This window comes from Olsenella sp. Marseille-P4559, from assembly GCF_900605015.1.
Lineage (GTDB): Bacteria > Actinomycetota > Coriobacteriia > Coriobacteriales > Atopobiaceae > Tractidigestivibacter.
Window position 1 is genome coordinate 473,553 of sequence record NZ_LR027575.1, and the last position, 45,340, is coordinate 518,892.

Genomic DNA, 45,340 nt, shown 5'->3' on the forward strand with positions numbered 1-45,340 from the left:
CACCTACACCTACGACTGCGCCGGCGAGTCCTACGTGGCCGGCGGCCTCGAGAACGGGACCCGCTACACCTTCCTCGTGCAGGCCTACGTGGCCGGCGCCTGGTCCAGCTTCGGCGCGGACGACTACGTAACGGTATCCATCGGTGTTGGACATCCCATCATGGGTTCGCAGGAAGTATCTGAAGCTGCGATGGTTGCCAACTTTAAGAGCTCTGGATACAGCTACCCATCGGATGTGTATTCCTCTAAGGGAGCAGCAAGTATCGAAGAGTTCGTCTCTCTTCTGTGCCAAGCGGCAAACTCAGAAGGGGTGCGTCCCGAAGTTGTGTATGCTCAGGCAATGATTGAAACCGGATACCTCCAGTTTGGTGGTGCTGTCAAAGCCGAACAATGCAACTTTGGTGGGCTTGGTGCCGTGGATAGCAGTCCGACTTCCGCGAATACCTTCCCAGATGTATATACGGGCCTTCTCGCCCAGGCGCAGCACCTGAAGGCATACGCCTCGACGGATGCCGTAAACAACACGCTCGTAGACGTCCGCTTCAAGTACGTCAAGCGCGGTTCCGCCAAAACCGTAGAGAAGCTATCCGGCACATGGGCGTCGAGCGAAAGCTATGGGACCTCAATCTGCCGTATCCTCGACTCCCTAAAGTAAGGGGATGGAGCATGAAGAAGCTCGCAATTCTCGGTGCAGGCGACTTTCAAAACCCGTTGATTCTCAAGGCAGAGGAGAAGGGGTACGAAACGCATGTCTTCGCTTGGCGGAGCGGTGACATTGGCGAGAAGACCGCAGACCACTTCTATCCCGTGAGCACTGCTGAGAAAGACAAGATTCTGGACATTTGCCGCGAAATTGGCATCGACGGGATTTGTGCGATTGGCTCTGACTTCAACAACATCACGGCTACCTATATCGCCAATGAGCTTGGCCTTACGGCAAACTCTGTGGAAACGGTGGAGCGTTCCACGAACAAGCACCTTATGCGAGAGACCTTTGCACAGCATGGGGACTCTTCGCCCAAAAGCATCCTCGTGACTCCGGAGAACCGTGAGAGCGTCGATATTTCCGAGATGCGATTCCCACTCATCGTGAAGCCCACCGATAGGTCTGGTAGCCGTGGTATTACCCGCCTCGAGAAGCAAGCGGATTTGCAGTCGGCGCTCGATGATGCCTTCTCCTGCTCGTGGGAGCATGCGGCTGTGGTAGAGGAGTATGTGACTGGTGAGGAGTTCAGCGTTGAGTACATCTCGTGGAAGGGGGAGCATCACTTCCTGCAGATGACCAAGAAGTTCACGACAGGAGCTCCCCACTTCATTGAGACAGGCCACTTCGAGCCGGCGCTAATCTCAAATGAGCTTGTCGAGCGGACAAAAGCCGTTGTTTCGCATGCTCTTGATAGCCTGGGTGTCCAGTATGGTGCCTCTCATTCAGAAGTTATCATTGACCGCAGTGGGAAGCCTTGGATAGTTGAGATTGGCAGTCGCATGGGTGGTGACTGCATTGGAAGCGACCTCGTAGAGCTTTCGACGGGGATTGACTTTGTGGGCGGGGTTGCCGATGTGGCGCTCGGCCTTAAGCCAGACCTAACACCCCAGCATTCAAAGGGATTCTCGATGATTCGCTTTATTTTCTCGCAAGAGGATCTGGATGCCCTCGTGCAGGTGCAGAAGGATTGTCCGGAGCTGCTCTGCAACGTGAGCAAGATCGAGCCGTTTGATCATGCTGTCACAGACAGCTCCAATCGATTTGGCTTCTTCGTCATGCGGGGGCAGTCGCTTTCTCAACTATGGAAGTACCTGCCAATCAGGTAGTATTGCCGAGGGGCGTATCGCTGGCGTTACCAGGCTGATGACGCTTCGGGCTGGATAAGGCAGCGCGACGGAGTAACGCCTGCAAGGCATATGCCTACGAGGCCGTGGAAGCCTAGTCCAACCTGCGCTATCCTTGTGCGTGCGCGGTCGTGGGCGCGGTCCGCGAAGCATGCGATTTATCACGGAGGACAGAGCATTGCTGCCAGTCGAAGAACAGCTGAAGGTCATCACCTCGGGCACCCTGCAGATTGTGCCCCTGGACGAGCTCAAGAAGAAGCTTGGGCGCGGGGTGCCGCTCAACATCAAGCTGGGTGTCGATCCCACCAGCCCGGACCTTCACCTCGGCCATGCCGTACCCCTGCGTAAGATGCGCCAGTTCCAGGACCTGGGGCACAAGGTTACGCTTATCATCGGTAACGGCACCGCCCTTATCGGCGACCCGTCCGGCCGTGACTCCACCCGACCGCCGCTCACGGAGGAGCAGGTCGAGGCAAACGCCAAGACCTACGTGGCGCAGGCCATGAAGGTCCTCGACCCCGAGAAGACCACCATCGTGCACAACGGCGACTGGCTAAAGCCCCTGGACCTCTCCAAGATGCTCAAGCTCATGAGCCAGTTCAACGTGGCACGCATCCTCGAGCGCGAGGACTTCCACAAGCGTTACGCAAACGGCCAGTCCATCGCCCTGCACGAGTTCATCTATCCGGTGCTCCAGGCCTACGACTCCGTCGTGGTGAAGGCTGACCTCGAGATGGGCGGCAATGACCAGATCTTCAACCTTCTTGCCGGTCGCGACCTCATGCGTGCCATGGGCATGGAGCCACAGGTGGCGCTCACTGTGCCGCTGCTCGTGGGCACCGATGGCGTGAAGAAGATGTCCAAGAGCTACGGCAACTACGTTGGTCTCACCGACCCCGCTGACGACATGTATGGAAAGCTCATGTCCATCACCGACGAGCTCATCCCGCTGTACTTCCGCCTGTGCTCCACGCTTCCCGTGGACGATATCGATGCCATCGACGAGCAGTTCAAAGATAGGACGGCCGACCCGTACGCCCTCAAGCGCGAGCTTGCCCGCAACATCTGCGACCTCTACCACGGCGCGGGCGCAGGTGACGCTGCCCGGGAGGCCTTCGACGCCACGTTCAAGAAGGGCGAGGTGCCCGAGGACATCGCCGAGTTCCCGTTTTCCACGGTCCAGGTGAACGACGAGGGTAAGGTCTACCTGGCCAAGCTCCTGGTGGACGTGAGGATTGCCAGCGGCACGGGTGAGGCGCGCCGTCTCATCGACGGCGGCGGCGTCAGGATCGACGGCCAGGCCGTCGGGCCCAAGTGCTACAACGTGGATCCCTCGCTCTTCTCGGCAGGCACGGTTCTCCAGAGTGGCAAGAAGCGCTGGGCAAAGCTGGTGTAGTGCCTGCGGACGTGGTCTTTTCGCATGTATGGCGTGTCCGGCTCCGCCGAGCTTCCAAGAGTTTCAGAATGGTTCGTCCGTGGCCCGCGTCCTTTTGGGTCACGGATGAATTTTGGAGGCGAGCAATGCAAGAGGTCTTCATGCACTTCTCCAATTTTAGAGACACCCATCCCGTGCCGGAGCTCCTGGCCCCCGCAGGCGGCCCCGAGGCGTTTAACGCTGCGCTTGCAGCTGGTGCCGATGCCATCTACTGCGGACTGGGCAACAGCTTCAACGCCCGCCGCGGCGCGCACAACTTCACCGACGAGGCCTTTGGCGAAGCGTGTCGGCGCGCGCACCTTGCAGGTGCCCGCGTCTACGTGACGGTGAACGTCGCCGTTGCCACACACGAGATTCCGCAGGTGCTTGAGCTTATACGTCGTGCCTGGGTGCTGGGAGCCGATGCCTTCATCATCCAGGACTGGGGCCTTCTCGCCGAGGTTCGCCGCAGCTGGCCGCAGATTGAGTGCCACGTGTCTACGCAGGCTAACGTGCACGACGCTCGTGGCGTCGCCTGGTGCCGCGAGCTGGGCGTGGCTCGTGTGACGCTCTCACGCGAGCTCTCTTTGGACGAGATACGCACCATCGCGCGCGAAGGCGTGGAGCTGGAGGCATTTGGCCACGGCGCGCTGTGCTTCTGCTACTCGGGCGTGTGCATGATGAGCTCGCTTGCAGGCGGGCGCTCGGCCAACCGCGGCATGTGCGCACAGCCGTGCCGCCTGCCGTATGACCTGGTGGACGAGGAGGGACACGCCATCGAGGCTCCTGGTCGCACGCGCCCCCTCTGTCCCAAGGACTACTGCGTTATCGATGACCTTCCCCAGCTGCGCGATGCTGGCGTGGCGTCGCTCAAGGTCGAGGGTCGCATGAAGTCTCCGGACTATGTGTATGCCGTGACCTCTGCCTACCGCAGCGCCCTTGACGCCCTGGCAGCGGGGAACGAGGACGAGAAGGCCAGCGCCGCACGCCTCCGCACGCTGCGCCGCGTCTTCAATCGCGACTTCACGGATGCCTACCTCTGGGGCCGCTCCGGCGACGAGATGATGAGCTACGAGCGCTCCAACAACCGCGGCGAGCTGGTTGGCGAGGTTGTCTCGTCCCGCGGGCTGGAGGATACGCTCGTGCGGCGCGGCGGCTCCGACGGTGGGCGTGAGCGCATGCGGCGCCTCACCCGCGCGGACGTCGAGGTTCGCCTAGGCCAGCCAGTAGGGGAGGGTGACCTACTCGAGCTGCGGCCGGTTGAGGACCCCTCGCAGTTCCTTACGGTGCGCTCCGAGCGCGCGGCAGCCGCTGGTGAGACCATCATCTGCCGCGCTTCTCGGCCCATTCCGGCTGGCGCGGTGGTGCGCGTGATCCGCTCGCAGGCAGCGATGGACGCCGCCGCGCGCGTCTCTGGACTGGGCGTGCCGCGCCGTCGGCCCGTTACTGTAAGCGTGCGGGCGCGCCTGGGCGAACCCTTCTCGGTGACGCTTTCCTGCTCGGACGGCATGGCCTCTGCCACGGTAGAGGGCTTTGTGGTCGAGTCCGCTCGCACCAAGGCTGTGACCAGGGATGACCTCATCGAGCATGTGGGCCGCATGGGTCAGAGCCCCTTCGAGCCCGTCTCGTTTGAGGTCGAGACAGACGAGGGCGTGGGCATGGGCTTCTCGGACGTGCACAAGGTGCGCACCCAGGCATGCAAGACCCTTGAGCAGGAGATCCTTGCGCCATACGAGATGCGCGGAGAAGGCCTTGCCGTTGCCCCCTCGGCACGCGGCGTGTCCGCGCGCCTGGTGGACGTGCGCGAGAAGGCCTTGCTTGCTGCGCCGGACGCGTGGACGAGGCCCGCGCCCGAGGCCTGCGCGCTGGTGGCTACGGCCAGGGCAGCGCGCGCCGCGCTTGATGCCGGCGCCACACGCGTCTACGCGACATCGGACGCGTTGGAGGACGGGGCCGTGTGGCCCGAGGGCGTGATTCCCTGGCTCGACGAGGTGTGCCGCGAGGGCGACCACGCCCGTCTGGACCCGTGGGTGCGTGCCGGGCAGCCTGTGGGCGTGGGCAACGTCTCCGAGCTTGCGCTTGCTACGTCGCGTGGTGCTCTCGCCGAGGTGCGCGCCTGCATTCCCGTGCACAACGAGAGTTGCCTTGTGGCGCTGGAGGAGGCGGGTGCCGCTGGGCTCTGGCTCTCTCCGGAGCTTACGCTGGAGGAGGTCTGCGCGCTTGCGGGGACGGCATCGGTGCCGGTGGGGCTTGTGGTCTCCGGACGCGCGCGCGCCATGACCAGCGAGCATTGCGTGTTGCAGGCGGCTGGTCGCTGCATTCACGATTGCCCTAACTGCGAGCTGCGCCGCCGACGTCTCTCGCTGCGCGACATCGATGGCAACCTCTTGCCGGTGCGAATCGACGTGCATGGACGGTCGCATATTTGGGCAGCGCATCCGCTGGATGCAACGCCGCAGGCAGATACCCTTGTTGCGGCTGGAATCACGCGTCTTATGGCCGATGCGACGCTTCTCTCGCCCGAGGAGTGCGCGTTTGCCGTCGAGCGAGTGGTGCGCGCACTAGCGGCGGTTGCGGCTGGGAGGCGGCCTGCTCCTCGTGTGCAGGGCGCAACCTCCGGGCATCTTTTCTCGGGCATTGGGTAATATGAGACCTTGTAGCCTATCATTACACTAGGAATTCGCGACAGAGGAAATTCGCGCGAGCACAGGCGCGGGGGCACCCGCGCGGGAGGAGAGGACCATGGCAGAGAACGAGACCCCCAGCGCCGAGGGTGCCGAGAAGGGTGAGCAGACCACCGAGGCAAAGCCGGTGCTTAACCGCAAGCTGCTGTCCGAGACCATTGACATCATCCGTCAGAGCCTGCAGGCCGACGGTGGCGACGTCGCCCTTATCGACTGCACCGATGACGGTGTGGTGACGCTTGAGATGCAGGGCGCCTGCGCTGGCTGCCCACTCTCGACCTACGATATGTCCGAGGGTATCGAGCGCATCCTCAAAGAGCACGTACCGGGCGTTACACGCGTGCAACCTGCGCTTCTCTAGGCCGGGTGCCGTCCGTGTGGCTGAACGATCTCTATCATTCGCTTGATCCCGTCGCATTCACGCTCGGACCCTTCCAGGTGCGCTGGTATGGCATCGCGTACCTGGCGGGGTTCGTGTGCGCGGGGCTGGTGATTGCGCGCGTGGCCAAACGCTGGAAGCTTGACCTTGCTACCGATGACGTGCTCTCGATCATGATCGATGTTGCCGTGGGTGTCATCGTGGGTGCGCGTATCTTCTACGTGCTGTTTTACGGTGCGGGATACTACCTCGAGCATCCGCTTGAGATCTTTGCCCTCAACCAGGGGGGCATGAGCTTTCACGGCGGGCTTGTGGGCGCACTTGTCGGTGGCACCATTGCGTGCAAGCGCTGGAAGCTCTCGGTGCTCACGGTGGCCGATCTTGCCGCGATTGGCGCTCCCATCGGGCTCTTCTTTGGCCGCTGCGCCAACTTTGTGAACGGCGAGCTGTGGGGTAAGGAGACCTCGCTGCCGTGGGGCGTCACGTTTTCTTCGGGCGGCAACGTGTACCGGCATCCCTCTCAGCTCTACGAGGCGCTGCTCGAGGGTGTGGTGCTGTTCTGCGTGCTGTTCGCGCTGTCGCGGCGACGGCCGCCCCGGGCGCAGGGGACGTTCATTGGGACGTTTCTCACGCTCTACGGTGTGTTTAGGTTTCTCATCGAGTTTGTGCGGCTGCCTGATGTGCAGCTGGGATACCTTCTCGGCACCAACTGGCTCACGATGGGGCAGGTGTTGAGCCTGCCACTCATTGTGGCGGGCATCGTGGTGCTTGTGTTTGCGCGGCGGTACGACCGTTCCCAGGTGGGTCGCCTTGAGCCCGCGACAGATGACGCGGCATAGGGGCGTCTCGCTTTTCTCGCGCGCTGTGCTCTCGTGTGCGATTGTGTTGCAGTCCGTCACACATTCGGTCCCGAATGTGTGACGCGCGCTGGTCGTCACACAAACGTCGACGATTGTGTTGCGTTTCGTCACACATTCGCGAGCATCAACGCCGTAGCCGGGCGTCATCCTAGGCGGAGTTTTCGACATGACAGCGGAGGCCCTTGGATGACGGCCCTTTTTGCGCATTCCGCTCATCCACAGGTTTTCCATTTTCTGCACCAGCCCTGAGCAGGCATTTTGTGGACGGCGCCCCTTTGTGCCTTGGTGACGATAACCGTATTTCATTGTTTTGCACCCCCGTATTTCAGCGCAAACGAGACCTGCTGTCAGATGCGTGACAGCAGCGTGCGAGGTTGCTGTCGAACTTTCTTGGAAACTCGAAGTGACATTCGGCTCGCGTCCATAAGCTTGGAGCATGGCAATCTACCTTGGACATACATCAGCCCTAGAGTACTGGCGTCGCTACGACTGGCCGCCAGGCGATGCGTCTCGGCTCGTTTGCCTAGATCATCTTGGGTCAAGTTTCTCTAGGGAGCGGGAGACGAGGGCTCTCCTTCCTCCACTCTCAGGGCTTACCTTTCCCTTGCAGGTACTCGTGAATGGTTCTTCTCGTCGCACTGGCACCGCGACTGCCTGTCCTCGCTACTGGAAGTGGGGAGGGAAGTTCCTGGCTTCCGAGAATAGCGTCCTCGTCTCTTCCCCGGAGGATACATTTCTGCAGCTTGCTCACAACTTTGATGGGCTTGAGCTACTGCTTCTAGGATTCGAGCTGTGTGGCTCATACCGCTTTCCAGTTGGAGGCGGACGCGTTGCCTACGGGCGTCCGGCATGCATGACGCCAGAGGCACTGCGCCTATCGTTGGCGGGACGAGATGGAATGCGTGGCGTCAAGAAGGTTCGTTGGGCCTTGCGATATCTGCTGCCGGGTTCTGGCTCGCCGATGGAGACGGTATTGGTGCTTGTGCTCATGCTACACGTCGGGGTAGGCGGCTATGGATTCCCACCGCCTTGCCTTAACAAGCGCTGCTACATTGACGAGTTTGGAATGAAGTACTACATCCCTGATCTTTGGTGGCAAACGTGGAAGGTCATTCTTGAGTACTTTGGCGGTCCTGACCACAGCATGCCGCATGACATGGTATCGGACAACCTCCGCCGGAATGACCTTCTCGACCATGGGGAGCAGGTGCTTGTCGCGGTGCATGAGCACCTTATCAGCGACTCGAGGATGGATCATCTCGCCATGCAGCTTTCACGACAGCTTGGAACGGGGGAGATTGACATGTCACGAGAGGCAAGGGCGCGCCGCCACGAGCTGAGGGAGAGACTCTTGCGCTGGGAGGGCGGGCTCTCGCAGTAAAGGCAGAGCGTTCCGGTCTGGACTCTGGCGCTCGGCATGCTGCTTGGGCATGCGATTGTGTTGCAGGTCGTAACAGTTTCGTTGACGAATGTGTTGCGACCTGGGTGTGTCACACATTCGTGCACGAAAGCGTTGCGGGCGGTCATGCTGCGAGAACGGTGCCTTCTTCTCGTCTATACTTCTAGCCAACATTCAGACCGAGGGCACGGTTTGGGCGGCTGTGAGGCCTGCAAATGGATCCCGGTTCTACTCCGGGTCAGCAACCGGAACTGTGCTCAGTCGTGCGTGCGCCACGCAATCGCTGGTGCCGCGCGTTGAGGCTACCGTCAACACTCGACGGCCCTGCCTGCCCTCGCTGCTCCAACAGGAGCAAGGAACAGGGGGCGGGGTATGAATCCCACAGAGTCCACGACTATGGCCAATCGTCGCCTGCGCGATAGGGTCTTGGCGGGCGTCCTGTCGCTGTTGATGGCGGCATCGATGGTGCCCACCAGCGCATTGGCAGAGGCGGTCTCGGAGGTGACGCCTGCTGAGACGAGCGCGTCGACTCCAACAGAAGGCGCCGAGACTACCGCATCGGCGCCGGCGGAGACCGCCGAGACGACCGAGGCTGCCCCGGTCGAGGAGAGTGCCTCGACTGCGGTCACCGCTGCGGCCCCGGCAGCCACTGCTGCCACCGCAGTCACCATCGTTAACGTATCCCTGAGCACGACCGACAAGCTCGTGCCGGGTGACACCGTCATCGCGATGGCCAAGGGCGCAAACGGCGCGGACGTCACCTCTAACGCCGACGTGAGCTGGTCATGGTACGCGGCTAATTCGGAATACGCCACTGGCGAGAAGATCGAAGGTGCTACGGGCTCCTCGCTCACCATCACCTCCGATCTCCTGGGGAAGTACATCTACGCAAGCGCTGATGGTGGCTTTGGGGCGACCAAGAGCCCTGCAGCCGGACCTATCGCCGAGGCAGGAGCCGTCACGCTGTACAAGGTGACGGTCGATGCGTCCGGTTCCGCGAAGGTTGGCCAGACCCTTACCGCCACTGCCTACACCGGCTCCTATGCCAAGGCATCCTCTACGGATATCGTGCACTACCAATGGCAGTGGGCGTCGGCCAAGACCACCTCGGACTCCGCGTTCACGGACATCCCCGACGCCACCTCCGCCACGTTCACCATACCCCAGACGCTCACCGACGGCACGTCTCTTCTCGGCAAGTACCTGCGCGTCAAGGCGACGAGCAACAACCTTGTGGTCTTTACAAGCGTTCCGTCTAACTACGGAGCCTCTTCGCAAGACCCCGTGGGACCCGTGGCGCTTGCCGGTGGCTACGACGTCTCGAGCGTGAAGCTCTCCTCCACGACCACAAACGCTCAGGTAGGCGCGACGCTTACGGCGAAGCCCCAGTACGAGAAGGCAAGCAGCTGGGGTTCGTACGAGACAGACCTTCCCTCGGACGCCAGGCTTACGTGCACCTGGTACGTTGCGGATGATGCAGCGGGCACCAACGCCCGAGAGCTCACGGCTGCAGACGGCGCCAACGGGACCTCGCTCGAGCTCTCCTCGCCGCTCGAGGGCAAGTACGTGTGGGTCACCTGCAGCTCCCTCATGGCATCGGCCTCAAGCGAGAAGACCCTGGTCAAGGCTACGGGAGCCTACGACCTGCACCACGTCGTGCTCTCGCCCTCCTCGGGCACGCTGATTGCTGGCGACACCGCAAAGGCCACGGTCTATGCATCGCAGCTTTCGGGCAGCAACGCGGATGTGACCGGCAAGGACGGCGTCAACCTGCAGTGGTATGTCGCGGCACGTGCCGACGCGCCGTCGGCAGAGTGGCAGCCGCTTGTCGGCTGCACGTCTGCCAGCCTGCAGGTTCCGGCGGCCGCGGCAGGCAAGTACCTTAAGGTCACAGCGACGAGCGGTACCACTTCCGTCTCTGGGGGCTTCGCCCAGCAGGTCGTGAGCGGAGACTCGCTCGCGGGGGCCACCACGCGCCTCCAAAACGAGAACTGGCGCCCCTCTCTCACGTACGGCACGGATACCAACATCAACGACGTGCTTCTCGCCAAGCTGGCGAAGGACGGCGTTGACACCACAGGTCTCACTGTGCGCGTGAGCAGCGTGTCCTTCTCGGGCGCTAACGCTAGTGCAAAGGTGGGAATCTCCTCTGCAGACGCCGACAACGGCACCATAACGTACTTCTCGTGTGACACCGACAAGGTCTCAAGTTGGAGCATCTCGTCGCTCCAGACGGTGAAGTCGATCGAGTTCACGCTCACCCGCGGCGACGAGACCGTGACGTATAATCCCAGCCGCACCTTCCAGGTGCCCTGGGACGAGGATGCCGCACGCTCCATCCTGCAGAAGAAGGTCGATGCCATCGCGCTTGGCTTTGCGGACGGCGACTCCGCGGCCTCGGTGACGCAGCCTGTCACGCTGCCTGCAAGCCTCAACGGCGCCCGGGCTTCGTGGGCCTCAAATGACAGCTCCGTGTCCGTAACCGGTGAGAGCTGGGACAGTTCGCTCACCGCCACGGTCACGCGCGGCTCTGCAGACAAGTCTGTGACCCTTGCGGCCACCGTCTCCTTCACCGGTTATGGCATGCCAGACGTCACGGTTACCAAAGACTTCCCGATTACCGTCAAGGCGGACCCCGAGGCGGTGGCCGCTGCCAAGGCAGGCCTCGGGGCCAGGCTCGAGGCGGGCTTCACCTACGACAAGGTGACGGCCTTCTCTACTGGTGATGCGGTTGACCACGCGGCCGTCTCCACGGACCTGCAGCTTCCCACGACGCGCACGCTGGGCGTTGATGGCAAGCACAACTCGGTTTCCTACAGCAGCGGCGATGCCCTGGTCATCCCCAACGGATATCGCGCGACGGTGGTTCGCCCGCTTGGTGCGTCACGTACCGTGACCCTGACCTGTACGATTACCGACAAGTCCAACCCCGAGATCACGGCGAGCAAGTCCCTGGAGTTCACGCTTCTGCCCATAAGCGAGCAGGACATTGACACGGCGGTCTCGCTCATGGAGAAGGCCAAGGCAGGATATGCCGAAGCGCTTCTCGACGGGCAGGACCCAAGCGACATTGCGGCAGGCCTTCACGCCTTCCTCGGCGCCTATGAGAACGAGTCTGGTGACCTTGCGTGGGCGCGCGACCGTGCAACGCAGTCGGCGCACCCCGGCATCGTGGCAGTTGAGCTGCCCGGCTATGACGCGATGGCCGGTATGGCCTGGCGTACGTTCAGATCGAGCCGTCCGGACATCATCTCGAACGAGGTTCTCGCCTACACCAAGCCCACGGACACCACGCGGGTGACCATCACCTCGCGCCTTTCCGACGAGCGCTACCAGGCCTACTATGCCTACTACAAGGATGACCCTACGGTAAGCGACCAGCTCAAGGCCAAGCTGGCAAGCCTCGTGGACCAGGACGTCTCGGCCACGTTCACGATCAAGGGCACCTCTGGCGAGGACGCACCCGAGAGCATCACAGCAAGCTGCTCGGTCATCGGTCCCAGCGCTTCCGGTGAGAACACCTCGTGGGCACCTGAGACCTCTCTCGCGGTTGAGCCTGGCACCACTGCGGCGGAGCTCACGAAGAGGGTCCTCGACGCCAACGGCATCACCTACGACAGCGACCTCTACACCTTCACCAAGGATGGCAGCCCGGTCGGCTATAACGCTGCCACCAACACGTGGTGGCAGCTCTTCATCAACGGCAAGTCCGCCAGCGTCATGGCCTCGAACTACATCCTCAAGGAAGGCGACAAGGTCGTCTGGTACTACTCGAAGTGGGGAGACTCCCTTCCTGGCCAGGTCACCGGGTCGGTCAAGGTCATCGGGAAGGACGCCTCTGGCAACGATCAGGTCTGGGCCACCACAACCTCGCTGACGCTCGTCAATGGCTCGACGGCCGCCGACCTCTCCGAGGCAGTGTTTGCCGAGAAGAGCCTCGTCCACAAGTCATCGGCAACTGCGGGCTACTACCTGAGCAGCATCACCTCGCCGCATGACGGACGCACGCTTGGCTGGGACAGCTCAACGAAGAGGTACTGGCAGCTGTTTGTAAACGGCAGGCTCTCCGACAAGGGCGCCGGCTCGGTTGCCATCGCCGATGGCGACGAGGTCGTGTGGTACTACGCGGCCGACGGAGACTCGCTGCCCGCGAGCGACGCCGTGGTTCTTGACCCCACAGCCGCGCGTCCCACAGACCTGCTTGCAGATTGGGCAGGCTACAAGGGCAATGACGGCACGGGTGTGGTGCGCGGGCTGGCTACTCCCATACCGGGTTCTGGCACGTATGCCAAGCTCGACTGGGCGCAGTCGCGTTCTGTGACGTCCATGTTCGTCAACGCGAGCGACGCAATCATTGTGAACGGGGACGTCTACGACGCTGCGCAGAAGCAGCTCTACCGGCGCGATGCCTCGACGGGCGTGGTGCTTGCAGAGGCTCGCCTCGCAGAGACTGTTGACTCTACAGCGCGTCTGCAATACACCGACGGACTCATCCTGGTGCCGCTCCACAACGGTCGCATCCAGGCCCTTACCGCCGACAAGCTCACAACGGTCTGGATCTCTGAGGCGCTCCCGGCCTCGACGAGCTCGAGCGGCGCAAGCGTTGAGCAGCAGACGCTCTCCTCGATTACCGTGCATGACGGGCATGCGTACTTCTCGACCGTTGCCCCTGAGGGCGCAGACTCGTGCGGCGGCTACGTTGCCTGCGTGAGCCTAAAGGACGGTAGCCTTGTATGGAAGCGCGAGAACAGCGAGAGCGTTGGCTACTACTGGACGGGCGTGACGGCTACTAGTGCGGGAATGCTCACGGCCGACGATGCCGGCAACGTGTACCTTCTCGACGCCATGACGGGCAATGTGGTCTCTTCTCTCTCACTTGGCACGCGCTGCCGTGCGCAGATCGTGATGAGCGGGAATACGGCATACGCGGTCACGACTGATGGCGCACTGCATGAAATCTTCCTGGGCGCCGACGGCTCGCTGACGGCTGGGCGCAGCCTGACGTTTGGCTCTTTCTCTACGTCGACACCTACCATCTGCGATGGCAAGATGTACGTAGGCGGCTCCTCTGCGGGAGACCTTACCCGCGGCGCGCTCTTCGTGATTGACCTTGCCTCCTGGAGGGTGGAGCACGAGGTCCTGGTTCCCACTACCGAGGTGAAGGGCCAGGTGGGAACCGGTGACGTCAAGAGCGCCCCTCTGGTGAACGTTGTCGCGGATGGCAATACGTACGTGTACTTCACCTGCAACGGTGCGCCTGGTGGCGCATACGCCTACCGACTGGGCGACACCAAGGCAACCACGCTCTTCAGGCCTGCCCAGGAGCTATGGCAGTACTGCATGAGCTCCATCGCATGTGACGCCAAGGGCAACCTATACTTCTACAACGACTCCGGATACCTCTTCAAGCTTGATGCCGGCCTTACGGTGCCGGTGTCTCCGGAGCCCTCTGGAGACGAGACTGACGAGCAGCAAGATGTCCAGCCTCCTGCCAGCGGCGTGCCCAATGGCGGCAAGAATCCGGTCGGCAAGGGCACCCCCCAAACGCCTGCATCCGCCAAGGACACTTCCGCAAGCGGCACCGCTCAGGCATCCGAGGAGTCGCTTCTCGGTGGCTTCTCGTCTACGAGCGTGACGTCGACCTCGACCGCCACCACGGGCGTAGGCGACACCTCTACCGGCTTGCCTGGGCAGGGTCTCTCGGCGGAGTCCCTCTTCAACCTTCCCATCTGGCCCATCGTGGGAACCTGCGTCGGCCTTGCCGCGCTCTTCCTGCTTGCCGTCACGCGTCGTCGAGAGGGCGACGAGGATGCCGATGGGAGGCGCAGCTAGATGACAGAACGTGACAAGGAGGAAGTGCGGATGGGTGCCGGCAGGAAGACCGTCCGCGCTGTCGTCGCAGCGCTGGCCGTTGTGCTCGTGGTCTTCTGCGTGTGGGCGATGTCCGTCTACGTGCAGGGTGGTGACCCCCTTGCATGGGCCAACGCGTCTGGTGCGCTTCGGACCACGGCAGACGAGACCGTGCAGGAGGCATCGGACAGCGAGCAGCCTGCCGTGGGTGATGCCACGGCCACCACGCTGACGGCAGATGACATCATACAGGCTCTGACCTCGCTTTCGTTTGATGGCAAGGACGTTTCTCTCGGCAAGGACGATGCCAAGGTGGTCCTCTCCTCCGAGGGCATCTGGGTTGAGGAGGCAAGCTCCGCCGACGCCCAGGACATGGTGGAGAAGACCTCCCAACGCGCGGCGGCGCTGTCCTTGTGGGCAGCAAGCAGGGGTGCCAGCCTGCGAGTCACCTGGATCTGCGAGGACGGGGCCGGCGCCGTTCGCATGGCCCTCGCCATGGCGGCGGGCACCACACCAACCTCGGGAGGCACCGCGCAGATTCTCTCGGCTGCCGAGGGGTATCGCATCTCGGGTGACGCGTACGCCAAGCTCGAAGATGCTACCATACCGCAGTCCGCCGGCACAGACCCGCTGCTGCCGGATGGCACCAGAATTTCCGTTGAGGGCGGCGTAACGTCTGGGGGCGAGAACCTCTCGTCTCAGGACGTCTCCAGCCGTCAGGAAACGGTCAACTCGGGTACCGCAGCCACATCCGGTGACACCTCGTCCGGCAGAGGCTCTGCGGGGTCCGGTACCAGCCCTACGGGTTCGCCTTCTGACTCCTCGGCCAGCCAGGACGCAAAGATCCACGTGAGTGTGACCATCAACGCGTCTGCCGACGGCGGCTCGGCCCAGTCCTACTCCGTCTCGCTTGCCCCGGGGTCCTCTGCCTATGACGCGCTTCTCGCCACAGGTGCCAGCGTGAATGCACGCGATACGGTCTACGGCACATACGTTGCCGCCATCGATGGCTATGCCGAGAAGGACCAAGGCGGTGCGAGCGGCTGGAAGTACGCAGTTAACGGCAGCTACCCCGGCTACTCGGCAGCCAACTGCACGCTTTCGGATGGCGATACGGTGACGTGGGTCTACGTCACGTCGTCATAGTGCCAGGAAGGTACGTCATACTCTTCCCATGCTTACCATGCGAGACACACATACCGCGTTCGACATCTGTCACCCTGTCGTGCCCGCGACGTACTTCGCCGCGACCATCCTCATCGCAATCTTCGCGATGCAGCCCGTCTGTGTGGGCATCTCGCTTGTCGGAGCGCTTGCGTTCTCGTTTGCTGCCCGGGGCTGGCGCCGCACGCTTGGCGGGCTTTGCTGGCAGTTGCCCATGGTGGCGCTCGTTGCCGTGGCCAATCCGCTCTTCTCGGCATCGGGGTCCACGCTTGTTGCCTACCTTGGGCCCATGGCCATCTACCGGGAGAGCATTGCCTACGGCGCATGCGCTGGCATCCTTCTCGTCGCGGTTGTCCTATGGTTCGAGGACGCTGCCTGCGTGCTCACGCAGGACCGTCTGCTCCAGCTGGGTGCCCGAGCGCTCCCAACGGTGACCCTGGTGACCTCGATGGCCGCCCAGATGGTGCCGCAGCTCTTGCGCAGGTCAGAGACCGTACGTGCTGCGACGCTCGCCACCACGGCGGCAGCACCAGCGGGCTCGCGCGAGCGTGGCGTGCGCATTGCCGACCAACTCATGAGCTGGTCGATGGAGGACTCGATCGAGCGCTCCGATGCCATGCGGGCGCGTGGGTGGGGTGCCAGGGAGCATCGCAGCTGTTACCTGCCGGATGCCTTCCGCACCTCTGACGCGCTCTCGCTCTGTGGCATTGCAGCGCTGGCAGCCGCGAGCGCATTTCTCGTCTACGTGGCCTGCTCCCAGTGGCATTTCTATCCCACCATGCCTCGGCTTGTCGCCTGGTGGGGCTATGCCCCCTATGTCGTGCTGGGACTCCTCCCTACGGCGCTCGACCTGGGACAACGCGCAAGGTGGGAGAGGCTTGCATGAACGCGCTCGAGTTTGGGGACGTGAGCTTCACCTACCCTGCCACCGATACGGAGCCGCATCCGGCACCCGTGCTCGAGCATGTCTCGCTTGCCGTTCCCGAAGGTGCGTTTGCACTGCTCACAGGGGGTACCGGCTCCGGCAAGTCAACGCTTTTGCGCCTGGCCAAGCCAGAGGTTGCTCCCACGGGAACGCTTGTCGGCAACGTGCTCGAATTTGGGAAGGACGTTCGATCGCTCTTGCCGATTGAATCGGCGCAGGCCGTGGGCCTCGTCTTCCAGAGTCCCGACAGCCAGATTGTGTGCGACACCGTGTGGCACGAGATGGCCTTCGGCCTGGAGAACCTGGGGACGCCTGTGCCCGAGATGCGCCGCCGCGTGGCCGAGACCTGCATGTTCTTTGGCATGGAGCCGTGGTTTCGTCGGCAGACGACGAGTCTTTCCGGCGGGCAGCGCCAGATGCTCGCGCTTGCGGCCACGCTTGCCATGCGCCCGCGCCTGTTGCTTCTGGACGAGCCCACCTCCATGCTCGACCCGGTTGCCGAGAAGGACTTTCTCGCCATGCTCTTTAGGGCAAATCGCGAGCTTGGGGTGACCGTCGTGGTGGCAACCCATGCTCCTGCGCCCATGCGCGATGTGGCTACGTGCGCCTTTCGCATGGAGGAAGGTCGTGTGCGCGAGCTTTCCCTGGACGAGGCCGTAGCCGCTTGTGCATTTAGGCCGGAGAGCATCCGGCAGGCAACGCCTGTTGCCGCGCGAGCTGTTGCCGCGCGAGCGACATCACGTCCCGCACTTTCCCTTTGCGACGCGTGGTTTCGCTACGAGCGCAAGGCCGACTGGGTTCTGCGCGGCCTTGACCTCGGGGCGCCCGAAGGCCAGGTCACGGCCATCGTGGGTGGCAATGGCTCCGGAAAGACGACGCTCTTGCAGCTTGCGTGCGCCTCGCTGACGCCGCAGCGCGGTCGCATTTCGCGTCCGCATGCTACCTCGCAGGCGTACTTGCCACAGAGTCCGCGCGCAATCCTCTCGGCGCAGACCGTTCGCGATGAGCTCATGCTCTGGTCAAAGGGCGTTGGCTATGGGGAGGCCGACGTCACGGCCATGATGGGGCGGCTCGGGCTTGCAGGCGTGGCGGCGAGAAACCCGCTCGACCTTTCCGGTGGCCAGCAGCAGCTTGTTGCCTTCGGCAAGATGCTGCTGGCCCAGCCGGACCTGCTCATCTTGGACGAGCCTACCAAGGGCCTTGACGCTGCGGCACGAACCAAGCTCGCGCTTCTCGTCCAAGACTTGCGCAAAGAGGGGAAAAGTGTCCTCCTTGCCACGCATGACCTTGCGTTTGTCGCGGCCGCGGCAGATTCGGTGTCGCTGCTCTTTGATGGGGCCGTCACCTGCACAGAAAGACCCGACGAGTTTCTCGCCGGGTCCTGGCTGTACCACGCGTAAGGCGCGGGCTGCGCCACCGCTGGGCGCTAGAACGTGAGGAACGGCTTCTCCATACCCTCCTCCTCGAGGTCGTCCTCGGCAAGACCATCCAAGTCCTCCATGTCCTCGAGCTCGATCTCGTCACCGTCGTCCTCGCCCCAGCCATATGCGCTGGCAAAAAGCTCGTCCACACTCGTGTCGGGAAGCGCGCTGGTCACGGAGCACAGGCCGTCGATGGCGGGTACGATCTTCTGCCACTGGGTGATCACGGGGTCCTGCGGTATGCCCTCAAGCTCGACGAGCGAGTCGAGGTAGATCTCGCTTGCGCCCTCCAGCAGGTCCGACTCGGCGCGCACGCTCGCGAACTTGGACGCGAACTTCTCGAGCGCCTCATCTGCCGAATCTGCCTCCACCACGCACGGCATGAGGCAGTAGTTATTTGCCTGGTCCTTGTCATCGTTGTAGCTGAAGTTTCCAACGTAGAGCATGGGGCCTCCTCCGGTCGATAGGTGCTGCACAAGCCCATCTTAGGCAATTCGACGCAGCTTGGGTGTGGTTTCCCGCAAGCGGGCGGTATGCTGTGGCATAGAGTCTTGTGTGAAGGCCGCAGGCAACCGGGAAGGTGTGCTGGAATTGAGGGGGAGTGACCTTTGAAGGCGAGCAACACAACAGTTCGTCAGCGCGTCTTTGCCGCCCTCGAGGTTCCCTCGATTGTTGCCGTCCCCGTTGTGCTTGCGCTCTGCGCCGTGACGGGAGTACAGGCAGCTGCCGGTCTCACCCTGCTCGTGGTAGTGCTCTGCGTGGCCCTCTTCCTCGCAAGCTACGAGACTTCGAGACCGGCGCTCAGACAAGTCATGCCCGCTTCCACGCTGGCGGCGCTCGCTGCGGCGGGGCGCATCCTCTTTGCTCCCATCCCCGATGTGAAGCCCGTCTCGGCTGTCGCGATCGTTGCCGGAGCAACGCTGGGCAGGCGCGAGGGCTTCATGGTGGGTGCCTTGGCAGCGCTCGTCTCGAACTTCTTCTTTGGCCAGGGCGTGTGGACGCCCTGGCAGATGTATGCGTGGGGCCTTGTGGGGTATCTCGCAGGCGTGCTGGGGGAGCATGGGCTTCTCGAGCGACGCGGCGTGCTGTACGCGTACGGGTTCCTCTCGGCGCTCATGTACGGGCTCATTCTCAACGGCTGGTACGTGATTGGCTACGTTGAGCCCATCACCTGGCCGACCGTGATTGCGGCGTATGCAGCAGGCCTGCCGTGGGATTGTCTGCATGGGGCTGCGACGGTGGGCTTTCTCGCGGCAATATGGATTCCTTGGGGCGCGCGAATCCGACATGCCGTTGCGAAGTATGGGTTGTAGGGCTTGCCGCTGCCGATTGTGTTGCGGGCTGTCACACGTTCGTCTCCGAATGTGTGACGAGCGCAGGTCGCAACACATTCGTCGACGATTGTGTTGCGGGCTGTCACACGTTCGTCTCGTAATGCGGCCTTTGCCGTTGAGAAGCCCTTGTCTGCCTCAATTGTGAAGAAACCCGGACTTCCCCGCAGCGCCTCCAAACCCCGTGTGCCCTCTCGCTTGCACCCAGAGCGTCAGAGAGTAAAATTTCATAGGTTACATGGGTATCGACCGCGTCCGCAGCCCGCCATCCCATCCCAGGAGATGGTTTGGCCGCGCACCGTCGCACCCGTATCCGTATCAGGTTAGACGCGCGGACGCGGGCCCGCGCCCGTTGTGGATAGGAGACTCAATGTCCGGACACTCTAAGTGGGCTACCACCAAGCACAAGAAGGCGGCAATCGACGCCAAGCGCTCGTCGCTCTTCTCTAAGCTCTCGCGCAACATCACCGTTGCAGCTAAGGTTGGCGGGGACCCCAACCCGGACAACAATGCGTCGCTCGCCGCGGCTGTTGCGCGCGCTCGCATGGTCTCCATGCCTAACGCCAAGATCAAGGCGGCAATCGACAAGGCATTTGGTGCCGGTGCCGACGCAGCCATCTATGAGGAGATCACCTACGAAGGCTACGGCCCTGCGGGTGTTGCCCTCTACGTTGACTGCCTGACCGACAACAAGAACCGCACTGCGGCGGACGTCCGCTCTGCCTTCACGCATGCTGGTGGCAACCTTGGTACCTCCGGCTCCGTTGCGTTCCAGTTCGAGCGCAAGGGCTCGCTGGCCGTCGACAAGGTGATTCACTCCGACGAGAAGAAGGTGCCCGACCGCGAGAATGCCGTGGACGAGGACGAGTTCATGCTCGCCGTTGCCGAGGCTGGCGGCGAGGACTACGAGGATGCCGGCGAGGAGTGGATCGTCTACACTGCATACGACAAGATGCAGGATGTCCAGAAGGCGCTCGAGGCCCAGGGCATCGAGGTCAAGGGCTCCGAGCTCACGATGGTTCCCACCACCCCTACGGATGTCTCGGTCAATGACGCCAAGAAGGTTCAGCGTCTTATCGATCGCCTTGAGGAGCACGAGGACGTCCAGAACGTCTACAGCACCATGAACGTCACCGACGAAATCGCCGAGGCTCTCGCGGCGGACGAGGACTAATGCGCCTATAGAGTACCGTTTGGCGCCGGAGGCCCCAAGGTCCCGGCGCCGTTTTTTATCTAGGAGCGCATAGGGCAGCCCCACGCCGCCGACCGCCTCTGCAAGTCCGGAGGGGTCCTGCCGTAAGTGTCCCCATGTGCCCAATGCGGGGCCGGGTCGTTTATGATTGCTATCATCAGTACGTGGACGTGTGGCCTTATAAGGTGTGGAGGCAGCAATAAAAGGGATCATTCTTGCGGGAGGCAGCGGCACGCGCCTTTATCCGCTTACCACGGTGACGAGCAAGCAGCTCCTTCCCGTGTACGACAAGCCGATGATCTACTATCCGCTCTCGACGCTCATGCTTGCGGGCATCAGGGACATTCTCATCATCAGCACCCCCAAGGACCTGCCAAATTTCGAGCACCTCTTGGGCGATGGGTCTGATTTTGGCGTTTCCCTCTCCTACGCCGAGCAACCCGAGCCCAATGGTCTTGCCCAGGCGTTCGTGATCGGCGCGGGCTTTGTGGAGGGGGAGGCTTGTGCCCTCGTGCTGGGGGACAACATCTTCTACGGCAACGGGTTCTCGCGGCATCTGCGCCGTGCGGTTGCATCTGCCGAGAAGGGCCGGGCGACGGTCTTTGGGTATCGCGTTGATGACCCCGAGCGCTTTGGCGTCGTCGAGTTCGATGAGGACTACAACGCCATCTCCATCGAGGAGAAGCCCGCCCATCCCAAGAGCAATTACGCGGTTACGGGCCTCTACTTCTATGATGCGCGTGTCACGGGGCTTGCGGCCAAGGTGCGCCCCTCTGCACGTGGTGAGTACGAGATAACCGACCTCAACCGCATGTATCTGGAGGACGCCTCGCTCGACGTTATCACCTTGGGCCGCGGGTACGCTTGGCTCGACACGGGAACGATGGAGTCGCTCTACGAGGCCTCGCAGTTCGTGCGTACGGTCGAAAAGGCCCAAGACCTGCCCGTTTCTGTCCCTGAGGAGATTGCCTTCGAGAATGGCTGGATTTCTCGGGACCATCTGCTCGGGTGCGCGGATCGCTATGGCAAGAGCGACTACGGAAAGCACCTACGTATTGTGGCGGAGGGCAAGATCGTTCCTGGCCGTCCATATGACAATTAGACGGAGGCTGTGGGACAAGTGGAATTTGAGAAAGAGCTGTCCGTCACCGAGACTGGCATCGTGGGACTCAAGGTGGTCGAGCTTGCCGTTCACGGTGACAACCGCGGCTGGTTCAAGGAGAACTTCCAACGTGCGAAGATGCGTGCGCTGGGCATCCCCGACATCCGCTACGTTCAGAACAATGTGAGCTTCAACTCAAAGCGAGGTGTCACGCGCGGCATCCATGCAGAGCCGTGGGACAAGTTCATCTCCGTTGCAACGGGGTCCGCATTCGGTGCGTGGGTGGACCTGCGAGAGGGGAGCGAGACCTACGGCCAGGTCTTTACGGCCACGCTCGACCCCTCCAGGGCCATCTTTGTTCCTCGCGGCGTGGGCAATTCCTACCAGGCACTGGAAGACGGCACAACCTACACGTACCTCGTCGACAAGCACTGGTCTGCCGAACTCAAGAAGACCTATACCTTCGTTAACCTCGCAGACCCCACGCTCGACATCAAGTGGCCCATTCCGCTCTCCGAGGCCGAGCTTTCGGAGGCCGACAAGCACCACCCCATGCTTGCAGACATTGTTCCCATGGAGGCGCCCCGCACGCTGGTGACCGGCTGCAACGGGCAGCTTGGCCGCGCGGTGCATGCGCTTGCGGAACAGATAGGCGTTATCGACACCTTCGACTTCTGCGACATCGACACCTTCGACCTGTCCAACCCCAAGGACTATGCCAAGTATGACTGGGGCCTGTACGGTACGGTCATCAACTGCGGCGCCTTTACTGCAGTGGACAAGGCCGAGACGCCGGAGGGCAGGAGGGCCTGTTGGGCCGCCAACGCCACGGGTCCCGCGCTCATGGCGCGCACATGCGCGGAGCACGGCATCGTGATGGTGCACGTGAGCTCGGACTACGTTTTTGACGGTACGCAAGCGCCGCACACAGAGGAGGAGGGTCTCGCGCCGCTCTCCGTCTACGGCCAGTCCAAGGCGGCAGGTGATCTTGCTGTCGAGGCGTGGCCGCTCCACTACATCGTCCGCTCCTCCTGGGTGATCGGCGATGGTCACAACTTTGTCAAGACCATGGCCAAGCTCTCGGACCGCGTGGCAGACCCCCATGACTCACTGGATGCAGTGACCGTTGTGGATGACCAGTCTGGACGTCCCACGTTCACAGACCAGATGGCAAAGGGCATATTCCACCTCCTTGGGTACCGTGGCGGTTTGGTGTGCGTTGACCCTGCCCCATATGGCATATACGACCTCACTGGTTCTGGTGCCACCAAGAGCTGGTATCAGATTGCAGCCAAGGTCTTTGAGCTCCGCAACCATAACGCCGGCGCCGTCACGCCTGTCTCTACGGAGAGGTACTACGCCAACGCCAGCGGGCCCATTGCGTCACGCCCGCACCTCTCGACCCTGTCGCTCGACAAGCTTGCCTCGACGGGCTTTGTCCCGAGGGACTGGGAGGATCAGCTTGCGGAGTACGTCGAAACCCTGCCCAACTAGGAAGCAAGGCAACTGACAAGGAGCCCTCTGATGTCTGAGGAATTGTTCGAGCCGCACAACATTATCGTCACTGGTGGCTGCGGGTTCATTGGGTCCAACTTTGTGCGTTGGGTCGCCGAGAACCATCCCGAGTGCCACGTTACGGTGCTTGACAAGCTTACGTATGCGGGCAACCCCGATAACATCGCGGGCCTGCCGGAGTCGCAGGTGGAGCTTGTGGTGGGTGACGTCTGCGACGCCGCGCTCCTCGACCGTCTCGTCCCTGGCCACGATGCCATCGTGCACTATGCTGCCGAGTCCCATAACGACAACTCCATTCTCGATCCCGAGCCCTTCGTGCAGACCAACGTCGTGGGCACCTATAGGCTCCTTCAGGCGGCCCGTAAGCACGACGTTCGCTACCACCACATCTCTACCGACGAGGTGTACGGTGACCTTGCTCTGGACGAGCCGCGTCGCTTCCGCCCGGACGACCCCTACAAGCCCTCGAGCCCGTACAGCTCCACCAAGGCGTCGAGCGACCTTCTCGTGCGTGCCTGGCACCGCACGTATGGCGTGCGTGCCACGATCTCCAACTGCTCCAACAACTACGGTCCTTACCAGCACGTGGAGAAGTTCATCCCAAGGCAGATCACCAGCATCCTTTGCGGCATACGCCCGAAGCTCTACGGCGACGGCAGGAATGTCCGCGACTGGATTCACACCGAGGACCACTCGCGTGCGGTGTGGGACATCCTTACCAAGGGCCACATGGGCGAGACGTACCTTATCGGTGCCGATGGCGAGAAGGACAACATCCACGTGCTGCAGGCAATCCTTGAGCGCATGGGTCAGCCTGCCGATGCGTTTGATTGGGTCCGCGACCGTCCCGGCCACGACCGTCGCTATGCGATTGACCCAACCAAGCTGGAGACCGAGCTCGGTTGGAAGCCCATCCACACCGACTTCTCCGAGGGGCTTGACCAGACCGTCGAGTGGTACCGTAGCCACGAGGACTGGTGGCGCCCGGCCAAGGAGGCAACCGAGAAGAAGTACGCAGCCCAAGGGCAGTAGGGGCGGCTGGCTCCGACGGACATCGCCGCAGCCGCGAGAGCTTACCCAATGCGGCGGCGTACGACCAGGGCGGGACCGCTCAGGTGATGAACGCGGCTTGGGGCATGATCTCCAGCGGAGACAAGATTGCGCTCTTCATCAACGAGAGGCATGCCACCACAAAAGCCATCCACCAGACGGGTGCGTTCACTGTGAGCATCGCCGACCGCGACCACATGGACGTTGCCGACTATTACGGCATTGCCACCGGAAACACGCTTCCCGACAAGTTCGCGCAGTCAGGCTACCACGCGGAGAAAAGTGCGCATGTGAATGCCCCTATCATCACAGAGTTCCCGGTCACGATGGAGTGCGAGCTGGCGGAAGTCGTTCAAACCGAGAACATCCACGCCATTGTCGGCACCATCGTGAACGTGAGCGCAGACGAGAAGGTCATTGGCGAGAATGGCAAGGTTGATCCCGAAAAGCTAAACGCACTGGCCTTTGATAACTTCCAGTCGGGCTACTACCTCGTGAACCAGAAGGTTGGCCAGGCATGGAGCGCCGGCAAGGAGCTGGCCCAGAAGGCACAGCGGCAGTAGATGCTGCCAGAGCAGAACTCCCGTGAATGGCCATGGGGGACAGGCGCTACTCCGTAGAGTTCGTCAGCGATGCACCTGTGGATTTGCATGCCGTTCGGGGCTACCCTAGCAACGATGCCATTCGGGAATCGAGCTATTACGAATTGGTCCCATGCCTTTTTCGAACGGCCTATCGTCTCATGCCGATGTCTGATGACGACATGTTGGATTGCGCGTCATTAGGGGAGGCCCCGTCAGTTTGCGGGAGCCTCCCTTCTCGCTTGAGGGCCTCTCGCAAGATCCACTCCACCTGCGAGTTGGCACTGCGCATGTCATCTGTGGCCCATTGCTCGATTGCTGCCCAGACCTGCGAATCTATGCGCAGGGGATATTGCTTTCGCCGTGTCATGCGGTCGACCAACCAGCACTAGTACAGGGAACTGGTGTTGAGGACCGGCTGTGCCTCGGACTCACCACAGAGCACCACCATGAGGTTCGATGCCATGGTGGCCTTGCGGTCATCGTCAAACTCGACGATGCCACCGTCGGAAAGCTCGGACAGCGCCATGTCCACCATGGAGACGGCACCCTCGACGATCTTCTTGCGTGCAACGATGATGGCCTCGGCCTGCTGACGGCGCAGCATGGCAGGCGCAATCTCGGGTGCATAGGCCAGGTGGGTCAGGCGGGCGTCATCCACCTCGACTCCGGCGGGAGCCAAGCGACGCACCAGCTCCTCGCGCAGGCTGGCTGAAACCTCCTCGATGTTGGAGCGCAGCGTGATGCTGGTGTTGGATGCATCGTCATCCTCCATGTGGTCGTAGGCGTAGATGCTGGCTGCGTGGCGCAGGGCAGTCTCGGTCTGCATGGAGACATATGAGACGTAATCGTCTACGTCAAAGAGGGCCTTGGCCGTGTCGGTCACATGCCATACAACAACGGTCGCAATCTCGATGGGGTTGCCCTGCTTGTCGTTCACCTTGATACGCTCGCCATCGTGGGTGCGCGCACGTAGGGACACCTTCGTGGAGATAATGTTGGCTGCTCCCGGCCTGTGCTTGGCGTTCTCGTCTGAGGGCTCCTCTTCCGTACCAGCTGAGCCTAGGGTGCGGCTGTAGAAGGGGTTTGCCCAGTAGAAGCCAGAGTCACGGATGGTTCCAACGTAGTTGCCAAAGAGCAGACAGACCTTCGCCTCTCCCGGTTGTATGGCAATGAAGCCAGAGCTCACGAGCACAGAAAGAAACAGGAGCACAAAGCTCGCCGCGAACAGGGGGTCAGTGAATGCCGGTGCCTCCAGCTTGGTGTTGTCCGCTGCGACGAGAAGGGATATGGACCATATCATGCAGAAGCAGGTCACTATGTACATGAGTACGTTTATGGCGAGTATAGCCCAGCCAGACTTTACCTGAATGATCTTCTCGGTAGACATAAGTGCCCCTCTCTTTTAGCCTTGGTGCTGTGGCGTCATTGCGACCGACTCTTGCGGAAGTGCTTACGTGATTCTTCTTTGGCATCAAAGTGATATCAAATACATATGAATATAGACATTATTTGCGAATGTGTTGGTGTAAACGTGGCGTAATGGTTCACAAAATCGTCATGGGGCGTTTGGAGTTCCTATAGACGTAGCCGTTGGGAAGCTTAGCCTGGGACTATGCGAAGGAGTTTCTTGGCTTTTTATGGGAGCCGTTGTATCACAGTTGCAGGCTTAACCGCCGGCCACGTCACCACAGTGGGATGCCAGAGGTTCCTCGGTAGACTGTTGCCGGGCAGCCCTAAGTACGGTGGATGCCGCGTGACTGGGAGGAAGGCGTCCCTCCGATGGCTGGCTGTGCATGAAACCGCTCTATCGAACGGTTTTTCTCGGACTGCTGCATGAAATCGCGGTATCGCGGGGACTTTTTGGCTGTAAATATCAAAGGTACAACCATAATTGCATAGAATTTAATTTTTACACATGTTTATGCAATATTCTGCATCTAATTGTTCAATGATTGATTAAAATTTGGTAACGGCACCGACGATATCGCGATTTTATGCAGCGTACGCCCGAAAACCGTACGATATCGTCATTTCATGCATCCGAGCGCTGCCGATGCGCACTATCGCTCTGCGGGGCGGCTACGTGTTCCGGCCCGAGGAGCTGCGGCAGCTCGTTGGCTAGCCAGCGTAATGCGAGGCGGCATGGATTTCCGCCCTGGCAGAGCGCTCATACCGAACTAACCCAAATGGGCGCGCCCTCTTCATTCCGCGTAGCGAGCCCTCCCCACGTGATACCGTGAAGTTAGTAAAAGTAAACTTTCTGTACAGCAGAGGGAGACTTCACAATGTTGGAGGCCGGACATACTTTTCTGGCAAGACTTGGCAAGACCAGACTGCGTCCCGGAGGGATTGACGCCACGGATTGGCTGGTTGACAAGGCCCATATTGAGCCCGATACCAAGGTCCTTGAGGTCGCATGCAACATGGGGACGACGATGATTGTGCTGGCCAAGAGGTATGGGTGCAGCGCGACGGGGCTTGATCTGGATGAGAGGGCTCTCGATAAGGCCCGCGCCAACATCCAGAAGAACCATCTGGGGGACAAGCTGCATGTTGTGCTGGGCAGTGCGTTTGACCTACCGTTTGAGGACCAGAGCTTTGACATCGTGATCAACGAAGCCATGCTCACCATGCTTTCGAATAGGGACAAGAACAGGGCACTCGTGGAATACTCTCGCGTTCTCAAGCCATCTGGGCTGCTGCTCACGCAGGACGTATGCTACAGGACTGATGACGTAGAGACCCAACAGGAGCTGCGCACGGGACTTAGCCGCGCCATCAACGTGAGTGTCGAGCCGCTTGACTGTGAGGGTTGGAAGAGCAGAATCGAGGAGCATGGTTTTGTCACAGAGCAAAAGTCTGGGGACATGACCCTCTTGGACCCGCAGGGAATGGTACGCGACGAGGGGGTGGATGGTGCCCTCAAAGTCATGCTGAATGCGATGAAGCAGGAGAACTTCGAGATGTTCGCCCGCATGTTCCACTTCTTCAATGACCACAAGAGCGACCTTGGATATGTGGCCAACTTCAGCCGTAGGGCAGCGGATGCAGCAGGGTGGCTGGCAGGTTAGGCATTCGGCGGCGTGGTCTCGTCCATATTGGGCTACCTTGGCGGCTTCACTACAGAGGGGGTTTGGAGCCATGGTAATCACGGCAGTAGCAGTTGGAACCAGGGGAGATGTGGGTCCGCTGGCAGAGCTGGGCGAAGAGATGGCCCGGCGTGGGCACGACTTCCGCATATTGACGCATGAGGCATTTCGGCCGCTGGTCGAGGAGAGGGGAGTCACCTTTTTCCGGTTGGATACGGATGCAGGCCATGCGATGCAGTATCTCGTGACGGACTACAAGACAAACATGGACTTCATGCGGGGAATGCTCAAGCTGAAAAGGGAGAACCCCTGCTTTATGGACCAGACGCTTGAAGCCATATGTGGTTCGGATTTGGTGATGTACGGCACGTGCGCGGCGTTTGCCAGGCACGCAGCGGAGTATTTGGGCATACCCTGCGCAAGACTCTTTTTCAGTCCCATGGATCCGACCAGACAGTATTCCCTCTACAGTGAGGACTACGACTCGGAAGAAGTCCTTAAGAGCTACGACGGGCTGCCCACCGGCTTGAACCTGATGACCATGATCGCCTTAAACAAGTGGCGCAAGTCAGTTGGGCTTCCCAAGTGGAAAATGGGCAGCACGTATACCGAGATGAATGGTCGCAAGGTGCTGACGTTTTACCCCACGAGTCCGGCATTGATGCCTCCGGATCCAGCGTGGGGCAATCACATCCATGTGACGGGGTACTGGTATCATCCGGAGGAATCAAAGCGGGAGTACAACGCGCCTGATGACTTGAAGGCATTTCTGGAAGCTGGCGAACGACCGATTTTCGTGGCCTTTGGGAAGGCCGAGTCACCGAATCTTGCGCGTCTCCAGCAACTTACGCTGGAAGCTCTCAAGAAAACTGGCATTAGGGTTGTTATCCAGGCAGACCAGATTCCTGTGGAAGAAAAGAGAAATACCGATAGGCTCTATTTTATCGACGCGGTCCCCTATGCCTGGATATTTGAGAAGGTAAGAGCCGTCGTCCACCACGGCGGAAACACGACGAATGGGCTGGGCCTTAGAGCCGGGCTTCCCACCCTCGTGATACCGCTGGCCTTGGATCAGTATTTCTATGGGAGAGTGGATCACCGGCTTGGGTGCGGCCCCGCACCGCTCTACATAAGAAAGAGGCTATGCACCGAAGATGAGCTGCAAGAGGCGCTGCAGGATCTGACAAGCGGAAGATACGATGGGGCAGCACAGGAAGTTGCCGATAGGATAAGGCTTGAGGATGGGGTTAACGAGGCCGCAGATGCAATCGAAGCATACTGTGCCGGAGGATAGTTTGGGCCTATCTTGTTACATGCCCGTTCCGACGCTGCCGTTACGAAAACGAACGTGCGCATGCTCTCAATGGTGAATCGGCTCGTCCATCCAGTAGTACTTCGCGAGGCACACGGGGATGATCAGCTCGAACCTCGTGACTATTTCCTCGTTGGTAGCTTGCATGCCACCAAGAATCCAGTCGCGCATCATCCACGTGCCGTCAACGTCTTTCGCTTGGATTGCGAATGCGATGCGCGGGTCGCGGATGCTTGCACCGTTGCGTGCGAGCAGGCCTTTGTCGGAGTGCATTGTGGACTTGATCTCATAGTCAAGCGTGCAGCCCGTTTCCCGCGATGAGTACGGGTGCTGCATGAAGTCGAGGTTCTCCCGGAAGGCCCGAAACTGCCTTCGGTACATCTGCTTCCAGTCCGGCCGGAAGCACGCCCTGTCCACGACGACGATGCCCTCCTGGGTCGGCTCGGCATAGAGTTTGTTGGCAAGCTCGTACTTGTCGGTGTAATAGCGGTAGAACGTCTGCTTGCTGACCTCAGCGGTGTCGACGATTCTCTTCGTGCTCAGCTTCTCAATCGGATAGGCTCGAATGAGGTCGACCGCAGCTTGCCGGATTAGCCTTTTCGCGTTCATGCGCCCCACCTACACGGATTCTTTGATTGTGGCGCCCTACTCCTCGACGTTCAAGCGCTCGACCCTGAAGATCACCGGCCGTGTGCCATCGGAGCAGCAGGTGATCATCTCGTTTTCGTTCTTCATCCAACCGTTCATGATAGAGCCACCCTGCAGGCCCGTATAGATATAGCGTGCGATGGCGTCCCAGGCCTCCGAGCAGAACGGCTTGCTTGGCCCGCCGGCTGTCTCGCTGGGGTCAGCATCGGTGTGGACAAGCGTGTTTTGGCCCATGTGCCAGAAGTCATCCCGGTCTCCTTCACGGTAGAAGACAAACTCGTCTCCAGGATGGTACACAGGGCAGACGCCCGACGTTGGATCTTTGCAGTATTGCTCCTGCAGCTCCGGGTACAGTTTCGTTTCCAGAACGGTGACCTTTACGCGATGCTTCATGCTTGGTGCTCCTTCTCGTTTGGCATGTTACGTCTGATGCGCACCACCATTCTGGCAGACCAGTCGGAGGATTCCGATTCACTCATCGCGCGACCGGTATGATATGTGACTCACGGCGTAATTGGTCACGTTATCTCAGCCCCAATGGAATTACACACGGCTGGGGCCCGGACGGGTGAAACCGCAGGTCTTCATGAAGCTTGGACTCGGCCGTGTGTAATTCGGCGCGGTGCGCTCACGTTGTGTGCGTTGAGGGGATGCCAGCGGACTGGCCCGGAGCCGTAGGGCTAGCCACAAGATTCCGAATTGACGGTTGGTGGCAGTTTTGGGAAAATTCCTTATGTGTTATCTCGGAAGCAGCAATCCTCCAACCTGCGGTTTACCAAACATTGAACCAGTTTGTACTCAGGAGAACCACGAAAAACTGCCACCAACCGTAAAAACGCGCCAACCCACTCGGAATCCCGCCCATTGCTATCCGTCTCACGGCGCCACGCTGGCACGAATTGACGGTTGGTGGCAGTTTTTCGAGCATGCCCCGAGTATCAAGAGGTTTCATCTCTGATGAGCCGCAGGTTAGGGATTTGCGACTCCAGCAGCACCACATCAAGAATTTGCCAAAAACTGCCACCAACCGTCAATTCGTGCATGGTGCCTCCGGCAAAAGTCTCTGGACAGCCGCATTGGCCTGGAAATATGGATCTCGGGGGTATTTTGTCACTGGGCACTGCGCTGAAAGTGCCTCACACATTACGGCTCGAGTACCATCTGATTCAGATGTATTTCAGCGACTAACCGAGGTGAAAACCACGTTGCGGCCGGTGCGGGTGCGGACCTTGCTGCCGGTACATCGGTCGCGTTCATGGCACCAACTGCTGCCCTGTGGGTCGCAACGACATGCGGTGCGGCTTCAGCCGGCACCGCCATCCCCACACCCTCCGGGTGCAGTAGCTGCCAATGTAGTATGAGATGCCTGATGGTGAGAAGAAGGACGCCAACCATCCTGGCGAGACCATGGTGGTGCCTGCCATCGTCTGCGACTTTGTGGCGATTGCCTCCAAGCAGGTTATCGCGATTTTCGCCTGTACTGGCCTTCTCGTGCTGATGACGGCTCTCTATATAACCGGCCGCTTCAACTCATACGAGACCGAGAAGCGACGGATTCGGAAGCTTCTGAAGAAGTTTGATCAGAAGCCCGAGTTTGATGAGTGGGCTGTCTCAGAGAGTTCCGGTGGGCACCCTGGCGACATGTTGTAGTAGGTGGCGGCTTTATAGATCTCCCTTGTCTGAGTAATCTGTAAAGAGGCCTTGAATAGTGCCCATTCTGAGCAGCCGCAAGCCTGAGCACCTGCGCTAGAACCTTGCTGCGGCAGACATCAGGCTCTCTGCCGATGAGGTTGCCGAGACCGACAGGCTCTCGAGCGAGCTTGACCTCATGGTCTTCGGCGACCACAGGAAGAAGGAAGGCGAGTAGCGGAGGTATGTGGTCGTCTTCCAGGTGGGTTGTCTTGCTGGATGAGCAATCGTATCGTCCTTTTGACTCAGATTGGGTATGCCTTGGAGAAGAGCATCGGTCTCGGTAGTACTGCCTTTGACATGGCTGTGCTCTATCTGCACTTGGTTGCAACGCTTCTCTTCAGAGTAAGCATAAAGTGATTCGTGTAGAATATCTTTAGTATTTGTAGAAGCGAACGGAGGCATCATGCCCAGGATTATCTCGAGCACAAAGCTCCGCAACGAGTACAACGAAATCTCGAGCCAGGCTCACAGGGATCCGGAGCCAATCTTTGTGACCAGAAACGGCAATGGAGACCTCGCCATCATGAGCATAGAAGCCTACGAGGCGCTGGCTCGGCGTGCCGAGCTCGTGAACATGCTGGCAGCAGGCCACGCCGACGTCGAGCGCGGACGTACCGTCGACGCAGATGAGGCACTTTCTGCTCTGCGCAGGGAGTTCTCCAGATGAGCGCATGGCGGGTACGCCTGACGGATATGGCGGTGGCGGATATCAGAGAGGCTGCAGCCTACATGGCTGATCAGCTTGCAAATCCGATGGCTGCCGATGACTTCTTGGACGAGGTGCAGGCCAAGGTGGACATGCTCAAGAAGAGCCCCGAATCATATGCCCGCGCAAGAGACTTCGACTTGGCGAAGGCTGGCTACCGATGGTGTCCTGTCGGGAGCTTCCTGATGTTCTTCATCGCAGACGATACTCATCACTTTGTGTGTGTCGAGAGGGTGCTTTTCGGGGCACGAGACTGGAAGTCGCTGTTGTGACATGCACTCCCTATTCGGCCTGTTGAACAGCTGAAACCCAGAGCGGGCTGGCTGTCTGCCTCGAAACATGTACTGGCTTCTTGCTCAATTCCGAGCCTTTGCAGTGCGATTGGGGGCTGCTCCTAGATACGAGCCTACTATTCTAGGTTTTCGCAGTCTTACGTCCTGCCTTCAGGGCGATTGCCACGCCGATTGCCGTGAGGATGACGAAGGCAACGACAGGCAGACAGTCAGGTGTCGAGAGCTCGGCGACAGTTGTAGAAGAACGGCACGGAGGTGGCAAAGCCCGCTTCGGCGAGGATGTCGGCCGCATAGGAAGCAGGCAGGCGGGTGGCACTCGTGAGGATGAAGTAGTCGCCCTTGAAGTGCCGGTATATGTGCCCGCGAAGGACCTCGTAACCCTCGGCCGGACGACCCTCGTCCCTCTCGTCCTTTGGCTCCGCTATGTCTCCCCAGTCGCGATGTCCTTCCCGCCATGGCATGTCCCCCAACCGCACGTACTTTTCATTGTATTGAGCATATTTACTCAGTACATTGAGTAAAATTACTCAGTACATTGAGAAACGCAAGGAGGTCGCCATGTTCCAGCGACATCAAGTCAAAACGATCGTCTCGCGCATGAACGAGGCCGACAACCCACTCATACAGGTGGTTGTTGGCCCAAGGCAGACGGGCAAGAGCACGATGCTCTCCCAGGCGTTGGACCAGATAGAGATGGACCACATCTACGTGAGTTCCGACGAGGCGATCGTTTCGAGTCCGGAATGGCTGCAGACCGAATGGCAGCAGGCGCGCAACATGACGGCCGGCGGATTGCGTCCTGTGGTACTGGTGGTGGACGAGGTCCAGAAGGTTCCGCACTGGCCCACGGTCGTAAAGTCCCTGTACGATGCGGATCGGCGCAACGGCACTCCCGTGCGCGCGGTGCTCAGCGGCTCGTCCTCCCTGCTGCTGCACAAAGGCTTGGAGGACTCGCTCATGGGGCGTTTCGAGCTCATCAGGTCCTCCCACTGGAGCCTCGAGGAGTGCTCTGAGGCCTTTGGCTACAGCCTAGAGGAGTACCTCTTCTTTGGCGGATACCCTGGTGCCGCTCGATTCGCAAGCAACGAAGTGCGCTGGGTCTCGTATGTGCGCGACTCTATCATCGAACCAACCATCTCCCAGGATGTGCTTCCCCTTGGAGAGGTCAGGAAGCCTGCCCTCATGCGGGCGCTCTTCAGGCTGGGTGCCACGTACTCCGGCCAGGAGCTCTCATACAACAAGATGGTCGGCCAGCTGCAGGATGCGGGAAACACCACCACGCTCGCGCATTACCTTGACCTCCTGGGCAAGGCGGGTATGCTGTGTGGCCTTCCCAAGTTTGACGAGAAGGCAGCGACACGCCGTAAGAGCTCCCCAAGGCTCATGGTGTACGACACGTCCCTCATGACCGCGACGGACGGGTTGGGTAGGGCCGTCTACGCTGCAGACCGTGCAAGGCGCGGCCATTTGGTCGAATCTGCTGTTGGGGCGCGGCTTCTGGCACGCGCACCCGAGGAGGGCTTCGAACTCTATTGGTGGCGAGAGGGCAACAGCGAGGTCGACTTCGTTGCGGTACGGGGAGCATCGATCTCTGCAATTGAGGTCAAGGGCGGCAACGAATCGCGACAGGGAGGAATGACGAAGTTTCTCCTGCAGCACCCCCAAGCAAGGCGCGTGACCGTTGGGGGGAGTTCCTCGGGCGCATGCACTCTGGACGACTTCCTGCGCGACCGCGTGCCGCTGTTCTACTAGGCGGCGCGGGGGCGGGGGGCGCTGCCATGTCCCCGCCTAACGTGCTGTGGCGTTGAAACTGTCAGGCATTACCATTCTCGCGACGGCGAAGTGCGACGGCACCGGTGACCAGCGCCACGCCCACGATGACGATGCCCAAGAACTGAGAGCTGCCCGCCCTGTCTAAGCCTCGTCAGGCGTAGTATTGACCCCATGGGTTTCGCATAGGCCTGGGGGTGCGCGTATGCAGCTTGGCTTCTCGATGGTCGGCGTCGTGTTCCTGCTGATGGTCCTCTACGAGTTCGCTTGGGCACGCTACTTCGGAGGCGGTGGGACGCTCGCCGGTATGTACCAGCCCCTCGGCCCGATACCCGTGCCCATCGCGAGCCTGCCCGTGGCAGCCTTCGTTCTCCTAGGCATTTGGTACCAGTCTCCCATTGCGGTAGTCGCCGCCGCCATGCTCGGGATTGGCCACACCGGCATCCACCTCGCACACCTCCACGAGCTCACAGGGCTCTAGCGCTAGCCGATAAGAGCGACAGTAGGATGCCCCGACGCCTCAGTGAGGGATGCCGAGGCATCTCGGCTTGCGCCAAGGAGACGAGCCCGCTACTTGCGGAGCACCGAGATGCGCTGCTGCACGTGGTTGCCGCTCTCGATCTCGTCGACTATGGTCACGCCGCCGCACTTGCGGAGCTTGGCGGCGAGCCTGCGCCGCCGACCGTTCTCGCGATTTCTCGCCGTTTACGGGGCTTCGAATGTTGGCCCCAGCTTACGAACGTGTTGCAGAGCGCAACACGTTCGGCGACGTTTCTGTGACGTCCTGCGCTCGTCACACATTCGTGTGCGATTGTGTGACGGTTTGCAACACATTCGGTGAAGAGGCGTTGGCTTTGCTGAGGTAGGCGATAGCGGGTCTCGGAGTCGTGAATCCCCACTGCTATGATTGGTCCACGTACAACCCCACAACGCGAAGGCGGAAATGCACGACATCTGGAACCCCTGGCATGGCTGCACCAAAATCAGCGAGGGCTGCGCGCGATGCTACATGTTCTCCATGGACAGGGCCCGCGGTCTGGATGGCGGCGTGGTGCGGCGCAACAAGACCACGTTCGACTACCCGCTGCAGCGTGACCGCTCGGGTGCGTACAAGGTGAAAAGCGGCGAGTTCATCCGCGTGTGCATGAACTCCGACTTCTTCGTCCCGGAGGCCGATCCATGGCGAGAGGAGGCGTGGAACATCATCCACGCGCGTCCCGACGTGAAGTTCTTCCTGCTGACCAAGCGGCCCGAGCGCATGGTGGAGTGCCTGCCCGCCGACTGGGGCCAGGGCTGGGACAACGTGATGCTCAACGTCACTTGCGAGAACCAGCGTCGTGCCGACGAGCGCATCCCGCTGCTCCTGGCCACACCGGCCGCCCACAAGGGCATCATGTGCGCGCCGTTCATCGGGGCGGTGGACATTGAGCGCTATCTCTGCGCTGGCGACCAGGCCAAAGACGCAAACGCAGCCGGCCGTTCGTACAAGACTCCCGACGGGCTTACGGTGCGCGGCTGCGGTATCGAGGAGGTGAAGTGCGGGGGCGAGAATTACGAGGATCCGCGCTCGTGCCACTTCTCCTGGGTGCAACGGCTTTCCGCGCAGTGCCGCGCGCACGACGTCACGTTCGCCTTCATCGAGACGGGGACCCGCTTCGTCGTGGGCGGCCGCGAATACTATCTGCCCAAGAAGTCCGTGCAGGCCCGGCAGGCGTATCGCTCGGGGGTCGAGCACGCCGGAGCGCCCCCGCAGTGGCGCCTTACCGACCCGCTGGGGCTGCCTCTGCCGCCCGAGTGCCTGTACCAACCCCGCTACCGCACGCGCTGCATGTCGTGCGGCAGTCACCTCATCTGCAACGGCTGCTGCAACTGCGGCCTCTGTGGCGAGCCGCCCGAGCAGCTGCGCCCTTGGAGCGGTGCCTGACCGGAATGCCGGCTGGGCCGCCTTGGCTGCAGAAATGCATTACGGCAAGCAGGCACTGGCAGGCATCGGCGTGACAACGCCGATGATTCTGGCAATCTCCGTCTTTGTCGTAGACCACATGAACATTGCGATGCAGCCCTTGCTGGGACTGGTGCAAGGAGCCCAGCCGCTGCTCAGCTACAGTCTGGGCACAAGGAGCATCCCTCGCGTGAAGGAGGCGTTCCGGTTGCTGCGTGTCTGGTCGGTTCCACTCACTTTCTGGCGAGTATGCACAGACGGTGCCGCTGCGGGTCGTGGTCCACCGTGACCTGCGAGAACCCCACCTGTGCCAGGTGGTCGTGGAGCTGCTCCGCCGTGTAGATCTGCAGGCTGTCGATAATCTTCTTCCATCTGTCATCGGAGGGATTTGTGCCGTCCGACTCGTTCACGATGAGGAATGCTCCGCCGTCCGCGAGCACGCGATGCACCTCCGCAAAGCTCTCGACCGGACCCGGCCAGAAGTACACCGTCTCGAACGCCGTCGCCAGGTCGAAGGTGCCATCCTCCAACGGCAGGTGGCTGACGTCTGCCTCCAGCAGCTCACAACGGCCCTCCGTCACGAAGGCCTGGTTGACCTGTGCGGTCTTTGCGAGCGATTCGGCGGAATAGTCGACGGCCACCATCCGTGCGGCGGGATACATCTTCAGCAGCTTGCCAACGTTGCGGCCACCTCCGCAACCCAGCTCGACGATGCTGCTGGCATGGATGTCACTCAGGTGGCCCATGCCCCAGTCTGACACCCGGGCGTGCTCTCGGTTCATCCCGGCGAGCATGCCCCTGCCCAAGACTCCTTCGGGCTTGCGTGTGTTGTTGAAGTACGTACGAAGAAGACCCATGGCGCCTGCTTTCGATTGACGTGCTGTTGTCAGTCTAGGCTAACTCTTATTGCATGCGAAGACGTACCCGTGTCGGCAGTCGGCGCAATCGCTACTGTGGGGCGCTTGACGACGGGGTCATGGCCGACGGCGGCTGTTCTACGCCGGAGGCATGGAACAGCCAGACTCGTTTGGCCAATCGGGCAACATGCCCAGATTTACCGCCAGGCGGTGGCCTGTGAGGGCCCGAGGCTTGAGGAGGTGCACGGCGAACTGCTGGACGTCAAGCACATGTATCTTCCAGACAAAGACTTCAAGACTCTGGACGAGAAGGGCAATCCAGTCATATACACGATCCTAAGCAGCAGGGACCTGACGAATTACGTGCTTTCCCAGATGATGAGGCTCGACCCCAGTGAGAAGCCATGCATTCCGGACAAGGTTTTCGATGCAGAGGTGGCAATCGAGGCGCATGAAGTTTCGGCGATGGGTTACGCTCAGTATCGCCTGGTGCCGAGCGAGAGCTCCGCTCGTCCGCTGAGGAAGCTTGGCAGGGACGATGCGCTGGAGAACGAGTACTACCGGATCTCGGTCAACGCCGATGGCACGCTCAGGGTCGAAGACCGTGCGAGCGGCTACGTCTATGACCGCCAGGCAGTCTTGGTCGAGAACGGTGATGACGGCGACTCCTTCAACTACTCCCCTCCAAGGCAGGATCTGGGGTCCGTTCGGACGAGGGTAAACCGGAAGTGTCGATCGAGGGTTCCGATATCTGCCAAAGGGGCACGATCTACTTCTCCATGCGCGTCCCCAAGGACCTGGACGAGAGGGCGAGGGGCATCCGCTCCGCCAACCTCCCCGTTGCGCTCAGGCGTGGCTCCCGCGCCATCGATCTCGAAGTTCATGTCGAGAACCGTGTCCTCTCGCATCGCCTGTTCAACAGCTTCTTTGATAAGGATTCAACAGCGACCCTGAAGTTCTCGCGCTCGGTGAGGGAAGCCTATCTGTGCGACCTCAGAGAGCATCGCAGTGGGGACGTCGCGTTCGAGAATAACTTGGTCAGCTTGCCGAGTCTTGGACACTGCAAGTTCCTGACGCTATTCGTGCGGTTGGTCTCCGCAGATTAAAGAAGTGCTGGGGTAGATATTGGGGCACGACGCCTATGGTGTCGCGCCCTGCTCTCTGCCCCGAGGCCGCGTATGCCGTCTCCTCCTGCCGGGCTCGTCCAGGAGGTTCCCGGGCTGGACGATCGTGTAGTCCAGGCCCGAGTCGCGCACGAGCCACTGGTCGGCGAAGAACTTCGCGATGTTGTAGTCCGTGATGCCTGCGAGCGCCGGGTCGCCCCACTTCTCCGGCTCGTCGGCGAACACCGAGCTGAGCAGGACGAAGCGCCTGATGCCGGCCTTTTTGGCGGCCTCAATCAGCTTGACCGCTCCTTGGCAGCTGCTTGAGACAGGAGGGCATGGATAGGCTTGGCTCCATCTGCGGGACCGCATGTTCTGCAGCCGGACATTTGAGGTCGTAGATGGGTAGCCGATAGTGCAGCGGATCAGGTTCACGAAATACGCAAAGCTTGGAAAAGGTAAGCGATATTGCAAAGAAATAGGGAAATATAGATAGCTGATTTTGCAGTAAATTAGGGAAACATAGGTGACTGATATTGCAGTAACCCCATATAATGAGTGGACATCTACAATGGCTAGCGTGACGGAGCAATGATCATGTTCGAGAGAAAGCTCTATAGAACGCTGCTCGACTGGAAGAACGAGCCGAATGGCAGAAGCGCGCTGCTGATAGAAGGTGCTCGACGGGTGGGCAAGACCACACTCGTCAAGGCATTTGCAGCCAATGAATACGAATCGAGCCTCTTCATCGACTTCTCGCAGGTTGGTAAAGATGTGCGGGATATCTTCAACGAGCATCGAGGGGATATCGATACGCTCCTGCGCATGCTTCAGCTCTATTTCGGTGTTGAACTGGTTCCTCGTCATTCGCTGGTCGTCTTCGATGAAGTGCAGCGTTTTCCGGTTGCTCGTGAAATGATTAAGCATCTAGTCGCTGATGGCAGATTTGATTACATGGAGACGGGTTCGCTGATTTCCATACGCAAGAATGTCCAGGACATTGTCATTCCTTCGGAGGAGGAGCGTGCGGAGCTGTGGCCGCTTGATTTCGAGGAGTACCTGTGGGCATTAGGGCGCAGGAATCTTGCAGACGAGATTCGCCGCTGCCGAGATGCCTTCGAGCCGCTGCCAGACAGCCTGCATCGTCAATGTACACGACTCTTTAATGAATACATGCTGGTAGGTGGCATGCCGCAATCAGTCAGCGATTTCATTGAGAACGCAACCTTCGCGCAAAGCGACAAGACCAAGAGACAGATATTGACACTCTACGCTGAAGACATCGAGAAATTCGGTGCAAAGGATGCGCGCAGGGCTTACTCCATCTTCATGGGTATTCCGGGTCAGCTCTCTCAGGGGAGCAAACGCTTCAAGTTCTCTTCCTTAGGCAAGGGAAGTCGCTATCATCAATATGAATCAGCGCTTCGGTGGCTTGAAGACGCACACTATGTGAACATCTGCCGACTATGCAACGATCCAAACGTCGGATTCAAGCTTACCGCAGATGAAGGCGAGGACAGCTCGCTCAAATGCTATATGGGGGATACCGGACTTCTTGTGTCGAGCGTTTTCGACGAGGGAGCAGAAACCGAGCAGATCTATCGCGCTCTGCAGTTTGGCAAGCTCTCCATCAATCGGGGCATGTTCGTAGAGAACGTTATAGCCCAACAGCTGCGCGCAGGAGGACGGCCTCTCTACTATTATTCATGGAACGAACCTCCACGCGAGGAGAGAAAGCGCCCGCGACCGCGAGAGATAGATTTTCTGATAACAAAGGGCCTTTCAGATGCTGCCGGCAAGCTGCGCATTGCACCCATTGAGGCTAAATCCACCAAGACGTATTCGACCATTTCCCTTGATGACTTCCAGAAGCATTTTGCCAGTCGCATTGGCAACGAATTCGTCTTGCACCCGGGCCAGTTTAAAAGACTTGGCAACCGAGTTTATCTCCCGCTCTATATGTCTTTCTGCATCTGATGCTGAGCCATGCATGGGCGGCGCATCATCCGAGGATCAAGAATCAGAGCTTCTCGAGCCGTTCCGGTGGTCGGGACATGGTTTGGAAGACGCGCAGCTAAGCTCCGCCAGGAGCTTGCTGAAGTTCACTCCTGCTGTTTCCAGATGACACGTGCCTGCGGGCTCAATCCGCTCGAGATCATGCGTGTCAAACCCTGCGTGAACGAACAGAAGCATCCGGTTGCGCTCAGCCGTGGCTGCTCGAAGAAGTACACAGAGCTCGGGACTGAGCAATGGATGTAGTGCGAGGCAGGCTCGTTCAATCCGGCGAGTCGCATTTTCTGCAGCTCGCCACACCCAGCTGAAAAAGCGCTAGGCAATATTGCAGCGAAATCGGTCTATAGAGGTGGCTGATCCTGCTATTGCCCCAGATGATTGCTGCAGACGGCAGAGATGGGCCGAGGTGGCCGAGACCAAGCTCCCGTGAACGTCCCGCCGGCCCTGCCATTCTCGACGGCTCGCTTCACGACTGGACGTTCGATGCGCTGGAGGCACACTACCGGACGCTCGTGCGCTACCTCCACTTCGACGATTGCGGAGAGGTGCTCGGGCGTGGCTGCGGGACGCCTGCAATGACAAAGAGGAGCAGGTACCCCAAAGAGGCATACGAGCTTGGAAGGAGACTGTAGCAGGATGAAGACAGAGCATGAGAAGCTCCTGGCAGGGGAGGACTACGACTACCGCGACCCAGAGATTCAGCAGATGATCGTCTCTGCAAGGAAGCGGGTGCGCAGGCTCAACGGGACAGATGATCCGGCCGAGCAGCACGGGACTGTGGAAGAGCTGTTGGGCCAGATGGATGGGCGAGCGCATCGTCCTCATGGCTCCGTTCAGGTGCACGTACGGAAAGCACATCCGCCTTGGCAGCGATGTGCTGGTCAACATGAACTGCACCTTTCTAGACTCAAACCTCATCATCATAGGTGACCGGACGCTCATTGCCCCCGACGTGAAGATTTACTGCGGCGAGCATGGCATGGACTGCACTAGGCGCTTCGGGACCAGGTCGGGTGGAACGAGGTATCTGATTACCACGACGAGGCCAGTCACCATCGGCAAGGACTGCTGGATTGGCGGGAATGCGACCATCCTGCCTGGCGTAACCATTGGCGACAACGTGATCGTTGCCGCGGGTGCCGTCGTCACAAAGGATCTGCCGAGCAACACTGTCTGTGGTGGCATCCTGGCACGTGTGCTGCGGAATCTACAAGAGTCGGATGCGCGATCTGCGCATCGGTGAAGCGGAGAAGAACATGGCCATCACGGTTAATCTAAGGCATACGGGGACAAACGGTAGCGCGAGGAAGTTCGCCCAGGAAATGGAGACGTCAGGCACGGTCGACGCCATCCGTAAGGAGCCTGGCAACCTGAGGTACGAGTACTGGGTCTCCTTCGACGACCCCGAGACGGTACTTCTCATCGATTCCTGGGCCGACCAGGCGACAATCGATGCGCACCATGCCTCTCCGGTGATGAAGGCCATCATGGGTTTGCGCGACAAGTACGACCTGCATATGACGTTCGAGCGCCATGTCTCGGACGAGGTGGGCATGCCTGCTGAGGACCAGAAGTTCATCAGGAGGTAGGGGAGTATCGGCGAGTTGCCGAGGGGAAGATCGGTTCCGATGGTGGCGGGATACCTCACGGCCTGTGCGACTGGCGGGCTGACGTACATCGGCGCAACTCCGTCGTCCAGTCGATAAGGAGCGCCGCCAGGGGCTTCAGGAACACGACCTACTTCAAGACCACGGATAAGTCGCGCGGCAAACGAGCTGAGCTTGTATGAATACGAGTAGTATAATCTAAATCATACAAATGGAATCCGTTGAGGGGAGACGCACATGTTCGTCGGACGCCAGCACGAGCTCGACGAGCTCGAGGCCCTGTATGCCAAGGGTGGCTTCCAGATGGTCGTTCTCTACGGTCGCCGTCGCGTCGGTAAGACAGCGCTTGCCACGCGGTTCTCGCAAGGCAAGCCGACGCTGGCGTTTACCGCAAAGGTGCAGAACGATACGCTCAACCTCGCCGACTTCTCGCGTCAGGTGTACGAGCACTTTGGCCTGCCCCTCGGCACGGGGTCATTCTCCTCTTGGGAGGACGCGCTCATGTTCGTTGCTCGTCAGGCGCGTGACCAGCGCCTGGTGTTCGTGTTCGACGAGTTTCCCTATGCCGCGCAGCACAACGCTGGCCTCGTCTCGACGTTTCAGATCGCCTGTGACAAGTTCTTCTCATCTACGAACGTGTTTCTCATTCTTACGGGTAGCAACCAGGGCTTCATGGAGGAGAGGGTCTTGGGCTCCGCCGAATCGGGAGAGCGGTTGGGTCAGAAGGACCCGCTGTTCGGGCGGAGGACGGCGCAGATTCACCTGGCCCCCTTTGGGTATCGAGATGCCGCCCTCATGCTGCCAGGCGTTGGTAGTGAGGACCTGATACGCTACTATGCCACGTTTGGCGGTACACCCTACTACCTGTCCATGGTGGATCCCCGCGAGGGCTACGCCACCAACGTGGAAAGGCTGTTCTTCCGCAAGGAGGGGCTCCTGTACGAGGAGCCAATCATGCTCCTGAGGCAGGAGCTTCGCGAGCCTGCCGTCTACAGCTCCATCCTGGACGCCATCGCGGCGGGAGCGAACAAGCCGCAGGAGATTGCCGACCGCATTGGCGAGCAGCGCACGTCGCTCGCCAAGTACCTGCGGACGCTCGTCTCGATGCGCCTCGTCGAGAAGTGCGTGCCGTTTGGAGAGGATCCCTCGAGGTCAAGACGGGGCATCTACCACATCAGCGAGCCGGCGTTCGCGTTCTGGTATCGTTTCGTGCAACCCGAGGTTGCATCCGTCGAGATGGATGCCGGAGGGCTCGTGGCCCGTGAGGTGCTGAAGAGCGATGACATCCCTACCTACGTGGGGCACTGGTTCGAGGACATCTGCCTCCAATGGGTCGTAAGCCAGGCGAAGTGCGGAGCGCTGCCACTTAGACCCGTGCGCTTTGGCTCATGGTGGGGCACGGACCCGTCCGTGCGAGAGCAGACCGACATAGACGTCGTGGCATCAAGCGAGCGTCGTAGCGAGCTGCTGGTGGGGGAATGCAAGTGGCGCAGGAAGTTCGACGAGGCGCGCGCCGCCCAGAACCTCGTGCATCGGGCTGGGCTGCTGGGGGATTACGAGTCCACGACGTACTGTCTTTTCTCGCGCAACCCTGTGGACGCCGGACTTCGCGATTACCTTGGCACGAGCTGGCTTTTCGTGGACGCCAAAGCGCTTTACCGGTAGCTGGGCAAATGCGGGTTCGCGTGCAACGGCTACAAGCTCGTTGGATGAGCCTTGTCCCGGCGACGCGCTCAAGGCCTATGCCTGCGCCGTCACTGCAAGCGACCTGCCCAAGAAGCCGCGATGAGGTCATGGGTAGTGTCGAGAATGTTGGTGTATCGGACATTTCGTTGAGACCTATGGCTACCGTCCAGAATTCGCAACTAGGCCAGAAGCTACTCCTCATCGCCGATGCAATCAAGCATTTTCTGCTCTGCCTCCTCCCAACGGCGCCGGGTCGCATTGGCATCGCAGATCCCGCCTACAAGTCCGTAGTTGCCGGGCAGGCCAACAAAGTCCTCGCATCGCAGGTCCGCCCTCAGCGTGAGCGTGCTTGTGAAGTCATCGGCGTCGGCGCCCGTTACCTCCAGCCAACTGGCGCTCAGCCCCGCGTCCGGCAGCCGGATCTCTATTTTCACCTCGGCATTCGGACCCGCCCCCTCGATAAGCCGCGCAAGCTCCCTGACGTTCATTACGCCGCCTCCCTCTCCATCTCGACCTCAGCTGCGGCGAGGATGCTATCCGCGAACCTGGAGGCGACCGTGAGCTCGACCTCCGTCGGCAGCGAGGTATCCCAGCCATCCTCGCCTCGTTTTTCGACGAGTGCCCATGACTCGCCCACCTTCTCCTGAGAGAAGCAGCGCGACTGCTGCCACGTATCGTCCGCGTCGGCCATGATCGCGCCCGCCAGGCGTATGAGCGACTCAGGGCTCGGGAACACCTGCACCACGCGCGACCTGCGCTTTATCTCGCGGTTCGTGCGCTCCTGCACATTGTTGGCGCGCAGGCGCTTCCAGTGGCTGGGCGGGAAGTCGAGGTAGGCCAGCGCGTCAGCTTCCGCCTCGTCTAAGATTTCGGCCGCGGCTGGGCAGAAGGTGTCCGCCATCTCAGCTGCCTTGTGGTAGGCGGCGCGCACCACCAGCGCATCTTTGGCCTTAAAAACCGGCGAGAGGAGCCTCGCGACACGCTTTCCTTTGCTTTTCGACTTGGCCCCCGCACAGCAGTCTCGCATCAGGCGGACAGCGCTTCGCTCCCACGCCGCACCCCGAGCTACCTCATCGACCGCCCTGGCCCGTCCGCCGTGCTCGTCGGAGACGACAAGCAGCACGCCGGGCACACCGCGGTCGCGCAAACCCCTCAAAAACGGCAGCCACGACTCGTCCGACTCGGTGTCTCCCACGCCGAACCCCACTACATAGCGGTTGCCGTTCTCGTCGCAGGCAATTGCGGTAACCACCGCGGTGGAGGCGACGTGGCCCTCGCGGCGGCACTTCGCATACGTGGCGTCCAGCCATGGGTAGGGGAAGTGCACATCGGGGCCGAAAAGGCGCCCGTTCATGTCCTCGACCTCCCTGTCCAGCCGCTCGCATATGCGGCTGGCCTGGTCCTTGCCGAGCTCACCGGCACCGAGCGCCTCAGCGACCCCCGCCACCTTGCGCGTACTGACGCCGCTGCGGTACATCTCGACCACTGCAGCCAGCATCGCACGGTCCGTGCGGCTGTGGCGCCCCATCACGTCCCCTGGGAAGAAGCTGCCAGCTCGGAGCTTGGGTATGCGCAGCTCCAACGTGCCGACGCACGTGTTGAGTGTGCGGTCGCGGTAACCGTTACGGCTGGTGCCGGCGTCCTCGGCGGCCGCCGCGGCCACCGTGTCCATCACCTCGTTTACGACCTGCTCGATCAGCAGGCGTGCCAGCTCCTGCATGTTCACGCAGCCGTCGTCGAAACGTGGCATCTCTGCCGCCGCCACAGCGGCGTCAACCGTTACACTTTCCATCGTGGCCATCGTCCTTTCCTCGAATCCGTTACCTTAGGCAGTACGAATTCTAGGACGGTGACCACACCTTTGTTCAGATGCCCATCAACGACCCGTTTTTGGGCTTACACCAACTTTCGCGACACGATCA

The 45,340-nt window shown here is 60.6% G+C and carries 41 protein-coding genes and 1 pseudogene; 32 read left to right on the forward strand and 10 right to left on the reverse strand.

Annotation, left to right across the window (positions count from 1 at the left end; all coding sequences use genetic code 11):
- From E0E00_RS13680 to E0E00_RS14480, 11 genes are all read left to right on the forward strand, one after another.
- Positions 1 to 655, forward strand: a 655-nt coding sequence (locus tag E0E00_RS13680) for a glucosaminidase domain-containing protein (protein WP_207302776.1), incomplete at its 5' end; no start/stop codon positions are given.
- Positions 656 to 666: 11 nt separating this feature from the next.
- Entirely contained in the window at positions 667 to 1,812 is a 1,146-nt protein-coding gene (locus E0E00_RS13685; RefSeq protein WP_130813080.1) for an acetyl-CoA carboxylase biotin carboxylase subunit family protein, read from the forward strand.
- A gap of 196 nt (positions 1,813 to 2,008) precedes the next feature.
- On the forward strand, positions 2,009 to 3,226 hold the full coding sequence (gene tyrS, locus E0E00_RS13690; RefSeq protein ID WP_130813081.1) for a tyrosine--tRNA ligase: 1,218 nt from the start codon (positions 2,009 to 2,011) through the stop codon (positions 3,224 to 3,226).
- A 125-nt stretch (positions 3,227 to 3,351) separates the two neighbouring features.
- Positions 3,352 to 5,889, forward strand: coding sequence for a U32 family peptidase (locus E0E00_RS13695; RefSeq protein ID WP_242622285.1), 2,538 nt, complete (start codon positions 3,352 to 3,354; stop codon positions 5,887 to 5,889).
- Positions 5,890 to 5,986: 97 nt separating this feature from the next.
- Positions 5,987 to 6,289 (forward strand): NifU family protein, encoded by a 303-nt coding sequence (locus E0E00_RS13700; protein WP_130813082.1) that lies wholly within the window; start codon positions 5,987 to 5,989, stop codon positions 6,287 to 6,289.
- 14 nt (positions 6,290 to 6,303) lie between these two features.
- The gene (lgt, locus tag E0E00_RS13705; protein ID WP_130813083.1) at positions 6,304 to 7,146 is read left to right on the forward strand and encodes a prolipoprotein diacylglyceryl transferase; all 843 of its coding nucleotides are present in this window, start codon (positions 6,304 to 6,306) and stop codon (positions 7,144 to 7,146) included.
- Between the two features lie 919 nt (positions 7,147 to 8,065).
- Positions 8,066 to 8,548: a hypothetical protein gene (locus tag E0E00_RS13710; protein ID WP_130813084.1), complete on the forward strand. Its 483-nt coding sequence runs from the start codon at positions 8,066 to 8,068 to the stop codon at positions 8,546 to 8,548.
- 390 nt (positions 8,549 to 8,938) lie between these two features.
- Complete coding sequence (locus E0E00_RS13715) at positions 8,939 to 14,398, forward strand: DUF4430 domain-containing protein (RefSeq protein ID WP_130813085.1); 5,460 nt, start codon at positions 8,939 to 8,941, stop codon at positions 14,396 to 14,398.
- Complete coding sequence (locus E0E00_RS13720) at positions 14,399 to 15,562, forward strand: DUF4430 domain-containing protein (protein ID WP_130813086.1); 1,164 nt, start codon at positions 14,399 to 14,401, stop codon at positions 15,560 to 15,562. It abuts the gene before it with no gap.
- Between the two features lie 37 nt (positions 15,563 to 15,599).
- A complete protein-coding gene (locus E0E00_RS13725) occupies positions 15,600 to 16,466 on the forward strand; it encodes an energy-coupling factor transporter transmembrane protein EcfT (RefSeq protein ID WP_130813087.1) in 867 nt (288 codons plus the stop codon).
- Positions 16,463 to 17,905: an ABC transporter ATP-binding protein gene (locus E0E00_RS14480; RefSeq protein WP_165443713.1), complete on the forward strand. Its 1,443-nt coding sequence runs from the start codon at positions 16,463 to 16,465 to the stop codon at positions 17,903 to 17,905. The genes E0E00_RS13725 and E0E00_RS14480 overlap by 4 nt, the downstream gene beginning before the upstream one ends.
- 26 nt (positions 17,906 to 17,931) lie before the next feature.
- Here the strand turns inward: E0E00_RS14480 and E0E00_RS13735 are convergent, their stop codons facing one another.
- On the reverse strand, positions 17,932 to 18,372 hold the full coding sequence (locus E0E00_RS13735; protein ID WP_130813088.1) for a hypothetical protein: 441 nt from the start codon (positions 18,370 to 18,372) through the stop codon (positions 17,932 to 17,934).
- A gap of 162 nt (positions 18,373 to 18,534) precedes the next feature.
- Between E0E00_RS13735 and E0E00_RS13740 the strand changes: the two genes are divergently transcribed.
- The 6 genes from E0E00_RS13740 (at position 18,535) to E0E00_RS13765 (ending at position 24,679) form a co-directional block, all read left to right on the forward strand.
- Positions 18,535 to 19,239 (forward strand): DUF6580 family putative transport protein, encoded by a 705-nt coding sequence (locus tag E0E00_RS13740; RefSeq protein ID WP_130813089.1) that lies wholly within the window; start codon positions 18,535 to 18,537, stop codon positions 19,237 to 19,239.
- Between the two features lie 388 nt (positions 19,240 to 19,627).
- Positions 19,628 to 20,431 carry a YebC/PmpR family DNA-binding transcriptional regulator gene (locus E0E00_RS13745; RefSeq protein WP_130813090.1) on the forward strand — a complete coding sequence of 268 codons (804 nt, stop codon included), beginning with the start codon at positions 19,628 to 19,630 and terminating at the stop codon, positions 20,429 to 20,431.
- A gap of 217 nt (positions 20,432 to 20,648) precedes the next feature.
- Positions 20,649 to 21,551 (forward strand): glucose-1-phosphate thymidylyltransferase RfbA, encoded by a 903-nt coding sequence (rfbA, locus tag E0E00_RS13750; RefSeq protein ID WP_130813161.1) that lies wholly within the window; start codon positions 20,649 to 20,651, stop codon positions 21,549 to 21,551.
- A gap of 18 nt (positions 21,552 to 21,569) precedes the next feature.
- Positions 21,570 to 23,045: a sugar nucleotide-binding protein gene (locus E0E00_RS13755; RefSeq protein ID WP_130813091.1), complete on the forward strand. Its 1,476-nt coding sequence runs from the start codon at positions 21,570 to 21,572 to the stop codon at positions 23,043 to 23,045.
- Between the two features lie 30 nt (positions 23,046 to 23,075).
- Complete coding sequence (gene rfbB / locus E0E00_RS13760) at positions 23,076 to 24,098, forward strand: dTDP-glucose 4,6-dehydratase (protein WP_130813092.1); 1,023 nt, start codon at positions 23,076 to 23,078, stop codon at positions 24,096 to 24,098.
- Positions 24,044 to 24,679 (forward strand): flavin reductase family protein, encoded by a 636-nt coding sequence (locus E0E00_RS13765; protein WP_371683407.1) that lies wholly within the window; start codon positions 24,044 to 24,046, stop codon positions 24,677 to 24,679. The genes rfbB and E0E00_RS13765 overlap by 55 nt, the downstream gene beginning before the upstream one ends.
- A gap of 169 nt (positions 24,680 to 24,848) precedes the next feature.
- Here E0E00_RS13765 and E0E00_RS13770 read toward each other — a convergent pair whose 3' ends face one another.
- Positions 24,849 to 25,067: an Arc family DNA-binding protein gene (locus E0E00_RS13770; protein WP_130813093.1), complete on the reverse strand. Its 219-nt coding sequence runs from the start codon at positions 25,065 to 25,067 to the stop codon at positions 24,849 to 24,851.
- An 18-nt stretch (positions 25,068 to 25,085) separates the two neighbouring features.
- Positions 25,086 to 26,087, reverse strand: coding sequence for an SPFH domain-containing protein (locus E0E00_RS13775; RefSeq protein WP_130813094.1), 1,002 nt, complete (start codon positions 26,085 to 26,087; stop codon positions 25,086 to 25,088).
- Positions 26,088 to 26,985: 898 nt separating this feature from the next.
- Here E0E00_RS13775 and E0E00_RS13780 point away from each other — a divergent pair.
- Both E0E00_RS13780 and E0E00_RS13785 read left to right on the forward strand, forming a co-directional pair.
- A complete protein-coding gene (locus E0E00_RS13780; RefSeq protein ID WP_130813095.1) occupies positions 26,986 to 27,771 on the forward strand; it encodes a cyclopropane-fatty-acyl-phospholipid synthase family protein in 786 nt (261 codons plus the stop codon).
- A gap of 70 nt (positions 27,772 to 27,841) precedes the next feature.
- The gene (locus E0E00_RS13785) at positions 27,842 to 29,083 is read left to right on the forward strand and encodes a glycosyltransferase (RefSeq protein WP_165443714.1); all 1,242 of its coding nucleotides are present in this window, start codon (positions 27,842 to 27,844) and stop codon (positions 29,081 to 29,083) included.
- A 66-nt stretch (positions 29,084 to 29,149) separates the two neighbouring features.
- On the opposite strand, the gene E0E00_RS13790 is transcribed toward E0E00_RS13785, so the two are convergent.
- Both E0E00_RS13790 and E0E00_RS13795 read right to left on the reverse strand, forming a co-directional pair.
- Entirely contained in the window at positions 29,150 to 29,710 is a 561-nt protein-coding gene (locus E0E00_RS13790; protein ID WP_130813097.1) for a TetR/AcrR family transcriptional regulator, read from the reverse strand.
- A gap of 36 nt (positions 29,711 to 29,746) precedes the next feature.
- On the reverse strand, positions 29,747 to 30,142 hold the full coding sequence (locus tag E0E00_RS13795; RefSeq protein ID WP_130813098.1) for a TIGR04076 family protein: 396 nt from the start codon (positions 30,140 to 30,142) through the stop codon (positions 29,747 to 29,749).
- 969 nt (positions 30,143 to 31,111) lie between these two features.
- On the opposite strand from E0E00_RS13795, the gene E0E00_RS13800 reads away from it, so the two are divergent.
- The 3 genes from E0E00_RS13800 to E0E00_RS13810 all read left to right on the forward strand — a co-directional run bounded on the left by E0E00_RS13800 (position 31,112) and on the right by E0E00_RS13810 (position 32,419).
- Positions 31,112 to 31,399, forward strand: coding sequence for a hypothetical protein (locus tag E0E00_RS13800; protein ID WP_130813099.1), 288 nt, complete (start codon positions 31,112 to 31,114; stop codon positions 31,397 to 31,399).
- Between the two features lie 445 nt (positions 31,400 to 31,844).
- The gene (locus E0E00_RS13805) at positions 31,845 to 32,108 is read left to right on the forward strand and encodes a type II toxin-antitoxin system Phd/YefM family antitoxin (protein ID WP_130813100.1); all 264 of its coding nucleotides are present in this window, start codon (positions 31,845 to 31,847) and stop codon (positions 32,106 to 32,108) included.
- Positions 32,105 to 32,419 (forward strand): type II toxin-antitoxin system RelE/ParE family toxin, encoded by a 315-nt coding sequence (locus E0E00_RS13810; protein ID WP_130813101.1) that lies wholly within the window; start codon positions 32,105 to 32,107, stop codon positions 32,417 to 32,419. The genes E0E00_RS13805 and E0E00_RS13810 overlap by 4 nt, the downstream gene beginning before the upstream one ends.
- 230 nt (positions 32,420 to 32,649) lie before the next feature.
- On the opposite strand, the gene E0E00_RS13815 is transcribed toward E0E00_RS13810, so the two are convergent.
- Positions 32,650 to 32,901, reverse strand: coding sequence for a hypothetical protein (locus E0E00_RS13815; protein ID WP_130813102.1), 252 nt, complete (start codon positions 32,899 to 32,901; stop codon positions 32,650 to 32,652).
- A gap of 97 nt (positions 32,902 to 32,998) precedes the next feature.
- Here E0E00_RS13815 and E0E00_RS13820 point away from each other — a divergent pair, with 97 nt between their 5' ends.
- The 3 genes from E0E00_RS13820 to E0E00_RS13830 all read left to right on the forward strand — a co-directional run bounded on the left by E0E00_RS13820 (position 32,999) and on the right by E0E00_RS13830 (position 36,134).
- Positions 32,999 to 34,192, forward strand: a complete 1,194-nt coding sequence (locus E0E00_RS13820; RefSeq protein WP_130813103.1) for an ATP-binding protein — start codon at positions 32,999 to 33,001, stop codon at positions 34,190 to 34,192.
- Positions 34,193 to 34,415: 223 nt separating this feature from the next.
- Entirely contained in the window at positions 34,416 to 34,691 is a 276-nt protein-coding gene (locus E0E00_RS13825) for a hypothetical protein (RefSeq protein WP_130813104.1), read from the forward strand.
- Positions 34,692 to 35,153: 462 nt separating this feature from the next.
- Entirely contained in the window at positions 35,154 to 36,134 is a 981-nt protein-coding gene (locus E0E00_RS13830; protein ID WP_130813105.1) for a DUF5131 family protein, read from the forward strand.
- Between the two features lie 251 nt (positions 36,135 to 36,385).
- Here E0E00_RS13830 and E0E00_RS13835 read toward each other — a convergent pair whose 3' ends face one another.
- Positions 36,386 to 37,009: a class I SAM-dependent methyltransferase gene (locus E0E00_RS13835; protein WP_130813106.1), complete on the reverse strand. Its 624-nt coding sequence runs from the start codon at positions 37,007 to 37,009 to the stop codon at positions 36,386 to 36,388.
- A 728-nt stretch (positions 37,010 to 37,737) separates the two neighbouring features.
- Between E0E00_RS13835 and E0E00_RS14485 the strand changes: the two genes are divergently transcribed.
- Positions 37,738 to 38,115: a hypothetical protein gene (locus E0E00_RS14485; protein WP_165443715.1), complete on the forward strand. Its 378-nt coding sequence runs from the start codon at positions 37,738 to 37,740 to the stop codon at positions 38,113 to 38,115.
- A gap of 33 nt (positions 38,116 to 38,148) precedes the next feature.
- On the opposite strand, the gene E0E00_RS13845 is transcribed toward E0E00_RS14485, so the two are convergent.
- Positions 38,149 to 38,484, reverse strand: a complete 336-nt coding sequence (locus tag E0E00_RS13845; protein WP_130813108.1) for an NAD(P)H-binding protein — start codon at positions 38,482 to 38,484, stop codon at positions 38,149 to 38,151.
- A 225-nt stretch (positions 38,485 to 38,709) separates the two neighbouring features.
- Between E0E00_RS13845 and E0E00_RS13850 the strand changes: the two genes are divergently transcribed.
- The 6 genes and pseudogenes from E0E00_RS13850 (at position 38,710) to E0E00_RS13870 (ending at position 43,397) form a co-directional block, all read left to right on the forward strand.
- Positions 38,710 to 40,089, forward strand: a complete 1,380-nt coding sequence (locus tag E0E00_RS13850; protein ID WP_165443716.1) for an ATP-binding protein — start codon at positions 38,710 to 38,712, stop codon at positions 40,087 to 40,089.
- A gap of 401 nt (positions 40,090 to 40,490) precedes the next feature.
- Positions 40,491 to 40,757 carry a hypothetical protein gene (locus tag E0E00_RS14765; RefSeq protein ID WP_207302778.1) on the forward strand — a complete coding sequence of 89 codons (267 nt, stop codon included), beginning with the start codon at positions 40,491 to 40,493 and terminating at the stop codon, positions 40,755 to 40,757.
- Between the two features lie 4 nt (positions 40,758 to 40,761).
- Positions 40,762 to 41,055, forward strand: coding sequence for a maltose acetyltransferase domain-containing protein (locus E0E00_RS15515; protein WP_207302779.1), 294 nt, complete (start codon positions 40,762 to 40,764; stop codon positions 41,053 to 41,055).
- Between the two features lie 124 nt (positions 41,056 to 41,179).
- A pseudogene (locus E0E00_RS15520) lies at positions 41,180 to 41,288 on the forward strand (DapH/DapD/GlmU-related protein); the annotation flags it as partial.
- 93 nt (positions 41,289 to 41,381) lie between these two features.
- Positions 41,382 to 41,714: a putative quinol monooxygenase gene (locus tag E0E00_RS13865; RefSeq protein ID WP_130813109.1), complete on the forward strand. Its 333-nt coding sequence runs from the start codon at positions 41,382 to 41,384 to the stop codon at positions 41,712 to 41,714.
- 255 nt (positions 41,715 to 41,969) lie between these two features.
- Entirely contained in the window at positions 41,970 to 43,397 is a 1,428-nt protein-coding gene (locus tag E0E00_RS13870) for an ATP-binding protein (protein ID WP_130813110.1), read from the forward strand.
- Positions 43,398 to 43,609: 212 nt separating this feature from the next.
- Here the strand turns inward: E0E00_RS13870 and E0E00_RS13875 are convergent, their stop codons facing one another.
- A complete protein-coding gene (locus E0E00_RS13875) occupies positions 43,610 to 43,906 on the reverse strand; it encodes a hypothetical protein (protein ID WP_130810735.1) in 297 nt (98 codons plus the stop codon).
- The gene (locus E0E00_RS13880) at positions 43,906 to 45,210 is read right to left on the reverse strand and encodes an IS256 family transposase (protein WP_165443717.1); all 1,305 of its coding nucleotides are present in this window, start codon (positions 45,208 to 45,210) and stop codon (positions 43,906 to 43,908) included. The genes E0E00_RS13875 and E0E00_RS13880 overlap by 1 nt, the downstream gene beginning before the upstream one ends.
- Positions 45,211 to 45,340 lie beyond the last annotated feature (130 nt).

Excerpts from the sequence above, each read along its gene's own strand:
- E0E00_RS13865 (WP_130813109.1), top strand. The coding sequence starts at position 41,382 with ATGGCCATCACGGTTAATCTAAGGCATACGGGGACAAACGGTAGCGCG.
- E0E00_RS13845 (WP_130813108.1), bottom strand. The coding sequence starts at position 38,484 with ATGCGGTCCCGCAGATGGAGCCAAGCCTATCCATGCCCTCCTGTCTCA.
- E0E00_RS13775 (WP_130813094.1), bottom strand. The coding sequence starts at position 26,087 with ATGTCTACCGAGAAGATCATTCAGGTAAAGTCTGGCTGGGCTATACTC.
- E0E00_RS13785 (WP_165443714.1), top strand. The coding sequence starts at position 27,842 with ATGGTAATCACGGCAGTAGCAGTTGGAACCAGGGGAGATGTGGGTCCG.
- E0E00_RS13700 (WP_130813082.1), top strand. The coding sequence starts at position 5,987 with ATGGCAGAGAACGAGACCCCCAGCGCCGAGGGTGCCGAGAAGGGTGAG.
- E0E00_RS13735 (WP_130813088.1), bottom strand. The coding sequence starts at position 18,372 with ATGCTCTACGTTGGAAACTTCAGCTACAACGATGACAAGGACCAGGCA.
- E0E00_RS13815 (WP_130813102.1), bottom strand. The coding sequence starts at position 32,901 with ATGCCATGGCGGGAAGGACATCGCGACTGGGGAGACATAGCGGAGCCA.
- E0E00_RS13770 (WP_130813093.1), bottom strand. The coding sequence starts at position 25,067 with ATGACACGGCGAAAGCAATATCCCCTGCGCATAGATTCGCAGGTCTGG.
- E0E00_RS13820 (WP_130813103.1), top strand. The coding sequence starts at position 32,999 with ATGTTCCAGCGACATCAAGTCAAAACGATCGTCTCGCGCATGAACGAG.
- E0E00_RS13715 (WP_130813085.1), top strand. The coding sequence starts at position 8,939 with ATGAATCCCACAGAGTCCACGACTATGGCCAATCGTCGCCTGCGCGAT.
- E0E00_RS13745 (WP_130813090.1), top strand. The coding sequence starts at position 19,628 with ATGTCCGGACACTCTAAGTGGGCTACCACCAAGCACAAGAAGGCGGCA.
- E0E00_RS13830 (WP_130813105.1), top strand. The coding sequence starts at position 35,154 with ATGCACGACATCTGGAACCCCTGGCATGGCTGCACCAAAATCAGCGAG.
- rfbB (WP_130813092.1), top strand. The coding sequence starts at position 23,076 with ATGTCTGAGGAATTGTTCGAGCCGCACAACATTATCGTCACTGGTGGC.
- E0E00_RS13790 (WP_130813097.1), bottom strand. The coding sequence starts at position 29,710 with ATGAACGCGAAAAGGCTAATCCGGCAAGCTGCGGTCGACCTCATTCGA.
- E0E00_RS13780 (WP_130813095.1), top strand. The coding sequence starts at position 26,986 with ATGTTGGAGGCCGGACATACTTTTCTGGCAAGACTTGGCAAGACCAGA.
- E0E00_RS13825 (WP_130813104.1), top strand. The coding sequence starts at position 34,416 with ATGCAGCTTGGCTTCTCGATGGTCGGCGTCGTGTTCCTGCTGATGGTC.
- E0E00_RS13880 (WP_165443717.1), bottom strand. The coding sequence starts at position 45,210 with ATGGAAAGTGTAACGGTTGACGCCGCTGTGGCGGCGGCAGAGATGCCA.
- E0E00_RS13795 (WP_130813098.1), bottom strand. The coding sequence starts at position 30,142 with ATGAAGCATCGCGTAAAGGTCACCGTTCTGGAAACGAAACTGTACCCG.
- E0E00_RS15515 (WP_207302779.1), top strand. The coding sequence starts at position 40,762 with ATGAAGACAGAGCATGAGAAGCTCCTGGCAGGGGAGGACTACGACTAC.
- E0E00_RS14480 (WP_165443713.1), top strand. The coding sequence starts at position 16,463 with ATGAACGCGCTCGAGTTTGGGGACGTGAGCTTCACCTACCCTGCCACC.
- E0E00_RS13805 (WP_130813100.1), top strand. The coding sequence starts at position 31,845 with ATGCCCAGGATTATCTCGAGCACAAAGCTCCGCAACGAGTACAACGAA.
- E0E00_RS13835 (WP_130813106.1), bottom strand. The coding sequence starts at position 37,009 with ATGGGTCTTCTTCGTACGTACTTCAACAACACACGCAAGCCCGAAGGA.
- E0E00_RS13685 (WP_130813080.1), top strand. The coding sequence starts at position 667 with ATGAAGAAGCTCGCAATTCTCGGTGCAGGCGACTTTCAAAACCCGTTG.
- E0E00_RS13870 (WP_130813110.1), top strand. The coding sequence starts at position 41,970 with ATGTTCGTCGGACGCCAGCACGAGCTCGACGAGCTCGAGGCCCTGTAT.
- E0E00_RS13710 (WP_130813084.1), top strand. The coding sequence starts at position 8,066 with ATGCGTGGCGTCAAGAAGGTTCGTTGGGCCTTGCGATATCTGCTGCCG.
- E0E00_RS13875 (WP_130810735.1), bottom strand. The coding sequence starts at position 43,906 with ATGAACGTCAGGGAGCTTGCGCGGCTTATCGAGGGGGCGGGTCCGAAT.
- E0E00_RS13695 (WP_242622285.1), top strand. The coding sequence starts at position 3,352 with ATGCAAGAGGTCTTCATGCACTTCTCCAATTTTAGAGACACCCATCCC.
- E0E00_RS13720 (WP_130813086.1), top strand. The coding sequence starts at position 14,399 with ATGACAGAACGTGACAAGGAGGAAGTGCGGATGGGTGCCGGCAGGAAG.
- E0E00_RS13725 (WP_130813087.1), top strand. The coding sequence starts at position 15,600 with ATGCGAGACACACATACCGCGTTCGACATCTGTCACCCTGTCGTGCCC.
- E0E00_RS13810 (WP_130813101.1), top strand. The coding sequence starts at position 32,105 with ATGAGCGCATGGCGGGTACGCCTGACGGATATGGCGGTGGCGGATATC.
- E0E00_RS13850 (WP_165443716.1), top strand. The coding sequence starts at position 38,710 with ATGTTCGAGAGAAAGCTCTATAGAACGCTGCTCGACTGGAAGAACGAG.
- E0E00_RS13800 (WP_130813099.1), top strand. The coding sequence starts at position 31,112 with ATGCCTGATGGTGAGAAGAAGGACGCCAACCATCCTGGCGAGACCATG.